Genomic DNA, 57,671 nt, shown 5'->3' on the forward strand with positions numbered 1-57,671 from the left:
TGTAATGGGTTATCGCCGTAACGTAATGAGAACCGCCCGCCCCTTTTGGCGGAGGCAAGATCTGCTCCCAGGTCATATTGACGATACGATCAACGCTGGCCACCAGAAAAGCCTGCACGGTGCGGTTGTATTCCGTCACGATGATGGTGGAATCCTTGTCCGGCTGTAGTGGCCGAAATCCTATCGCCTGAGACAGGTTAATCACCGGCACTGTGGTGTCGCGTATATGACTAACGCCACACACGACAGGATGACGATGCGGCATTTGCGTCAAATTGGGCAGCTTGAGGACTTCCTGAATTTTGAACACATTGATCGCGAAAATCTGTCTCATCCCCAGCTTGAACAAGAGAAGCTCCAAACGATTCTCGCCCACCAGTTTGGTGCGCTGATCAACAGAGTCCAAAACACTCGCCATAACCTAATACCCCAGGGTAGATACCAACTTACAGACCATACAGGCCTGCTTGGCTTTAAGTTTAGACGATGGTTGAAGAAAACGCCGAAAATCCAGAGAAACCAATAGGAGACTGGGAGCAAGAACTTGATTATTTGAAAAGATTGGAATGAAAACTTGAAGAGAAAATTTGGAGCGGGAAACGAGACTCGAACTCGCGACCCCAACCTTGGCAAGGTTGTGCTCTACCAACTGAGCTATTCCCGCTTAAAAGATCAAGCTAATCATAATGTTAGCTTGCTTTTCAGCTTCTTTCGAGGTGCTCCTCAACAGAAGTGGGCGCATTATAATTAGCGTTCTCCAAGCGCGCAACCCCTATTTTGATTTTTTTTCATCTCGTTAAACAAAAGCAGGGGGAACCGGAACTTAACGAATATCCAGCATCATATAAAGAAGGCGCCGCCAGACCCTGCGCACCTTATCGTCATCAATGCTGCCGCCCTGAAGCGCGCCCTCCTGCTCCAGATTGCCCACCATTCCCATAATAATGGCCGCATCCTCAGTATAGGTCTCGTAGCCAAGCGACTGCATAAAGTCTACCAACCCGGACAACCAGGCGTCTTTATAGCGCCGAGCCAGCGCACTCAGACTCTCATCCCGCACAGACTCCATTAAAAACGCCTGCTCCGACATGAGTTCAGACTTATGGTGCCGGACCTGACCCAGCACGTAGTTTGTCCCCATCTCCACCAACGCGTTGGCGAATTCGCGCCTGCGCCCTTCATCTTCCATGACGGAGACTGCATCATACTCATCCGCAAGACGACGTAATTCAGAATAGAAGAACTCCAACTTCTCGCGGCTTTTTTCCGCGAACAGCATGAAAGCGTCGGTAATTAACTCATTGATGTCTTTGAAGTAATAAGTGGTGGAGGCTAACGGGACACCCGCCTCTTTCGCTACGGCACGATGCTTGACGCCTTGCACGCCCTCCTTCGCCACTATGCGTAAAGCGGCTTGCAATATTTCTCGGCGTCGCTGCTCGCTTTTGACCCTTGAGGCCTTTCTTCCCTGATATTGAATCGATTCACATAAGGACTGATCTACAGCGGGAAAGTCCAATTCAAGGCTACTAGACATAACTAACTCTTATTTTACTTCCAGGCTCCAGACGTCACTCAGGAGCCGTTGACGCAAAGTCCAGGAAACTGTGACGAACCCCGCATGTTAACAAAGGGGGATACAAGGCTCAGCCAGCAAAGGTCAACATTGTGACCCAGGAGACAGAAAATCCTCACAGGTGAACAGCATTAGAATAAGAAATTAGCCGTCAGGCTGGATCAATCGTATACGGCTGGATAAGAGGCCAAAAACTCGACCTCCTCTGGTCTGCTCGCACGCTTCAGTATCTTGTTTCTGTGGGGGAAACGCCCAAATTGGCGAATAACGCCCCGGTTCGTTTCCGCCATGCTTGCGAAACCACTGACAAAATCCCTTAACGGACCCGCCTCGCAGGTCGCAGCGAGCTGTCGATACAACGCAACCGACTCCTCTTGATCAGGCATCTTCTCCGAATGCAGAAGCGGCAGGTAGAAGAAGATCCGGTGAACCGGCTCCAGCCTGACGTCCAACGCCTTTTTAAGCCCTTCCTGCGCTATTTTTCTGGACTCTTTGTCCTGATCAAACGCCATGGCGCCGCCGCGAAAGATATAACGCGGAAAAACATCCTGCAGTAGAATCAAGGCCAGTACGCCATCGGAGCTGTCGCGCCAATGCCGCAGTCCCTGCTCAGAGGCCAGAACAACCGTCGTTAAAAAGCGCCGGCGAATTTCACGATCATAGCTCTTCGCCTCGGTAAACCAGCGCCGGAGATTTTCCTGTGGCGGCAACCCTCTCTCATCCTGCTCGCCAAACCAATAACGTAAAATTTCGCTGTCCGACCACATTCCCCCTCCCTCATCATCGACACAAAACGCTGCGCAAAAACCAAGATGGATATTCGTTTCGCACCTAAAACTGAGTAAGCTCTCGATTATAGGCGTCCAAGTCAAGAAAATAGGCCCCGTATAAAAAAAGCGGCAAACCAAACCGGCCTTATCGGCGTATCATGCACAAATTGGAGATTCGGCAATTCATTATGACTTTCGACCATACGATACTTCTTGCTCACGGCAGCCGTGACAACAATTGGCTGCAGCCTTTTATCGCACTGACGGAACGCCTGTCCCAAAGCGCCACTCAGGTTTCCCTGGCGTTCATGGAGCTTGCGGAACCCACCTTGGAACAAGCCGTAATACAAGCACGAGATCAAGGCGCACAATCCATCGCCGTACTGCCTCTTTTTTTCGCCGCCGGCAAACATTTGCGAGAAGACGTTCCCGCCATGATATCCACGCTAACCGAAGAGTCCGGCGTCGACATCACTCTGCTGCCGCCCCTTGGCGAGCACCCTCTCTTCATCGCCACCGTAGAAGGCATTGTTCGCGACCTTCTTCAGTCCAATGCACGCTAACACGGCCACCAGTATTTGCGAGAGGCCACTAGCCATCTTTTTAACTTGCCACGACTATATTCTGAACTGAGCGAGCTAAGCCCAGGTTATTGAACAACTTCAGGTTATTGAACAACTTATTGTATAGCCGCCCGAATAGGCACAAGATAACCTCATCGCCACTGCGCACCACCCGCGTAAAGTCGGCAAATTATGTATTAATAAAGGAAGAGTTTAAGGAGATCCGAGCATGCACATCCTGGTGACCGGGGGCACAGGTTTTATCGGCAAACAACTGTGTCGGGCGTTATGGGCCAGTGGACACGACACCACGGTATTCAGCAGGAGACCAGAGCAGGTCGCCCACTTGGTGGGAGAGCGCTGCCGGAGTATCGGAGAGCTACGCGCGGATCTCATAGAAGCGCCTGTTGACGCCATCATCAATCTGGCCGGCGAACCCGTAGCCGACAGACACTGGACGCAAGCGCGCAAACAAAAGCTGAAGCAAAGCCGCATTGCGCTGACTCATGACTTGATTGACATGTGCAAGCAAATGGAAACGCCCCCCAAAGCCATGGTTTCCGCATCCGCCGTGGGCTATTACGGCGACCAGCAAGATCTATTAGTGACTGAGCAAACCCCACCCCACGAGGAATTCACCCATGAGCTGTGCAGCGAATGGGAAGCTGCCGCCCTTAGCGCGGAGAGCATTGGCATGCGCGTCGCTATCGCCCGTATCGGTCTGGTGGTGGGGAAAGAAGGTTTCCTACAGAAAATGCTGCCCGTTTTTAAGCTTGGCCTGGGAGGAAAATTTGGCGACGGAAGTCAATGGATGCCCTGGATTCATATTCAGGACCTGTTGAGAGTTCTACTGCATTTACTCGAAACGCCTACCTGCAGCGGCCCCTACAACGCCGTCAGCACTACGCCAGTCACTAATGCTGAGTTCACCGCCACTTTGGCGAAGCTGCTTCATCGCCCCGCATTCTGCACGGCGCCTGCATTTGCATTGAAGTTAGCGATGGGAGAACTATCAAGGATGTTGCTAACGGGACAAAAGGCGATTCCAGCCCGTTTATTGGAAGAAAACTTCAGTTTTCAATTCGATACGCTTGAGGAGGCGCTGAAAGACGTCATTGACTGACTCGCTTTCAGTCCTCCGGTAATACACCGTATGAAGACGCCGCCAAGTATTGGCGACAGGGATGACGCATGCTTATTTGCGGGACGTCTTCATTTATGGGTTTCCGCACCCCCTGACTCCAGGCCCAATGCGGGGCAGCCGATCACACGACGTTACGCCGCCGCGTCCAGCTCACCTAAACGTTGACGCAAGTATGACTTCACCATCAACTTTAATTCCGTCAGCATGATTGACTCAGGCTTTTCTTCCATAGTCATGGCCAGCCTCAGGATAGCGCCGCAGGCTCTGGGCAACATCACGCATATCAACCACAGACGCTCTTGTTCGACTTGCGGATACAGCAGTTTGGCGCGATTGGTAATGGCCTGGGCGTTATCGAACAGCTCGCCGAGATCCAATTGCTGCAGCTCTGGCATCGCCTCTACGCCTGACCAGATTTCCTTATAACCCGGCTCGGACCGGTAGAAATGGGCGAAGGTGTCGATAAGTTTGTCAAACCCTTCCTCCAGATCAAACTCGTTTACAAATTCCTCCATGACTGTGCTCAGCGTTTTGATATGGCGCTCAGCCAAGGCCTTGACTATAGCGGCCTTGTTGGGAAAATAACGGTACAAAGACGCCAGGGAAATACCCGCGCGACGGGCAATTTCCGAGGTTTTCGCTCCCTGCACGCCAACTTCACTGATAAGAATGGCAGCTTCGTTTAATATCAGCTCGACTCTTTCCCGGCTGCGTTCTTGCACGGGCTGCCTGCGCTGTTCGAGCTCCTGCAGCGCTTCTGAGTTTTTACTGGCGGTAATGTTCATAGTCATAACTTCCTGTAGTTATTCCACGAGGTTAGTACTGATCGTTCTTGAGTTAGTACTCTGATCAAAGTCATTTCATTTGGTTTTTATTGTTGTGGGTACGGCTATTATTGCGGTACAGCAGTCTACTAGCTGCGACGCGCCTGGCGGGCTCCTCCCCCCTTACCGCGGCAACGCGTAACTTCCCGTTGCGTGTGCGACCAAACCATCGCTGTTCGGCGAGTACAGATTTACTTCACAAAATGCAATCCGGGAACCCAGTTTCAGCAGAGTCGCCTCCGCCAACAGGTCTTCCGGCTTGGGCCGTTGTAAAAAGTTGATGTTTAAATTGCTGGTGACAGCCATTTCCACACGCCCTAAAGTCGCCAGGATAATTGCATACATGGATGCATCCGCAAGCGACATGATGATGGGGCCGGAAAGGGTTCCTCCGGGGCGCACAAAGGTTTCTGAAAACGGGATTCTGGCGATAGCGTTCTTGCCTGAGACCTCATCAACCCGGAAATCGATGGACTCCGCCATCGGCACGCCGGTTCTGATGATGTTTTGAATTTCGTGCGCGGTCAGCATCATAGGCTCAACTGTATCATCGGACGCTGGTGAGTTTGCCTCATCGCCCCAGGGTTGCCAAGCAGGTATATGGCATAAACCATGAGGCCGGTTGCGTTCTCATGACAAACTGTTGTATGACGCGAAAAAAGGCCGCTTTGGCGGGCCGTTTTGGGGAAATCTGCGATAAATCCGATCGTCATGGCGGCCGTCGGGCCGCGCTCGGCGTCGTATTCGCAATTAATACAATCGCGCCTGTACGCAAGGAGTCATCGCTTCTACAATAGTGCGGCAGTAAAAATAAACCATTACCGGTAGTTAACCTTATTTATTTGTATTCCTGGGAAGATATATGCGCGCAAGTCGATACCTGATCGCCACCCTGAAAGAAACCCCTGCCGACGCGGAAGTCATCAGTCATCAGTTGATGCTGCGCGCAGGCATGATTCGCAAGCTGGCCGCAGGTCTCTATACCTGGCTCCCCCTTGGCTTGAGGGTTCTGAAAAAAGTTGAAAACATCGTCAGAGAGGAAATGGACCGTTCCGGCGCCCAGGAAGTGTTGATGCCGGCGGTGCAGCCAGCAGAGCTATGGATCGAGTCCGGCCGCTGGGAGCAATACGGCGGCGAGTTGCTGCGCATTCAAGACCGCCACAACCGTGATTTCTGCGTCGGCCCGACTCATGAAGAAGTCATCACCGACCTGATTCGCAATGAATTGAAAAGCTATAAACAACTACCGGCTAACTTTTATCAGATTCAGATGAAATTCCGCGATGAGCGCCGCCCTCGCTTCGGCATCATGCGCGCCAGAGAATTCCTGATGAAGGACGCTTATTCCTTCCATGTGAATCAGGAATCGCTGGACGAGACCTACATAGTCATGTACGACGCTTATACCCGCATATTCACCCGCTTTGGCCTGGACTTCCGTCCTGTGCAGGCGGACAGCGGCAGCATCGGCGGGTCTTCTTCCCATGAGTTCCACGTACTGGCCAACTCCGGGGAAGATTTGATCGCATTCAGCACTGAAAGCGATTACGCCGCCAACCTGGAAAAAGCGGAAGCTCTGACCACGCTTAAGCAAGCGCCTGCGCCTTCCAAAGACATGACCAAGGTGGCGACGCCTGAGCAACGCACGATTGAGAGCGTCTCCGCATTCCTGAACCTGCCTGCGGAGCAAACCGTGAAAACCCTGCTGGTGCTAGGCGAAGCGGAAGAAGGCAAGCCTGCCCCAATCATCGCCCTGGTGCTGCGCGGCGATCATGTCCTTAATGAAATCAAGGCGGAAAAATTATCTGGCGTGGCGTCCCCACTGACGCTCGCCAGCGACGAAGCCATTGAGGCGGCGGTAGGCTGCAAGCCCGGCTCCATTGGTCCCGTGAATCTGCCCCTTCGCACTATTGTTGACCACAGCGCGGCCGTGCTGGCGGACTTTGTCTGCGGCGCCAACGAAGAAGGTCAGCACCTCACTGGCGTTAACTGGGGACGCGACTGCGAAATCAAAGAAACCGCCGACCTGCGCAACGTCGTGGAAGGCGATCCCAGCCCAGATGGCAAAGGCGTTCTGGTGCTCAAAAAAGGCATCGAGGTGGGCCACGTATTCAAGCTGGGCGACAAATACAGCTCCGCCATGAACGCCACCGTCCTGGACGAGAACGGCAAAGCCACTGTAATGCAAATGGGCTGTTACGGTATTGGCGTATCCCGTGTGGTCGCCGCCGCAATTGAACAGGGTCACGACGACAAAGGCATCATCTGGCCAGACGCCCTGGCGCCTTTCCAGGTCGCCCTGGTTCCATTGAACATGCACAAATCCGATGTCGTGCGCGAGAAAGCGGAAAGCCTTTATGCAGAACTGCTGCAGGCTGGCGTGGACGTTCTGCTGGACGACCGCAATGAGCGCCCTGGCGTTAAGTTCGCCGAAATGGAGCTCATAGGCATTCCGCACCGCGTCGTCATCAGCGATCGCGGCCTGGCGGAAGGCAAAGTGGAATACAAAGGCCGCCGTGATACCGACAGCACAGATATGACAGTGGATACTGTTGTAAACTTCATCAAAGAGAAGTTGAAAAAATAGTCAGTTGAATCATGCAGTACAGTTATTCAGTACGCCCCGCCCTTGTTCGTGGCAAGGGCTTATCTTTGCTATTCGGGATGCTCATGCTGCTGGCGCTTGCGCCGGCGGCCTCCTTCGCAGCAGGCCCTCAGGAACCGGACCCAGAGTTGCGGGCCGTATTGAAACGCACGGTCAATGAGTCCAAAAGCTTCATTGACCGCTTTGACGCCGAAGTGTGGCTGGTGGACATGTCCGCCCGTATGGAAAAATACATCAAGGACACCAACAAGCGCCTTGAGCTGCTGAAGCTGGTGCACTTAGAAGCCACCCGGGCCGGACTCAACCCGGAAATTGTCTTGTCGGTCATGCATGTGGAAAGCCGCTTCGACCCCTACGCCGTATCCAGCGCAGGCGCTCGCGGCCTGATGCAGGTGATGCCGTTCTGGATCGATGAAATCGGACGCCCGGAGGACAATCTCCATGATGTCGCCACCAATCTGCGTTACGGCTGCACGATTCTAAAGCACTATCTGGACAAGGAAAAAGGCAACCTGATTCGCGCCCTGGCCCGCTACAACGGCAGCCTGGGCAAAACCTGGTATCCAGAAAGGGTTCTGGTCGCCTGGGAACGTTACTGGTTCGTCAAACACTCCTGATTTCAACGCCAGACTCAATCTACACCATCCAAAACGCCGGCGGAGCTTTTCTCCCCCGGCGTTTTTATTATAAGTTTCCACTCACTCTAATTATTTCGAGCCACTGAGCTTTGTCGCACAAGGAATCCATTATGTCCGACTCCCCTGATATCAACCCCTGGCGCACTCTCTCCAGCAATCAGGTTTATGTTAACCCCTGGATTCAAGTGGAGCACAGGGAGGTCATAGCCCCCACCGGCAAACCCGGTATTTATGGCGTTGTGCATATGAAGAACAAGGCGGTCGGCATCGTGCCGGTCGATGACCAGGGCTACACCTGGCTGGTGGGACAGTATCGCTATGCGACGGAGGGCTATTCCTGGGAGATCCCAATGGGCGGCGCGCCTCACGACGAATGGACGGCGGACGCCGCGCGCAGAGAGCTGCAAGAGGAGACCGGACTGGTTGCCGACGAGCTGTCAGAGTTAATGCGCCTGCACACCAGCAACTGCGTTACTGACGAACAAGGCGTGGTATATGTCGCGCGTAAGCTTACGCAAGTCGGTTGGAATCCGGATGAAACGGAAGAGTTAAAAGTACGACGACTGCCCCTGCAGGAAGCCGTAGACATGGCGCTGAGCGGCGCAATTACGGACGCTATCAGCGTCGCAGCGTTATTGAAAATTGCGCTTCAGCACCCGGACTGGCTGACGCGAAACGAATAAAGCCGGCTAGTAAGCCAATTGCTCAATGGAGTGAAATTTATTGCCGTCATCGAAAGTGATGACGAATGAACCCCGGATACCCTCTCGGGTTACGAAGCGCTGCAGGATATTGGCGGGGAATTGAACCCTGAGCCCTTCCCGGCTTATGGCGTTGACGTTTTTCGCGCTACCGCGATAAACGTTCAAATACTCCTCTGCGGATATATGGATGTCGACGATAATTTGCCGCATCTCCAGACCACTCTGCGGTTTCTGATTAGTTCTCTAAAAATAAACCGGCGCAGCCCTCCTGCTCAAGTAGAGCGAAGCGCTGCGCCGGCGTTACGTTACGTTATCAGATCTTAGTGGTGGCGTGCGAAGTGCTCTGCGCCAGATCCAACAATTCACGCAGGGCCACAGAGTACATGGGGAACTCTGGATCTTTTGTCGCTTTCAGCTCGGTCAACATACCGCGCCAGCGCTCAATCAGGTCCGTATTGCACTCTGACCAGGCGTCAATACGCTGATCAATATCTTCCGGCGCGTCTGTCATGCGCAGGATACCGACCGTCAGAGCACGCTGCTGCCAATCGAGATCCTCACGAAAACTCTCTCTCGCCAGCGCCTGCCAATGCGTCGCAGGCTGCGCGATATTGAGCTGATGCCCGAACCACTGCATATCCAGCCTTTCGCCCATACGGAAGAACATACGCGCCACGTAATCCAGGCTGGCGCTGGTCTGCTCTTGCGCTTCAATGATGCCCAAAGCGGAGTACAGGTACGGCGTTCCCGCTACTGTCGCAGCCAGCTCATCCGGCACGCCGGCCTGACGATAGCCGTCATAGCGCTCCTGCCACAGCTTGAGCTGGTCGCCGGAGAGCAGTTCCTTGAAGTGGTGCGCGATGTAGTCGATGCCAGTGGAGAATTTGTCCATGTTCTCCATGACATTCAGTTCACTGCGACGATTTCTCAGGAACCAACGAGTCGCTCTGCGCACTAAGCGGATCAGTTCGGACATCATTGCGATCTGCATACCGCTGCCGACTTTATAATCCAAGGCTTCGATCGCCGCCCACTGATTCTGCACCTGGAAGACGTTTCTGGCGATGACGTACGCCTGAGCGATCGCCGCCACCGGCGCGCCAGTAGACTGACGCAGACGCTCCACAAAGGTAATGCCCATGTGGTTGACCATGTCGTTGGCGACCTGAGTGGCGATAATCTCGCGACGCAGGCGGTGATCGCGCATCTGACGACCAAACTTATCCACCAGCATCTGCGGGAACTCAGTGTGCAGTTCATTAGCCAGATACTCATGATCCACCAGATCGCTGTCGATCAAGGTCTCTTTCAACCAGCCTTTGACGTAGGAAATCAGCGTACAGAGTTCCGGTCTCACCAGACCGCGCTTCATGGATTTACGCTCGGTGATGGTTTCATCATCCGGAATAAATTCCAGGCCGCGATTCAGCTTACCAATAGACTCCAGGTGGTTGATCAAACGACGGTACTCTTCAATGCGGGTCGCCGCATCAGTCTCCGCAATACTCAGCGCCTGGGTCTGACGGTAGTTGTTCATCAACACCAGATCGGCGACGGAGTCAGTCATGTCCGCCAGCAACTTATTACGCTGCTTCATAGTCATATCGCCGCCGGCGACAATCTCGTTCAGCAGAATCTTGATGTTAACTTCGTGGTCAGAACAGTCCACGCCGCCAGCGTTATCAATAAAGTCAGTGTTCAGGCGACCATAGTTGAGGGCGTATTCGATACGGGCCAACTGGGTCATCCCCAGGTTGCCGCCTTCGCCGATGACTTTCACCTGCAAGTCGCTCGCGTCGACCCGCAGCGCGTCGTTGGCTTTATCGCCTACGTCTGCGTGCGACTCTTCTGAGGATTTCACATAGGTGCCGATACCACCGAACCAAAGCAGATCAACTGGAGCCTTCAACAACTGCGAAATCAGCATGTTGGGAGGCAGGCGGTCCTGCTTGATGCCGAAGCGCGCCTTCATTTCAGGACTGATCGGAATCGACTTGGCGTTGCGCGAGAATATACCGCCGCCCGCCGAAATCAGTTTGCTGTCGTAATCCATCCACGTGGAGCGCGGCAGTTCGAAAAGGCGCTTGCGCTCTGCGAAGCTGGACGCGGCGTCCGGGTTCGGATCAATAAAGATGTGCATATGGTTAAAGGCGGCCACCATGAGAATATGCTCAGAACGCAACATGCCATTGCCGAACACGTCTCCGGACATGTCGCCCACGCCCACCACAGTGAAGTCGTCAGTCGCTGTATTCACGCCCATTTCACGGAAGTGACGCTCAACTGAAACCCAGCCGCCGCGAGCGGTGATGCCCATCTTCTTGTGGTCGTAGCCCTGGCTGCCGCCGGATGCAAACGCGTCGCCCAGCCAGAAGTTGTACTCTTCCGACAATGAGTTGGCGATGTCGCTGAACGTTGCAGTGCCTTTATCCGCCGCCACAACCAGGTAATAGTCGTCTTCATCGTGACGCACCACGTCCAAAGGCGGAACCACTTCGCCACTGGACAGATTATCGGTGACATCCAACAAGCCGCGAATAAAGGTTTTGTAGCAAGCGATACCTTCGTTCAGCATGGCTTCGCGATCATTCTCAGGCAGCTGTTTGGCGACGAAGCCGCCCTTGGCGCCTACCGGTACGATAACGGAGTTCTTGACCTGCTGCGCCTTCACCAGACCCAGCACTTCCGTGCGGTAATCCTCAAAGCGATCGGACCAGCGCAGACCGCCACGGGCGACTTTGCCGCCACGCAGGTGCACGCCTTCCACACGAGGGGAATAGACGAAGATTTCGAACATCGGCAGCGGCAGCGGCATTTCCGGAATGTCGCGGGGGCTGAATTTGAAGGACATGTATCCCTTCACGCCGTTGTCTTCGCCACGTTGATAATAGTTGGTGCGCAGCGTCGCCTTGATCAGTTCGACAAAACGGCGCAGTACGCGGTCTTCGCTCAAGTGCTCTACTTCGTCCAGAGCCTGGTTGATCTCAATCTCCAGCTTCTGCTGCGCAGCGCCGCACTGGGCTTCGCTCTGAATTTTCGCTGGATTGAAACGGGCTTCGAACAGCTCGTAAATGGACTTGGCGATATGAACGTGGTTAACCAGAGTATTGGCGATAAAGTCCTGGCTATAGCTGAAACGGATCTGACGCATGTAACGGGCGTAAGCGCGGAGCATGGCGATCTGTCGCCAATCCATCTGCGCCGCCAACACCAGGCGGTTGAAGATGTCGTTCTCAGCTTCATTGGTCCACACTCGCAGAAAAAGCTCTTCGAACTTCTTGCGAATTTTCTGGATGTCGATCACTTCGCCGCCACGGCTTTGCAAAGAGAAGTCATGAATCCAGACCACTTTGCCGTTACGGTCAATCGCTTCAAACGGGTGCTCGCCCAGCACTCTCAGACCGAGGTTTTCAAACAGCGGCAGCACGTCCGATAACGGCACTTGCACAACCCCGTGGAAAAGTTTGAAGTGCAGAATGCTTTCGTCTTCTTCCAGTGCGCGATAGAAACTCATCGCCAGCGGACGCTCATCGCTCAATGAGGCGATATGCTCGATATCGATCACCGCGCGGCGAGGTGAAAATTCCTCTCTGTACGCGCCATTGAATGCATTGGCGTACAGATGAATATAGGAGTTAGCCTGTTCTTCGCCATGCGCTTCGTACAAGCTCTCCATCAGGCCATCCTGCCAGGACTGAGCAGCCGCGATGATGCGCTCTTCCAACTCTGCTGGACGCAGGTCGCGACGCTCCGCTTGCGGTACGCGCAGGTTGAACTGCGTACGCGCCAGCACGGACTCGGAGAAATAAGTGGTGAACTCGACGTCTTCCGCGCCAGTGGCTTTAACCAGAATATCGGAAATTCGCAGACGCAGATCGGTGCTGTACAGATCTCTCGGCACATACACAATGGCGCTGACAAACTGTCCGTACACGTCCTCGCGAATAAACAGGCGAATTTTGCGACGCTCCTGGATATACAGAATACCCATAGCCACGTCGAACAAATCATCGCGCCCCAACTGGAACAGCTCATCGCGGGGATAAACCGCCAGAATCTGATCCAACTCTTTACCCGCGTAATCGCTGGGGTTGAAGCCAGAGCGCTTCAGGACGTGTTTAACCTTACGTCTGACCAATGGGATATCATCAGGACGCTGGTGGTAAACCCGTGAGGTATACAGACCCAGGAAGCGACGCTCCCCGATGACTTCGCCCTGCTCGTTGAACTTCTTCACTGACACATAGTCAGGATAAGCGGGACGGTGCACCCGCGAGCGCTGCGACGATTTGGCGAAGGTGAAAATCTCGGATTGCAGCATCTGACGACGGGCTTTCTGCGGCAGATCGCTCATCTTCATCATTGCGGGACGTTCTGGATGGCTCTTCAAGATACCCAGTTCAGAACCCGCAACCTGCTGAATGATGGTGTCCTTGCCCGCCTTCTTGAATTGATACTCGTCGTAGCCAAGGAAGGTGAAATGGTCTGCCGCCAGCCACTTCAGAAACTCGCTCGCTTCTTTTAAATCCGTCTTTTTGACATTGGGAATATCTTTCTCGAACTCGCTGATGAGTTCTTGCGCGTGCGACTTCATTTTTTCGTAGTCGCCCACTGCTGTGCGCACTTCTCCAAGAACTGTCTCCAGTTCATCTTTGATGCGCTGGTGATCAGCGGGATCGTTATGACGATCGATCTCCACATACACCATGGACTCGCCCAGCTCCCGCGCCGGCTCTTCGTCACGGCCGATAACGCGTTTGAGTTTGGCGGAACTGTCACGCTCGATGTACAGAACCGCATGCTGAATGGAGTGCAGCGTCAACTCCATGCGGTTCAGCCCCATACGCACCGAGTCAACGATAAAGGGAATGTTGTTGTGAAGTATGCCAATGACAGTGTGGGTGGATTGCCAGCCGTGCGTTTCCAGGTCCGGGTTGAATACGGTGACCTTGGGCTGGTCTTGATGATGATCTTGCAGGAAGTGCCAACAGGCGACGACTGCGCCGTAGATATCCGCCAGACGGCGACTACGGATTTCGTCCAGAGGCGACATTTCGAGATAAAGCCGGGCGAACCGGTTCACATCCTCCGCTAAGCCAGGTTCCAGTTTCTTTTTGAACTCCTCCTCTAAAAGCTCAAAAAACTGCTCCCTGGTCTCTACGCTAATCTGCTTCATTAAATTTGCACCTTTTTATTATTGGCTCAAAAAAGCAACGACCCCAAAACTTCTTTTACAACGAGGCAGTGAACTGAAAGAGATGACGCCTGCAGTTTTAAGAATAGTTCAGGTATTGAAATCTGTTTATGCTGTTTGGGAGCCAAGAGCCTAGCAGGGCGGATACGCGTTTTTAATACAGTTTAGTACCTACTACAAAAGATCAAAAATCGCCGCTAACGAAATTTTTTTCTTATTTGTATCATAGAGTTGCAGAGCACACTTTGTGGAAAAGCGCCCCTGCGCCGCCTTTGCGATAAGTGGAAATACCTAGGCAATAACACGCAGGAAAAAGAACGGATTTTAACCACCCCATTTAACCGCCGCGTTATCAGACCTCTTCGACTTTAATATTTGGATATGACGCCTGTATTTTACCGATCAGCGTTTTGATATGAGGCAGGAATTTTTTGGCGAAGGGAGCTTCCTTTGCATAGGGGTAGACGCCTTCAAAATACACAAAAGTACGGCTGTAACGTATCAACTCGACCTTAGAGATAAAAACCTCTATAGGATGCGCCCCTTTACGTTCAGGACAAAGATTAAACACCACCCTATCCCCGTCATACGACAACAATGCGTCCAACACCCAGCGATATTGGGTTCGTCGCGCAATACGCCAAAGCGCGCCCAATCCAAGCAAAATGGCCAACAGACCCAGCACCGGATAGGGACTCCATAAGTTATGGCCGGATGTAAAAATCAATAGCCACACAGCCCCAAGCGCTATTTTTTCCAGCCACAAAGACGTCTCTTCAGAGGCCACTTTTCTCCATCTTTCAATTTTCATACATCCGCCGTTAACAACTACTATTCCAACTACTACTGCGATTCGAAATGAATATCAGGTCGCGCAGCCCGGATACTCTCAATTAATTGCCCTACATGAGGCCGAAGACTTTTCTGGATATCCACATACTTTGAGTATGGGTACGCGCCTTCAAAGCAGATGAACTTTTTCCCGTAGGTAATCTTTTTCACCCTCTCCAATACAACCTCAACAGTTCGTGTCTGAAACCCATCTTTCTGCTCAAATACAAGCTGGTCGCCATCGTACTTTAACAAGACGACCTCTACCCAACGGGTCTTTTCGCGACGCTCTATCTCAATACACGCCAGCACACTAACCATAGCCAGGATAAGAGCCGCCGCCCAATACTCATCTAGGAGCGACTTGTCGACGAAAGCTCCGCCGAACAGGAAAAATATCGCAGAGATTAAGAAAACGGACTTACTGAAGATTGGCTGCCGTTCGTAATAGCGTTCAGCCCTTGTTTCTTTGATTTCCACGAACAACTCCAACGCGCATATCAAAAGTGGGTAGCTGCGCCACTCTGGCTTAATCAAGGTTAAAAAATCTTAACCACCCTTGAATCAGTATTCTACAGCACGCACTTTGAAAACATGAGAGTTAGGCAGCTTTGGTTTCTCAATGCGCAACTCGCTTGTCGCTTGAGAACGACGGCTGGGGTCGCACCGATAGTTTATTGTTATGACGAATAATTAATAACGAAACAAAGTTAATTATTGCAGAATGCTTTCACGTTGGCGCTGGACGCCTGCAGCCGAGTTTCCTAACATCTTAAGCCCGCTACAGGCCCGGAACCTCCGGCGGATGCGTCGAGGGTTTGTTGACGTTTTTGGAAGAACAACGCAAACACTGGTATTAGGTTAAGCATGTCCTTACAGGCCACTCTTCTCGATCTAAAGAACCAACTCAGTGAATCCATTATCGGACAGTCGCACCTGCTCGATCGGTTGCTGATATCTCTGCTCGCTGACGGCCACTTATTGGTCGAAGGGGCGCCCGGTCTCGCCAAGACCAAAGCAATCAAAGAACTGGCTTCCAATATTGAAGGCGACTTCCAGCGCATTCAGTTCACTCCCGATTTACTGCCCGCGGACATCACCGGCTCCGACATTTATCGTCCGGAGACCGGGAACTTTGAGTTCCGTAAAGGCCCGATTTTTCACAACCTGGTGCTGGCGGATGAGATCAACCGCGCCCCCGCCAAAGTGCAAAGCGCGCTGCTGGAGGCCATGGCGGAGCGACAGGTTACCGTGAGCGGACGCAGTTATCCGTTAAACGGCCTGTTTATGGTCATGGCCACGCAGAACCCCATCGAGCAGGAAGGCACCTATCCATTGCCGGAAGCGCAGCTGGACCGTTTTCTGTTGCATGTCCGCATTAATTACCCGGACTCAGAGTCCGAGCTGAACATTTTGCGTCTGGCTCGCCATGAGGCGGCGGGGCCTAAAGTCAAAGAGACTCAACCTCTGGAGCAGGAAGCCATTTTCCAGGCTCGCAAAGAAGTATTGAACGTCTATATGGCCGACTCTGTCGAGCAGTACATCGTTCAGATCATCATGGCGACCCGTTTCCCCGAAAAATACGACGCCAAGCTGGCGGAATGGCTTGAGTACGGCGGCAGCCCCCGCGCCACCATCGCCCTGGATCGATGCGCCCGCGCGCACGCCTGGCTGAACGGCAAAGATTTCGTGGCCCCTGAAGACGTGCAGGCGATGGCCTTCGACGTTCTGCGCCACCGTCTGATCACCAGCTTCAAAGCGGAAGCGGAAGGGGTATCGACAGACAAAGTCATCGCCCGTTTGCTGGAGCAAGTTCCCGTTCCCTGACAATAATCCTGCAGCGCCCACAGGACACAATGAATCAACATCGCGTTTACTGCCAATTGGATGAACTCATTCAACTGCGCATCGCCGCCGCCCGACTCAGCTTGCGCTTTGATCCGCGCAAACTGCAGCAGCAGGCGGGGGCGCATTTGTCGCGCTTTCGCGGGCGCGGTATGGATTTCGCCGAATATCGTCCTTATCAGGAAGGCGACGATCCCCGCTCCATTGACTGGAAAGTCACCGCCCGCCGCAGTCGCCCGTTCACCAAAGTTTTTCACGAGGAAGTTGAGCGTCCGATACTGATTCTGGTGGATCAGTCCATCAGTCTGTTTTTCGGCAGCCGTCGCGCCTTCAAATCTGTGCTGGCGGCGGAAATCGCTTCTCTATTGGCCTGGGCCGGTCTGGCGCAAGGCGATCGTATTGGCGGACTGGTGTTCTCTCATTTGGGACATCAAGCATTGAAACCCTCCCGGCATCCCCGTCAGGCGCTGCGTATTCTGGAGTGCGTCAACTCGTTCAATCAGGCGCTGAGCCTGCAGCAGAGCGAAGCCAGATTCAGTTTTAACGATGCGCTGCTGGAGTTGCGCCGTATCGCCCGTCCCGGCAGCCAATGCTTTATTATTTCCGACTGGCGCCAGTTCGACGCCACCAGCAAAAATCTGCTGTTCGATCTGCGCCGACACAGCCAGGTATTGCCGTTTCAGGTATTTGACCCGTTGGAGCAGACCCTGCCGCCCGGCAACTTTCGCATTACCGACGGAAGCGCCCACCTGGATCTGGACACCCGCAACGAGCGCCTGTCCCAGCGTCTGAAAAATGAATACGAGCAATGGCAAAACCAGTTGCTGCAGGAGCTCGCGTCAATCGGGTTGGCCTGTGCCCGCCTCTCCACCTGGGATGATCCAGCGGAGAAGCTGCACCAGCTGCAGTTTTCCAACGGCGCACGAGGAGCCGCCTGATGGACCCGACGCAATCCTTACAGTTGCTGGATATCATGGAGCCCTCCCCTTCCGGCTGGTGGCCGTTGCCCTGGGGATGGTGGTTCGTCATTCTGGAGTGTTTTTTCGCCCTGTTGGGGCTCATCTGGCTTGGACTATGGCTGTATCGCCGCCACAAGCGAACCAAAGCCTCGCTGACCGTACTGGAACAACACTGGCGCGAATTCAATGACCATGGTCGTCCCGGCGATTTTCTCGCCAACGTCAATCTCGTACTGAAGCGTCATTGCCGCACCTTGGGCCTGCAAGCCGCTCTGCCGCTCTCCGGCGACGCCTGGGGAGCTTTCCTGAAGCAACGTCTGCCCGCAGGTCAGCATAGCCATATCGACGCCTATCTGCGAAGCCTGTACAGCCCGCGCCCAGACCTGCCCCCAGACGCCGCCTACAAAGCTGCGCAACGCTGGATAAGGAGGCTGCGGTGCTGACCCTCGCCTGGCCATGGTTGTTGCTGGCGCTCCCCCTTCCCTGGTTAATGAAAAAGCGCCATAAGAATGAAGAAGGACGCAATCTGGCGTTGCGGGTTCCCTTCTATCAACAGGCCGCGCTGGTGCTGGAAGGCGCCGATGCCGGTTCAAGCAATGCGCCCAGCGGCCGCTGGAGCGCGATACTACAAGTCCTCGCCTGGGCCTTGTTGGTGCTCGCGGTTTGCCGGCCGCAATGGCAGGGCGAGCCCATCCCCATGGACTACGAAGCCCGCGATCTCATGCTGGCGGTGGATATCTCTCCCAGCATGCAGGAAACCGATTTGCAGTTGAAAGGCTATCAAGCCACCCGGCTGGACGTGGTGAAGTCCGTGGTCACCGACTTTATCCAGGTCCGTCAGGGGGATCGTCTGGGATTGATTCTGTTCGGCGCCCAGCCTTACATTCAGGCGCCGCTGACCTACGACCTGATTACCGTAGGCGAACTGCTGAATGAAGCCACCCTGGGCATCGCTGGCAACGCCACCGCCATTGGGGACGCTATTGGACTGGGAATCAAGCGCCTGCGGGAGCGTCCCGCCGACTCCCGAGTGCTGGTGCTGCTGACCGACGGCGCCAACACCGGCGGCGAAGTCTCCCCCGAACAAGCCGCCAAACTGGCCGCTGAAGCCGGCATTAAAATCTATACCGTCGGCGTTGGCGCAGACGAAATCATTCGCCGCGGCATCTTCGGCTACCGCAAGGAAAACCCTTCCGCCGACCTGGACGAAACCCTGCTGCAAAGCATCGCCGACCAGACTGGCGGTAAATACTTCCGCGCCCGCAATACCGGGGAATTAGAGCAGATCTACGAATCCATCAACCAATTGGAGCCGATCAAACAGCAGCAGCGTTTCTTCCGTCCTAAAACAGAGTGGTATTGGGCGCCCTTATTGGCCGCGCTCGCCCTGTTGTCAATTTGCTGGCTGGCGCCCGCCCTCGCCGGATTGACTCGCCGGAGCGCGCCGACGCAGCTGGAGGAGGCGCCATGATGGAGTTTTTGACGCAATTTCACTTCCTACGCCCCGCTCTGTTATTGCTGGCGCCGGCGTTACTGGCGCTGCTGTTTCTTATGCGTCGTCGCAGAAACGGGCAAAACTCCTGGCACACCTTATTACCGCCGGAGTTTCTCGCCGCGCTGAGCGAGACGCCCCCGCAAACAGTAAAACGCAGCAGCTTCTGGTTGTGGCCGCTGATTCTGGTTTTATCCGTCGTCGCATTGGCCGGCCCCACCTGGTCGAAACAGGAAACGCCAGTCACGCTGAAACAAGAAGCGTTGGTAGTCACTCTGGATTTATCCCTTTCCATGCTGGCGACCGACCTGACGCCCAATCGCCTGACCCGCGCCAGACAGAAAGTCTATGATCTGCTTGACGCCCGTAAGGAAGGACAAACCGCACTGGTGGCGTTTTCCGGCAGCGGCCATGTCGTGGCGCCGTTAACCGAAGACGGCAATACGCTGCGCGCCATGCTGCCTGCGCTGGACCCGTTTATCATGCCGGAAATGGGCAGCAACGCCGCCGCGGGTATTGAATCCGCCTTGAGCGTCATCAAGCAGGCAGGCGCCGCTAACGCCCGTATTCTGTTGATCACGGACGGCGTTGAGGAAGTGGATGTGCAGCCGATCAATGACCAGCTCAGCAAAGCCGGCGTATCCATTTCCGTCCTGGGCGTCGGCACCGATGACGGCGGTCCGATCCCTATTCCCAACCGGGGCTTTATCAAACAGGGCGACCAGGTCGTCGTGGCCAAACCGAACTTTGCGTTGATGCGCGAAATTACGGGACGCCCCGGCGACCGCTTCAGCAAAATGACGCTGGACAACGCCGATTTGCGTCGTTTACTGCCCAACGCCAATTCCACGCATTTCAAAGACGCCAATGAGGACAGCACGCTGCAAGGCGAGCAATGGCATGACGCCGGCTACCTCCTGCTGTTAATCGTGATTCCTCTGCTGCTTTGGCAATATCGTCAGGCTGGCGTCGCATTGTGTCTGCTGGTCCTGCTGGCGAAACCGCAAGTCTCTCACGCGGTGGAATGGGAGAACCTCTGGTCCACGCCGAATCAGCGGGGCTGGGAATTCTACCAGGATAAACAATACGAGGACGCCGCGAACGCCTACGACAGCCCAATGGGTAAAGGAGCCGCCTATTTTCGCACCGGCGACTATGCTAAAGCGGAAGCGGAGTTCGGCAAACTGGATTCGGCGAACGCCCATTACAATCGCGGCAACAGTCTGGCCTATCAGCAGCGCTACGAAGAGGCGATCAAAGCTTACGAAGAAGCCTTGAAACGCGATCCAGAGTTGTCAGACGCCGAGGAAAACAAACGTAGGCTGGAAGAGTTTCTGGAACAGCAAAAGCAGCAACAGAACAGTCAGGATCAGAATAAAGATCAGCAGCAATCGGATCAAAAGAACGCGGACCAACAACAGAGTCAGCAGCAGAACTCATCGGATTCGCAAAAGAATCAATCCAACTCGCAGCAGCAAAACGGACAACCCTCCGATCAGGACAACCCAGGGCAACCGGGCCAGCAAGGCGGAGATCCAGGGCGGCGGCAACCGCAAAATCAAAATGCGGATAAGCAGGACGGCTCCTCCGCCCAGGATGCGCAAGAACAGCAAAATGCAGAACAGGCGCAAAACGGGGACAAAGAAGACGAGGCTGATCCCAAAGACGCCGCCTCCAAAGCCGCCAGCGCAGAGCAACAAGAGGCCGACAAAAAAGAGGACGGCAAAGAGGCTCAGACAGCCGGAAAGGTTGGCGAATCTGAAGACGCCACGGATAAAGAGCCGTCGGAAGATGCAACCGCCGCCCCATCAGACAATATTTCATTGAAGGACCAGCAGACAGAGCAATGGCTGCGCAGGATACCTGACGATCCCGGCGGCCTGCTGCGCAGAAAGTTTCTGCAACAATATCAACAAGGCTCGCGTCCTTCTTCGTCCAAACAAGACAGCGGTAGACCCCTATGGTAACTCCTGTAAACCGGATTTTATGCCTGCTCATGCTATGTGTTCTCAGCCTGGGAGCCTGGGCGGAGGACAGCCTGAACGTCAGTGTGGACCGCCAGGAAGTCAGACAGAATGAATCATTGCAGCTGACGATCACCAGCAAGCTGGAAGTTGACTCCGCCCTGGATTTCTTCAATTTGAACACCTTGTCCGTACCACAGCCGGATGTCGGCGAGCTGGACAAAGACTTCGAGGTCATGGACCGTCAGCAAAGCTATCGGGTGCAGATCGAGAACAACAAGAACAACTCCATCATCACCTGGGTCTACACCCTGCTGCCCAAGCGCAGCGGCGATCTGGAGATTCCAGCGGTCAAGTATAAGGACAATGAGTCTCAGCCGATCGCCATCAAGGTGGTTGAGACCAGTCAGCAGGCGGTAGCGAAGGAAGAAAAACCCGTCTTCCTGGAAGCGGAGGTGGACAACAAATCCGTCTACGTGCAGCAACAACTGATTTACACCATCCGCCTGTTCTACAGCGACGATATGCTGCGTGGCGAGTTGACCCACCCTGACCATCCCGACATTCTGGTCAAACAGCTGGGCAAGCAAAAAGAATACACCCGCTACGTCGGCTCCCGCCGCTTCAGCGTTGTAGAGCGACAGTACGTTATCTTCCCCCAGAAAGCAGGCAAGATCGCCATCCCCGAGCAGATTTTCACTGGCACCCTGGCCCAGCGCCGCATCGGTCGCCGTTTCTACAGCGAGGAAAAATCGCCTGCTGTGGAGATAGACGTCAAAGCCCCGCCCGCTTCATTTTCCGGCAAACAATGGGTGCCGGCGCAAAGCCTGAGCATCCGTGACGTGTGGAGTGATCCGGCGCGGGAAATCAAAGTCGGCGACTCCTTAACCCGAACCATCAGCGTGCAGGCGCTGGGCATCGAAGGCGTACAGATTCCTCCTCTCGATAGCGTCAGTGCGGACGGCGTAAAAGTCTATCCAGAGCCTGAAAGTATAGATACGGAAGAGCACGCGGCGGGCGTCACCGGCCAGCGCAAGGAAACCCAGGCCCTGGTGGCGATCAAGCCGGGAACCTACACCCTGCCCGCCGTCAGCATTCCATGGTGGGACGTGACCAATGATGTGGAGCGCGTAGCGACGCTGCCGGAACGCACCATTACTGTATTGCCCGGCGCTCAATCCGCCGTCGTCAATACGCCTGCCGCACCGTCGCAGACAACGCTGGCGGACGACAAAACCGACTTAAGCCTGGACTCAACGCCTGAACCGTTGTCCACGCCCACTTCCGTCCCGTCAGACTCTGGCGTATTTTGGCCCACCCTATCCGGGCTGCTGCTGATCGCCTGGCTGGCCACTTTATACGCTTGGTGGAGAAAGCCGACTATCGCCAAACCTGTCATGCGGGAGCATCCGCGCCAAGGCGCTCAGCATATCGAGTTGAATCAGTTGAAGAAGCTGGCGAAAAGCGATGTCGTCAAGTTCGTGGACCTGTATACCCGCTGGCTGCAGCAAGCCTCCCTGGAACAGCGCTATGCTCACCATGTGCTCAATCAGCTGCGCGAACTCAGTCGGGAGCCGCTCAACCAGCTGCAGCGCGATTTGTATGGGCCGAACGCCCATGCCGCCAATGCGGATTTAAGCGAGTTGGCGCTGAAGCTGGTGGCGAGCAGCGAGCAGGCGATCAAAGCCGAGTCCAATAACCAGGGTGAGCCCGCGCCCTTGTATCCCACTTAGGCCCCCCACTCTCATGGCGGATTTCAGCGTAGAAGCCACTCGACTCGCACACTATGATGGCTGTCGGTATGCCCTGTTTCATCAAGGAACCCCGCTCAGCTATCTCGAAGCCTTACAGCTTCTGGAGGAGAATCCAGCGTTCCGAGCGTTCTTCAATTCGATTTTCGCCTCCGCCGACAGTTCCGGCTATTTCTGGGAATCGCCGCCTTTATCCAGCGCCAATGAGAGCCAGGCTTGTGAGTTTGTCTTGATCAACAGCGGCCCGCTCACACGTCTGCAGCCGGACTGGCGGCCTTTCGCCAAGCCGTTTCGCGCCTCTCGTCAGTCCGATCTGGTGGCCGCATTCAACAATCTGGGCGGCGACGCCCGTCTGGTGGCGCCTCGGCCGCAGACAAAACAGTGCGACTACGCTCATCTGGCCCGCTTTATCCGCAATGCGCCGCCACAACAGGTGGATGCTTTCTGGATATACCTGGCCCGAGAGACGCTGGCGCGTATTGGCGAGCAGCCCGTCTGGCTCAGCACCGCCGGCCTTGGGGTGTCCTGGCTTCACGCGCGCATCTGCGTCACGCCCAAATACTATCGCTACGCACCCTACGCTGCGCACCCCGCGTAGTTCACCACCCGGAAATATTCCCATCACCTGCTAAACTTAATAGATGCGCAGTATTCTCTGTGTCTACCAGTGACTGACTCCTCCTTCATTCACAATAGTCTGAGGGAGTCGCCAGTCCCTGATCCAGCCGCCAGCAAGGGATGTTGTCAAGGAGGGTCCCGGTATTGACGCTTAGAGGCATATTGATTGACTCACATACTTTTTCTAACGCAGCGCTACCTGGCCGGACTGATCTGTCTGCTGACCGCTATCTCGTCTGCGCCGGCCTGGGCTCAAAAAGAAACCGTTAAGCTCAAGGTCGCTCATTTCGTCGAAGCTGGCAAAGACGGCGCTTACTATAGGGAGCTAATAGAAAGCGCACTGTCGCAGGCCGGCTACGAGTACGAAATCATCACCTCTCAGCCATTCCCGCAAAAACGCGTCATTCAGATGTTGGACAAAGGCGACGTCACCATCGCCTGGATGCTTCCCACAGCGGAGCGCGACAATCACCACGTCCGGGTGCCGGTCCCTATCACCAATGGCTTGATCAGCAAGCGGATTATGCTGATCCCGGAAGGTCGTCAGGCTATTTATGATCAGGTTCGCGACCTGGAGGATTTTCGCAACCTGAACAAAGTGGCGGCAATTGGTAAGGCTTGGTACGACCGACGCGTCTGGGAGCATAACCGCTTGCCGGTGATGATCTTTGACGGCGACTGGACCGCAGCATTTCGCCCGCTAGCGCAGGGAAATCGCGGCATTGATTACTTCCCCCGTGGAGCGAACGAAATTATCCGCGAGTCACACAAATATCCCGGCCTGGACATTGAAAAAAACTTGTTGCTGCAATATCAAAGCGACTTCTATTTCTACCTTTCTCACGACGCCCAGTCCCATGTGGACGCGATGACGGACAGCATGAATCGCGCGCGCAGCAGCGGTTTGATAGACCGTTTAATAGAGAAATACTGGGGAGAAGACCTTGCCGAATTGAACTTGTCGCAACGCAGGGTTATCCATCTGGACTCGCCTCCCGAAGAAACCTCGTCACCTTGAGTGGCGCGCGCCCTCACCCCTTCTCTCTCCTATTTATCACTCTCTCCCCTCGCCATGATCAAGCCTTCAAACCGGAGCGCTTAGGGTTTATCCTTGCAGCCCACAACATCAAAGGGTTTCAGAATTATGAGCAACGTTAAGTACAAAGTGGACGGCGTGGAAGTCAGCGTTGAAGAGTTTCGTCAGGATGAAGACAGAAGCGCGGCGGAAGACTTCCTGGTCAACGCCTACCAGGAGACCTTGGGCGACATGGTCTGCTCCGAGCACGGCGAAAAAACCGGCTACGAATTGAATTACGAGTCCGAGAGCGGTCAGTGCAAAATCCGCACGGAAGCCTGCTGCGAGAACTTCGACCGTGATCTTAACATGGCGCTGATGATGAAGATGTCCGAGCAGGCGGAAGCAAACCGCTCCGACGACGACATTTAAGCAAGGACATTTCTTGCTACACTGACGAAGGAGCGTCCGTCATAGAAACAAAGGAGAGTTCACATGTCAGATCATCATACCTACAAGAAAGTGGAAGTGGTCGGTTCATCCAAGAACAGCATTGATGAAGCCATTCAGAACGCCATTCGGGAGTGCTCCCGCACCATCAAGCACCTCGAATGGTTCGAAGTCACGGAAACCCGCGGCCATATCGTCAACGGCGAAGTCGGCCACTTTCAAGTCAGCCTGAAAGTCGGCTTCCGTATCGAGAACAGCTAAGTTTTACCTGAAATACCGAGCTGCGATCCATTCTTCAGGGCCCTCAGGGGCCCGGCATGCGGCGGCGCAAGCTACGCATTCAAAGGCAGACCACGCCCCCAAAACTGCGCCATCCCTTTGGCGATCTCTGCAAAGTTTGAACTTTTGCTGCTGGCGTTTCTCGCCTCGCAAAAGGATGCGTCCGTATTAAACAGCGCTGCGGCCAGGGAGCGCCCCGCCCGAATGATATCCGCCGTCTTTTCCGAGCGCAGAGCGGTGAAAGCCGTAAACGCCGCATCCAGGTCGCGGGGATTTTCTTGCAGACAGTTCGCCAAATGCCAGGCGTCCTCCAATGCCTGACAGGCGCCTTGCCCAGACGTAGGCAGCGGCGCATGGGCGGCATCGCCAATGACGATCACATTGCGTTTATGCCATAACCCGATAGGATCATGGTCATGCACATAGACCTTATGAATGCTCTCAATGGGGGTCTCTTCAATGACCTTGGCGACAGGCGACGGCCACGCGGAGAAGACCGATAGCAGCTCCTTTTTGTACAGCTCCAGATTGCTCTTCTCTATGGACTTGCTGACTATCGCTCCCGCCCAATACGCCGTCCGCTTGCTGACCGGCACAATGCCGAAACGTTCCCCCACGCCCCAGTAATCACGCACCGCCATATCAGTGAAGACATCCTCTTGCGCTTCATAAACCCCAACCCAGTTGATAAAACCCTGGTATACCGGCCGACTGTCGCCATGCACGTAGCGCCTTGATGGGGAGTCCATACGCCCTTCGGCGCCGATAACCACATCAGCCATCGCCTGCGCGCCATTTCCGAAGCGGATGCAGCTCCTGTCCCGGCCCTCTTGTTCAATATCCGCTACCGCATGGCCATAGCGAATTTCGAATCCCAACGCATCGAGCTTCGCCAGCAAAACCCTTTGCAGATCCCGCCGCAATACAGACAGGCTGGGATAGCCCATGCGCCGATTGATATCGAGAATATCCATGGAGCCAAGTTCCTCGCCGTGGAGAGAAAGTCTACGCATATGCGTGGGGCGTCCGGATAACGCAGCCATGTCATTCAGAACGTCAAGCTGATCGAGCACATAGGCTGCGTTTGGCCATATCACAATGCCCGCGCCGACATCCGTTGGCGCTGAACGACGCTCGTATATCGCCACGTCAAAACCCTTTTGCGTGAGCGCAATCGCCGTGCTGACGCCAGCGACTCCACCGCCCAGTATGGCTATTTTCATCTCGCGTTTTCCTTCTGATTCGATAAGTCCCGTCGCAGACGCAGGTCATGCGCATGACCGTCCACCACGCTGAGACTTCGATAAAACCACGTCCATCAGTGAATAAAAACACGACTTTAGGTCAGTGCGACGAGTCAAGCCCCGCTTACCAGAACTAACATCCGAAGTGATTGGAGGGGAGGTAACAAGGGGCGACAGGGATAGACAGGAAAAGAAGTGAGAAGCAGCCGGAATCCATGACACGAGGACTCCGGCATGCGTCCTTATGTGCGTCAGCTTTGGCTTTCCATGAATTTCTTCGCCCGCTCCGCCAGTTCTTGTTCACTGACATCTTCAATATGAGTGGCGATATGCCAGACATGGCCAAAAGGGTCCTCAAGACTGCCGCTGCGATCACCGTAGAATTTGTCTTCTACCTTTAACCGCTCTTTGGCGCCGGCGGCTATCGCCCTGGCGAAGGTAGCGTCCACATCTGGTACGTACAACATCAGTGCGACGGGGCTTCCGCCCAGCGTTTGCGGGCCAACGAATTTCATTTCGGGGCACTCATCGGAAAGCATGACGCGGGAATCGCCAATCTTTATTTCCGCATGCCCAATGGAGCCATGTGGGCCATTCATACGCATGATTTCTTCAGCATCAAAAGCACGCTTATAAAACGCCAGCGCGTCAGCGGCGCCTTTGACAATCAGATAGGAAGTGACGGAATGATAGCCATCAGGGATGGGTTTCACTTGCTTGCTCATAGGACCTCCGTGGCAGGGTTGCGTGTATCCGAATACAGCGCCCTATTCGTACTCCTACTGCAGCATGTCATTGATCCGGAAAAGGCATTGTCCGCCTGAATAGAAGTCTGCGCAAGTGACAAAAAGACACCCCGGAGTTCCCAGCAAAAACTCCGGAGTGTAGGTCAAGAATTACCAATCCGCGGCTAATTCAGCTCCACTGTGCGGCTGGCGCGACCCGAAGGGGTAAATGTTTTCAGTTTAACGCCGCCGCTGACGGCGACAGGCCCGTCATACAGTGGCGATTCGGTTGTTGGCTCGGAGCCGTCCAGGGTGTAACGGATCTCCAGGCCAGGGAAGGACAAGTTCGCTTCCAGCATGCCGTCAGCCACCTTGGCGCCGGGAGGCGGCACGCGGAAGTCATAACCGCCGTTCCAGCTGTCCAGACGCTTGAGGTCATAGGCGCCGACCCGCGCGGCGAATCCGCTCCAGGCTTGATTCAGCCCGCTCAGACGTTGCGCCTGATCCGCTTCGTTGGCCCAATCCGGTTGCGGCGACCAGCCCCTCTCCGCCAGTCCCAGCAACTTGGGCAGCGCCAGATAGAACAGGTCAGCTTCTGTTTTCACGTTCTCGCTCCACAGTTCGCCCTGCACGCCGAGAATCATGTCCTGTTTATCCGCCGCCAGACGGGTGCGGTCGTTCCACATATCGTCCGTCAACGGGTTGCCCATGCGATCCACCCACGCGGCTTTGAATACATCCATCGGCGTGAATTCATACACGCGACGGGTGTCCACAAAACCGGCCCAGTAATAACCGGGTTCTTCCGGGTCTTTCTGGTAGGCCAGGTCGAAGTACAGGTTGGTGGCGTTGGCCAACACCACCGGGTAACCGGCGTTAGCCAGCTTGTAGGCGTTGTCCTCCGTGCCCCAGCCCCACACGTTGTTCCACACATAGGGAATCATGATGCCGCCGACAAAATGCGGGTTGACCACTTTACCGCCGTCTTCATGCATGAACGCCAGTTCTTCCCAGCCGGCGATCTTGGTTCCGTGGGCGGCGACGATGCCGGTCACGGTGGCGTTGAAGAAGCGGTTCAGCATCTCCACGTCGTCCGCGCTCAATTCCTCTGAACCGAACATACGGGTACAGGCGGGAGATTTCTTCCAGACGCCCGCCGGCACTTCATCCGCCCCCACATGGAAAGCGGGCATGCGCAAGCCGGCCTGCCGATACATGCGCGACACCTCGCCGACCACTTTGTCGATGAAGAAGTAAGTGGTTGGCATACAAGGGTTCACGACGTTGTCCTTCCAGCCCTGCACAGACTTGTATTCCGACTTGTCCTCAGGATCGCTCAACAGGAAGTTTCTGCCCTGATAGGGCTTACCCGCGTCGGCGAACTGCTTGGCGCGGGATTCCATGGATTTGATCGCCGCTCTGGCGTGCCCAGGCAGATCGAACTCCGGCACCACTTCGATATGACGCTCAGCCGCGTAACGCAGCAACTCAACATATTGCTGACGGGAGAAGTACCCGGAGCCATTATTGCTGTCCGCAAAGGGCCCTGAGCCGAATGAGGGAACCAGATTATCCAGCTCGTTCTCGGAATGTCCCCGTTTACCGCCGACGGAGGTCAACTCAGGCAGGCCGGGAATCTCCAGGCGCCAGCCTTCATCATCGGAAAGGTGCAGATGCAGTTTGTTCAGTTTGTACAGCGCCATGACGTCGATAAGCTTTTTGACGCTTTCGGGCTGGCTGAAATGTCTCGCCACATCCAGATGCATGCCCCGGTACGAAAAACGCGGCGCGTCGGAAATTTCCACCACCGGCAGACGCACAGGCAATCCGCCGCCCTGGTAGGTTTCCAGAGGAAGCAGGCCCAGCAGCGATTGCACGCCATAGAACATACCAGTAGGAGAGTCCGCCGCGATGCGTACGCCGGAAGCCGCGCTGGTGCTCAACTGATAGCTTTCATCGGAGCCAGGACGCCCATGACTTTGCGCGCCTTGCAAACAGATGGCGTTGGCCGCGTCGGTGCAGCGACGCACCACTTCCACCGGCACGCCCAGCGCTTGAAGCTGGCTTTGCAGATAACGTCCTTCACGCATGAAACGGCGGTCGAAGTAGAGTTTGAAAGGCGCCGCAACTGTGAGGCTCTCCGCCTCATTCACAGTCATGGACGCCGGCGTCGGCAATAACGTTGGGCCAGTTTGCGCCGCCGCCAGATATTGGCGGTTGCGCTCAAAGCGCACTTCCGCCGTGTCCAACGGCATATTGTCGCCATCAAAGCGTTGCGTTTGCTCCGGCGTAGTTTGCGCGCCCAGCGTCACGTCAGTGATCGCCTCAACGCTCTGGCCGCCGGCGCCGTCGTTCTTAACGATATAAAAGCCAGCCGGGGCGTCGGACTTACTGATCGCCCAGAAGCTGGCTTTGAGTTGAATCTTGAGAGACTCTCCCGCTTTCAGGCCGGTGAAGCCCGCCGCCGGAGTGAGTTTGAAAAAATCGCCGTTGATGTGCTCGACATTGAATTGATCCGACGGCGTCACCGCCAGCACATCGCGCACAAAGTTGAAATAGATGGTCCACCCGGACGCTTCCAGATCCGTGGCGCCGCGGTTATGAATGGTCAAATCCGCCAGGAAGCTGTTATAGCTGTCCTGCAAATTGTCCGTCACCTGCCAGGTCACCCCCAATTCCGACACCGTCTGCGCCGACTGCTGAGCATCAAAACCAGTGGGCGCCGCAGCGGTATGCAGAGTTTCCGCCGCCGCGTTTTGCGCCTGCATTGCGGCCAGCATGGCCACACACAGAGATAAACGCTTCAAGCGGGTTTGATTTCCTCGGTATGTCATAAGAACGTTCTCCTTTATATGCCCTTGGAGGCGTTGCGTTGTTACACATTGTTGTTATCTATTCAGTGCCGAACGCTGTGCCGACCAACCCTAACTGCAAACAGGCGGGCCGCGGTTTTAGCCCCGCCGGCGACTGAAGTCGCGGCGGGGGCTTTCTTGTTGTTAACGAGATACTGTCTTAATCGGTCCATACTGAGGAAAATCGCTTTCCTCAGTTTTTGCGGTACACCCTCACGTAATCCACTTCCATCGACTGCGGGAATACAGTTGATCCATTCGGATTGCCTGGCCAGTTACCGCCCACGGCAAGGTTCAGAATCATATGGAAGCGTTGGTTATACGGCGCAGGATAAGGCGCAGCGGTGGAGTACCAGTCGGTTTGCGTCTGATAATGCACGCCGTCGATATACCAGCGAATTTCGTTTTCTTCCCATTCCAGTGCGTAGGTATGGAATTGATCCACCACGCTGGAGGAAGGCGCCATGTGATCGCCAGTGTGAGTATTGTTGGGCCATTCGCCGCCATAGTGGAGCGTGCCGTAGATTTCATTGCCGCCCGCCCCTTTCAGGTTGACCGCCTCCATGATGTCGATCTCGCCGCTGGCCGCCCAGCCGCCATAAACCCAGTCTGTCGGCAACATCCAGATAGCTGGCCACATGCCCTGCCCCCATGGCAGCTTGGCGCGGATTTCAAAGCGGCCGTATTTCCAGTCGCCCTTGTTAAGCGTGCGTAAACGGGCGGAGGTGTAGTCACGAGTTCCTTCGGGTCCGGTGTAGCGCTCTTTCAGCGCCTGAATGTGCAGCTTGCCGCCGGACACCCAGGAGTTTTGCGGACGCGCGGTGTAATACTGCAGCTCATTGTTGCCACCGCCATTGCCGTTGACTTCGTGCTCCCACTTGCCCAGGTCAAGGCTGTCGCCGTTGAATTCATCCCGCCATACCAGCGTCCACCCGGGCGGATCGGTGGGATCAGTAGGATCGCCGCCTTTGGCGAAATTGATGTAATTCAGGTTAATGCCGTCAGTCAGGAAGGCGACTTCCAACTGATGCGCTCCAGATGACAGGTTCGCATTGAAGCTGATATCCGCCCAGTTCTGCCAACCGCCGGTGTTGGGGACCGCCAGCGCGCCGCTGATGTCCGCGCCGTCAAGCTTCACAACCACCTGTTTACCAGCGTAAATGGAAGCGACACGTAAAGTGACTTTATATTCGCCGGATTCGCCGGCGTTCAGGTTATAACGCAGGTACTCGCCTGGAGCCGTCCAGCCGACATTAAATCCGCCGTCCTGATCCGCCGTCGCTTCGATGTCCACATCGTCCTGACGATAACCGCCGCCAGTGTTGCCTGGCGTAGTGTCGGAGAATGCGCTGTAATCCTCGGCTTCAATCTTGCCGGGAATGGGCGCGCCAGGAGGCGTGGGTCCGCCGTCCGTCATCAGATAGAAACGCTGATGATCGCCGCTGTTCCAGTCCCACTGTTGCAACCTGACGCCCGGCTCGACGCTGGCTTCCTCGATATCCAGGGATTTGCCGCTGCCGCTATTGATAATGCGGAATTCATTATTACCGAGATCTTCAAATTTGAAGCGCTGCGCCCCGGAGCCGTTATCCGGCCATTGCTGCAGCCCGGCGCCATTGGCGGTGGAGGCGGACTCCACATCCATCGCCAGCCCGCTATGCATAGCCAGCAACCGGTAGTTACCGCCGCCTGCAGGCGTAATTTTCCAGCGCTGGTTATTGCCGTCATGGCACTGCCATTGAACGATACGCGCAGCTTGCTGCGTGGAGCCGCTCCACACGTCCAGACATAAGCCGCTTTTTTTGGATTTGATCTGATAGACCCCTTCCGGAATCTCCGCATTGGCGGCGAAACTGCCGCAACCCGCGACGACGATGGACGCCGTCATTAGCGCGGAAGCCGGCCAGTGTTTCTTGTTCATCGAGTTCTCCTTATTTATTGGTTTTTTGAATGGAGAAACCAGAGCACTTTTTCGGATAGACACTTCAGCTCTTCCAAAAGGAAAAATGCGCTGACTTACCACTCTTTTGCATGAAAGCGTTTTCATTTTTCACTCGTTGGACAAAGGCAGTCAATGCCGGTTTAGTGTTTATCCGAAAAAATGTTGATTACCGCACGCGATCTCATCGCTGTGCTTTGGAAACCGGATGGGGGCTTAGCCCATCCGGTTTAGCGTTACGGCTACTACTTGATCCAAGTCAGTGACGAATTACCTACAGCCTTCCCTACTTGCTATAACCATCACTGGTCAAAATCGTCACTAGTCAAAATCGTCAGTAGCAAAAACCTTCTGTACTAAAAAAAGGGGGTAGTGCCGATTCTACCCCCAACAAGGGCTACTGTTGCGGATGCCCCAAGCCTTCATGAACGGCGTTGAGGATATTTCCGTTATCCGCATCGACTTCCCATGTGAATACGCCAGCGAGACCTTTGTCGCGCGCATATTCGCCTTTGGCTTTGGCCGAACGGGCGTTATCGAAGGTGATCAACGAGCCGTTGGAGAAGTTCCACAAGAAGGGCGCTTCCGCCTTTTCATCGTAGAAATACTTGTAGCCATCGATGCCCTGGCCGTTGGCGCCGCCCAGGAACTTCTGCTCGATAGCGCGGTAATCCAACACGCCGTCTTCCCAGGTGCCTGCGTGCTTGCCGCCACCAGTTCCTGCGAATGGATCAGTCTCTGAACCGCCGGTCACGCCTTTCCAGCCGCGTCCGTACATGGCCGCGCCCAGCACCAGTTTGTTGGCCGGCACGCCTGCGCTCATCAGGTTATTGATGGTGGCGTCGGAGCTGAAGCCTTCATGGATCTCATGATCGCCTGCGTACAGGCCAGTCTGATGACCTAATTGATTGTTCCAGCCGCCGTAGTAGTCGTAGGTCATAGCGAAGACGTAATCCATGTACTGTACTGCGTTGGAGTAGTTCACAGCGTCAATCTTGCTTGGCGCGGAACCTACCGCCGAAGTTAACTGGTAGTCTTTGCCTGTTTCCGCTTCCAGCTTATCCAGCGCAGTGCGCAGGTCATGCATCAACTCAGCGTAGCCATCGCGATCCTGCGGAGAGCCCAGACCGGTGTTGGCTCCGCCGCCGCCAGGGTATTCCCAGTCAATATCGACGCCGTCGAAGAACTTATAAGTCTTCAGGAAGTCGACCACGGAGCTAACGAACACCGCACGCTTCTGCGCGTCGTTGGCGAAGTAGAAGAACGGATCAGACAACGTCCAGCCGCCAATGGAAGGCAGGATCTTGATGTCGGGATTGGTTTTCTTCAGACGTCTCAACTGGCCGAAGTTACCGCGCATGGGGTCATCCCACTTGTCACCGGGATAGCTCTTCTCAAGCGCGGCGAAGCGGTCGTGGATAGTGACTGTGTAATCAGGCTGATCGCTACACTCATTCATCAACACAGAGTGGCCTTGCGGGTTCGCCTCGCGCAGTGATTCGTTAGGTCCGCACACGGCGATGAAGGCATACAACAGGTGAGTCAGGTTTTGCGCCGGAATTTTCTCTACCGGGAAGTTGCGGCCATAGACGCCCCACTCCACAAAGTAAGTGCCGACAACGCTGCCTGTGGTGTTCTGATAGGGCTTGTTGTTCTCCATCAACGGCTTAGGCCAGCCGGTGGTGTCGATCGGATCATCGGAGCCATTATCCCCGCCGTCTCCGTTATCTCCACCGTCGCCATTGTCACCGCCGTCGTCGCCTCCGTTATCCCCGCCATCGCCAGGGCAACCGGACGCGTCTACCAATTCCCATGGGCCCCATTCACTGGCGCCGGGCTCATCGCCTTGCGTCCACCATTTGGCCTTGTAAACAGCGCCTTTATGGAAGACTTCCTTACCTTGGGTATAAACCGTGGAGGAACTCCAGGCTGGCGCGCTGGCGTCGCAATCATCGCCGCCGTTGTTGTTGCCGCCGGTATCGCCACCGTTATCTCCTCCAGTGTCGCCGCCGTTATCACCGCCAGTATCGCCACCGGTGTCTCCTCCATTGTCACCGCCGGTGTCGCCTCCATTATCGCCGCCAGTGTCTCCGCCGTTATCTCCACCGGTGTCGCCACCGCCATCACAATGATCAGGCTCTTCATAACGCCACAACGAACCGACCGCCGGCGTCCAGCCAGCGCCCAGATGAGCGGTGTGGTTTACTAAAGCGGAGTAAATGCCGGAGTTAAAAGTGACATACTGACCGGCGGAGTAATTTCCGCCATCCTGCCAGGCGCCGGACACCTGACTGCATTCAACGCCCCAGGAGGCCTGGGATGCGGCGATGAGGCCCGCACAGAGCGCGGTCTTCATAAAGCCGGATTTGCTGTGTTTTTTGTCCATATACATAGGATCGTCCTAAGGTTATCGATTCGTTATTAGAAGTAGGAAAAGTCCGTTCGCCATCTTAACGATCACAATCGGCGCAACTCCGGCGCAGACTTCATCTATGAAGCCTCATCAACCAGAGCTTTTCTCCCGTTCGCCCATCAGCCGACGCTACACAACCCATCACTGAACGAAAGCGCTTTCATAACGCAATCCAACCCGGACTTCACAGTCGCCCCTTTTTCGGAACCTCTTTTAAATTTTCCTTTTTCTCTCCGAAAATCAGGTCGCATTGCCCTATGTATTCCTCACAATATCCGTAAGCGGCAAATCACAAAAAAGCGCAAGGAAATGCTTTCATATACCAGATAATACCTATTTGAGACTTTCAGTCAATTTAAAAATACCATTTAGATACCACAAAAGTGATAACTAGTTCCTATATTCCAATATGGTAGTTTTTTGGTATTTAATTTGCTTAACTGGCGTCTTCTGTTTTTTCTAACAGGTATGCATGCGACGTACCAAGGCGCATACCAGTGTAGGGATTCCCCCTGCCAAGACAATCCGCCCAAGAGCCTAGTCAATTTGTGTGAACGATTGCACACCGTGACAAAGCCTTATTTTTCAATCGTTCGGCGTTAGTGTCCGTATCACGCCAAAAGTTGCAGGCGGAGGATCACTAGGTTTATCTGGAAGAAAAAGTGGTCTTATTGGTCAACAAAAATGGTATTGATGGACTACAACCTGCCCTGAATTGGACTTATAGTCGAGTTGAGACGGGAAAAGTAAAGAGAAGGATAATAAGCGCAGGCGGACAGCCCAGCCCCTATATAAAAGAAAAGCCTCCAACCTTGCGGTGGGAGGCTCTTACACACGAGAGTTCGCTTGCGGCTAATTAGAACAGCGCGACCAGGTTCACGCCAACGTGGTTGCCGCTGATATCCTTCTTATACGCACTGGAAGGAATGTCAAGATGAGAACCATTTACATTCAATGATTCTACGTCATATTTTTCCGCTACCGCCCGGAAATTCAGTATAACGGTAGAAGAAAGGAAGTAGCCTGCCTCAGCAACAAATCCAATATTGGAGTCCAAGTCAGCAGTAAACTTGTTGCTCTTATACTCGGCAGTTAACTCAGGGCTGGCCACATAGCGCACGCCTGCGCCAAAACGCCACTTATCTACACCGGTGTAGTAGAGAACAGCTTCAACAGGCATCCGGTCAAAAGTCGCTTCGACATCATTTTCATCTGCATAGTCAAAATGGTAATTCAGGGTTACCTGAGCCGCCAGAGGCTGAGACTTTGATTTCCAGTACGCGCCTACCCCCAGATTTACCAATCCGCCAGCTTCCAGCTCATCAACACCGTCAAGAGTGCCAGACTGTACGAACTCGTCACCGCCAAAAGWAAAACCGCCAGTAAGAGCAAAATACAGGCTACGGGAATCTTGAACTTCTTCCGCTTGAACAGACATACAGGAAACGGACAAGGCTGCAACAGCCAGTGCATTTACAACAAAAGACTTCATTAAACTACCTTAAGGGAATGTACCCACAACGACTAAAACACCCTCGGAAGCGAGGGGAATATAAAAGGGATGCGCATTATATTTAGCCTCACAGAAAAGTGAACACTTGTTAACAATTTTTCTACAATACAAGTTTGTCTGCATAAACTACGCTACACTTTCACTTTTTACGTAAAAATACCTAATTTTTGCCGCAAAATTAGTGGACATAAATTTCCAGCCAATTAGACTCCCTATGCCGCCATGTCGCGCTGTACCCCTTGTGCGACAGGACCCTCTATTTATCCGAATGCCCTCACGAGGGGCCGAACCGGACTCATCAACATACAAGGAAGTGGAATGTTTAATAAAACCTGCCGAACGACGGCGACGAATAACAAGGAGCAACAGTGAAGAAATTGACCTTGAAAGATGTGGCGTCGGAGCTGGGTGTATCAACCGCGACCATATCCAACGCTTATAACCGGCCGGACCAACTATCGGCCAAGTTGAGGAGCCATATCCTCAAAGAATGTTTGCGACTGGGCTACAACGGCCCTAACGCCACAGCCGCCAGCCTGCGTCGCGGCACCAGCGGCATTATTGGCGTTATGGTGGCGGACCGATTGCATTTTAACTTTACCGATCCGGTCGCCAGCCAGTTTCTGCAAGGCGTCGCCGAGGTGTTCGACAGCAATGGCGTCAACATGTTCCTGCTGCCTACCCGCGCGGATTATTACAAACACCGCTCCATTGAATCGGTCCCCGACGCATTTATCATGTACGGCCGCCCCAATGACGAAAGCATCGTGGAGCGCATTCTCCAGCAACAGAAAACGCTGATCACCGTCGACTTCGATCTGGGTGAGAGCCATGCTTCCATCAATGTGGATAATTTCAGCGGCGCTCGTGAAAGCGCGGAGCATGCCTTTAAGCGCTCAGATGGCGAAGCTGCCATTATTGGTCTGCGCCTGCTTAACCTGAATGAGGTGCGGCGCATTAAAGACGCCGAGATGTTTGGGGATGAGATATCGATTTCAAGACGCCGCCTCAACGGTTATCTTGCCGCCGCAGAGGCCATGGACCGACACATTCGGCCTGATATGATCTGGCACACCCCCGACAGCAACTTCCAGAACGGTTATCAGGCTGCCCGCGAAGCCTTGTCCACGAGTCCACGTCCGCGCATTCTACTGTGCATGAGCGACCGTCTCGCTTTAGCCGCGATCCAGGCCAGTCTGGACCTGGGCTTCAAAGTTCCCGACGACGTCAAAGTCGTTGGATTCGACGATATTCCCGACGCCGCGCACTGGCGCCCCAGCCTGACGACAGTCCATCAGCCCAGCGTCGCCAAAGGGCGTCTGGCCGCACAGGCGGTTCTGAAAGGAGACACCAGCAATAATCGTTTGCTGACAGCGCAGCTGGTAGTGCGGGAATCCTGTTAACCCACCTCCACTCTGCACGCTTCTTGTCCAGAAAAGCAGATTGCAGGAGCATTAAAAAAGCCGCCACGGATCACTCCGGGGCGGCTTTTTTGCAAATCTGTGACGACTAGACGTTCAACACTTCAACCAAAACGGTTTTGATCACAAAGCCCAGGACACCCAGTCCCAATGCAGTGAACAGGATAAAAGTACCGAACTTGCCTGCTTTGGAACGCTTCGCCAAATCGTAAATGATGAAGGCCATGAAACCGACCAACACCGAAATTAAAACCACCAGGCTCAGATTTTCAAACTGCTCAACGGACATAAATTTCTCCTCCCAAATTCGGGGCCCATTATACGCAGCAAGGTTAATAAGTAAACAGACAAAGGACCGGGCCGCCTAAAGCTTAATGTTACACAGCCCATTACCTTGTTGGTTATTGCAACCGCCCCTGCAGGCTTTTCCAGAGTATGTCCGCGACCACCTTATGGCCGGCGGGAGTGAAGTGCCCTTCATTTGGATGATACCAGTCCCCACCGTCCTGTTGCGCCTGCGCGCTCAGTTCCTCCGCCACATCCAAAACCGGTATGCCCATCTCTTCAAATCGTTGCTTCAGAGCCCCGCGAACAAACTCCTGATAATAAGCAGGCAAAGACCGGGTTTGAGCAATATAAGAACGTCCCGGCAACAACGCGACCATGAATGCGTTATCCCCTTCGCCGACAGTTTCCGCCTCTTTACGCATTGCGCTCACCAGAGCCTGCATCAGTTGCAAGTCCGGTTCGAATTTCTTGGCGAAGTGTGAGCGGTATTGCTCAGGATCATCCATCAAAGCCAACAACCGCTGACCGATATGCAGGGCGCGCAGACTACTTTTCCAGGGGGCTTCCGGCAGTCCGCGGGTCATTTCACTGGTGAATGTATAAGGATACCCAGCCGGCTTCGGCGCTTGCGGTACAGGCGTATTTTGCAGCTCCAGTTCACCGCCGTTCAACGCAAAGAAGGGTTTGCCGTAGATCGCCTGCAAGGGATACGCGAGGCGATTGTCCAGCAGATCATTGCCCAGATAGACCACCAATAATGTCTTGGTCGGTTTGAATTTGCTCACCAAATCCCGGTACAGCAGCAACTCCTGGTCGGTGCTATAACCCGGCGTTCCAAAATTGGCGAAGCGCCACTCGGAACTGCGCTCGTTCAACAGGTCCGTAAAGGTCTCGCCATCATTGACCCCCAGTCCAAATACGAAGCTATCGCCTACCACCGCCACTTTTTTATCCGCCGACAAAGTGGAAACCGGCGTGCGCAGCCCCAAAGGATTGGTCTGATAATGCACCTTGAAGTCCTGGTGCTCGTGAGTTCCGCTCCAGCTTCGCCCCAATCGCCACCCTAACTCGGCGTCGTATTGCAGAAGTCCCGGGTCCATTTTTTCACTGGCGACGGCCTGTTTCGACAGGTAGCCCAGAGCGAACTCAACGCCTGTCAGTCCCACCGCAACGGCGATCATCACGGAGATCAGGGTAAACAGAATTTCTCGTTTAGGTTTGGTGGTGTTTTCACTCACGTGGATCAGCTCATGTCATTAAGATTCGTTGTTTCCCCGGCGACGCCCCGAACGCTTCGTTCAGTGATCCCGGGTAAACGCCCACTGCGCGCCGTCGGACAGCGCAGGATTGTAGCGATAGCCGTCCGAATCAAAGCCTTTGATATCTTCAGGACGCTGCAAACGATTTTCCAATATGTAGCGGGTCATCATGCCCCGCGCCTTTTTCGCCCAGAAACTGACAACCTTATATTTGCCGCCTTTCATATCCAGGAACATAGGCGTAATCACCGGCACGGCAAGCTTTTTCTCATTCACCGCCTTGTAGTATTCATTGGAGGCGAGGTTGATCAGCACATCCGCCCCCGTCTCCCGCGCTTCTTCGTTGAGCGACTGGGTCAAGGCGTCGCCCCAGAAACGATACAGGTTGGCTCCCTTCGGGTTTTGCAGACGCGTCCCCATCTCCAAACGATAAGGCTGCATCAGGTCCAACGGACGCAAAACCCCATACAGGCCAGACAGAATGCGTAACTGACGCTGAGCATTGCTGATGGCGTCCTGGCTCAAGCTATAGGCGTCAAGGCCGGTATACACGTCGCCCTTAAAGGCGAACAGCGCTTGTCTGGCGTTGTCGCTATCGAACGGCAACGACCAGGACTGATAGCGGTTGGCGTTCAGCGTCGCCAATTCATCGCTGATACTCATTAGTTCACTCAAGCGCCAAGGCTCCTGCTGCTTGAGGATATCCACCAGCTCAGCGCTCTGGGGAAGAAATCGTGGTTGTGTATTCTCAGTGGTGGGTACGGGGGTTTCGTAATCCAGCGTTTTGGCTGGAGATACAACAATCAGCATCTTTACCTCAGGTTCTGATTCAGAAAATTCACAAACGCCTGATGATCGAAGGGCCAGGCCAGCTCCGCCTGTGTCTCCGCGCAGGCGAGCACCGGAATGCGTTCGGCGTAGGCCGTCATCAACTCATCGCTGTCGCTGATATCGACCTTCGCAAGGGCGATAAAGTTCAATGCGTCAGGATTGGCTTCCAGTACATCGTTGATCACCTCTTCCGCCACATCGCATAAATGGCAGCCAAGGGTTCCGTACAACTTGAAAGTGCGCATAGGCGATTGTTCCAGTGGACAGCTCGATAAAAACAGGCGGCTATTCTAGCCCGGATTATCCGGCGGGAACAAAAAAAGCCCCTCACGCCTGACGGCGGAGGGGCTGCATTGTCATTTCAGAAACCTGGGTCAGGCTCTGACGCGATTACTGATCAGATCATCCACAACCGAAGGGTCCGCCAGAGTAGAAGTATCGCCCAGGGAGTCCGTCTCGTCCGCCGCAATCTTCCGCAGAATGCGGCGCATGATTTTGCCGGAACGGGTCTTCGGCAGGCCGGGAGAGAATTGAATCACATCCGGCGTCGCAATGGGGCCGATTTCCTTGCGCACCATCTGCTTCAGCTCATTCAGCAATGCGTCGGAAGGCTCAAAGCCCACGCCCAGAGTGACATAGGCGTAGATGCCCTGCCCTTTGACATCGTGAGGGAAGCCCACAACGGCCGCTTCCGCCACCGCGTCGTGCTCCACCAGTGCGCTTTCCACTTCAGCGGTGCCCAGACGGTGACCGGAGACGTTCAACACGTCGTCCACACGACCGGTGATCCAGTAGTAACCGTCTTCGTCGCGACGGGCGCCGTCGCCCGTGAAATACATACCGGGATAGCTGGAGAAATAGGTCTGCACAAAACGCTGATGATCGCCGTAAACCGTTCTCATCTGGCCAGGCCAGCTGTCAAGCAGCACCAGGTTGCCTGATACAGCCCCATCCAGCAATGCGCCTTCGTTGTCCACCAGCGCCGGTTTGACGCCGAAGAACGGCAGCGTGGCGGAACCTGGTTTCAGCGCGGTGGCGCCGGGCAGCGGCGTGATCAGAATGCCGCCGGTTTCGGTCTGCCACCAGGTATCGACGATGGGGCAGCGTTTTTCGCCAACCACATCGTAATACCAGTCCCAGGCTTCCGGGTTGATCGGCTCGCCGACCGTACCAAGCAGTTTCAGTGTTTTGCGGGAGCTCTTCACTACCGGTTCGTCGCCCAGACGCATCAGCGCGCGGATGGCGGTAGGCGCGGTATAAAAAATATTGACGTTGTGTTTGTCCACCACTTGCCAGCAACGGGAGGCGTCAGGATAGTTGGGCACGCCTTCGAACATCAGCGTGACCGCGCCGTTCGCCAGCGGCCCGTATACGATGTAACTATGGCCGGTGATCCAGCCCACATCCGCCGTACACCAGTAGATATCGCCGTCTTTGTAGTCAAAGACGTACTGGTGAGTCATTGAGGCGTACACCATGTAGCCGCCGGTGGTGTGCAACACGCCCTTGGGCTTGCCGGTGGAACCGGAGGTGTAAAGGATGAACAGCGGATCTTCCGCCGACATTTCTTCCGGCGGGCAGTCCGTTGACGCATTGGCGACGGCGTCGTGATACCAGACGTCACGGCCTTCGCTCCAGTTCACCGCATTGCCGGTGCGTTTGACTACCAGCACCTTATCCACTTCCGCGCCTTTGCCAGCGGTAATCTCCGCGGCGGCGTCGACGTTCTTTTTCAGAGGCACGATGCGTCCGCCGCGTACGCCCTCATCCGCAGTGATGACGAAGCGGGACTTACAGTCCTCGATGCGTCCGGCCAACGCTTCCGGCGAAAAGCCGCCGAATACCACCGAGTGCGGCGCGCCAATCCGTGCGCAGGCCAGCATCGCCATGGCGGCTTCTGGAATCATCGGCATGTAGATAGTCACTACATCGCCTTTCTTGACCCCCATGTCCTTCAGTGCATTGGACAGTTTGCAAACCTTGTCGTAGAGCTCTTGATAAGTGATTTTGGCGTCGTCGGCGGGATCATCGCCTTCCCAGATGATGGCGGTCTGCTGCGCGCGTTGCGGCAGATGGCGATCAAGGCAGTTATAACAGGCGTTCAACGTACCGTCCTGGAACCAGCGGATATGCAGGTTCTGCTGCGAGTAGTCGACGTCTTTAACTTGGGTGTAAGGCTTGATCCAATCGATTCGCGTTCCATGCTGCCTCCAGAAACCTTCCGGATCCTCGATGGATTCCTGATACATGCGCAAGTAGGTCTCTTTGTCGGCCCATGCGTTTTTTGCAATGTCGGCCGGCGCAGGATGGGTTTCGTGTGTACTCATAAACTCCCTCTATCTTGGTTTGCGATCTTTGTTATCTAATTGTGTGATCCTGGTTAACAGTTATTTTTTTCGGCATTTTTTATTCAAGTCGTATCATAGATAAAACTACGTACGACCATTGTATAAGCAAAGTTCGCCCTTGAACGGGCAATCATACTAAGGGAGGAGTCGGCGGATTGGTACTGAAATAAACTTTAGCCTCCTCCACGAACAACCTCACCCGCGCGGACAGGTGTCTGCGATGGGGATAAACCGCATAAACGGCGGACGCATCCGGCCAGTATTCCTGCAGCACCGGACGTAATTTCCCGGACGCCAGCTCGTCGCCGATAACAAAGGCCGGCAGACGCGCCAGCCCCATTCCGGCGAGCGCCAGTTCTTTCGCCGCTCGCGCGCTGTTGACGCTGACGCGCTTATGTAAAGGCAACCGCGCAACGCCTTCTTCCTGCGCCACGGGCCAGTAGTCGCCTCCGCTGTAATTGCTGTCGAAGACCACTCTGTGCCGCATCAGATCCTCAGGAATCTGCGGCGTCCCCTGACGCTCCAGATAGGTTGCGCTGGCGCACCAGACAATAGGAATATCCGCGAGTTTTTGCGCCACCAGACTGCTGTCCGGCAGGTAGCCAATGCGCACAGCCAGATCCACCTGCTCCTCCAGCAGGTCGACATAACGATCCGCCAGACGTATATCAAGGGTCAGCCCCGGGTGCTTGTCCAGCATGATAGCGACAAGCGGCATCAAGTGAATTTCCGCAAAGGAGGTAGGCGCCGCGACGCGCAAGAGGCCTTCCGGCTCTCCGTGTTCATCCCGCACTCGCGCCTCAATGTCATCGAGTTCATGCAGCAAGGGCGTGACGCGCAAATAATAGGCCTCACCGGTCGGCGTCAATCTGACCTTTCTAGTGGTACGATGGAACAGGCGGGCGCCGAGTCGGTCTTCCAGTTGCCCAACATATTTGCTCACCAGCACTTTGGATAAATTCAGTTTCCTGCCGGCGGCGGAAAATCCGCCCTCCTGCACCACCGCGCAAAACGCCTTCATCGAGGTCACAGTATCCATAACAGGAACAACGCCATTGTTAATGTATCGTTAACAGTGTTATCACAATACGATCAATTGTTAGCCATTAAAAGAGAAATCATACTGTCAGCAACTTAACTCAATGTATTCTTTCGGAGCTTCAGTCATGATTAATAACGCTACCGCCCCCTACGCCGCCCTGCTGTTACGCTTGTCTCTGGGCGCGATGTTCATCGCTCACGGACTGTTGAAACTATTGGTGTTCACCCCTGCTGGAACCGCAGGATTTTTCGGTTCTCTCGGCCTGCCTGGCTGGTTCGCCTATCTGGCGATTCTGGCGGAGCTGGGCGGCGGCGCTTTGCTGATTATCGGCTATCGCACACAGTGGGTGGCTCTGGCGTTGACGCCAATTCTGCTGGGCGCCATCGTTTTTGTGCACGGAGCCAATGGGTGGGCGTTCAGCGCTGAGGGCGGCGGTTGGGAGTATCCTGCATTTTTGTTAGCCGCATCGCTGGTGCAGACCCTGTTGGGTGACGGCGCTTTCTCCTTCCGCGACCTTGTCAGCGGGAAGTCCGCTCAGCGCGCCGCATTGCGCCAGTCTTGATTGCGAGTTTGATAAGCGCCGAGCTGTTGATAAACAGACGCCTGAATGCGCTGAGCCTGTGGTTGGCGGACAAATAGAAGAACGTTATTTGTCCGCCGTATTAATCGCGTACTGTTAGATATGAGGAGATCGCCATGAAAGCGCCATCCTGGTTTATTTCTCACGGATCGCCGGACTTGATCGTTCATGCCGAAGCGCCCGCCCACCGCTTCTTGCGCGGGTTGAATGCGCGCCTGACGGATTTACAAGGCGTCGTGGCGATTTCACCCCATTGGCGCACAGAGGCTCTGACAGTGAACGTCACCGCGCCAGCGCATATCCAGTATGACTTTTACGGATTTCCAGAGGCGCTGTACAGGTATCGCTGGTCGCCCGTCAGCAGCGACAAACTGAATGATCAGGTCCTGGCGACGCTGGCGCCGCTATCGCCGCAGGTCGTGACATCACAAGCATTGGACCATGGGGTCTGGGCTCCGCTCAGCCTGATGGACCCGGAAGGCGGCGTCCCTGTGGTCGCGATCAGTCTGCCGCGCCGATTCTCGCCGCGGCAGTTATTTGAACTCGGCGCAACGCTGGCGCCCTTGCGGGAACAGGGCGTCGCCATTATGGGGTCCGGCTCAGTGACTCATAATCTACGGGAAATTGGCCCCAATGAAGCGGCGCCGCCAAGGTGGGCGCAGGAATTCGTCGGCTGGCTAGAGGAAAAGCTGGCGCAGAATGACTGGGAAGCGTTATTCGAATATCGCCGCCTCGCTCCCAACGCGGTGCAGGCGCACCCCACCGATGAGCATCTGACGCCGCTGTTTATCGCCGCCGGAGCCAGTCACGGACAATATGCGCAAAGACTGCACGCGTCCTACACGTATCAGTCTCTGTACATGGGAAGCTACGAATTCGTTTAGTGCGATAGACGAGTAAAGTCGAGGCGCAGCTCAGCTACGCCTTGTTTTTACAGAACGCCGTTATAGACAGCGATGTAGTGACAGGTGCTGCCGCCCAGCACGAAGAGATGCCAGATGGAATGGGCGTAGGGAAAGCGATCCCAAACGTAGAAGAAAACGCCAATGGTGTAAGCCAGCCCACCAGCAATGATCATAGCGAATGCGTTGCTGGACAGACTTTCCATCAACTCTGGCGTCGCCACTATACCAACCCAGCCCATGACCAGATAATTAAACAGATGGATGGTTTTGAAGCGCCCATGGAAGCAAAGCTTGCAGACAATACCCACCAGAGCCAGCCCCCACACCACGCCAAACATGCTCCAACCCAGAACGCCGCGCAGGTTCACCAGCAAAAATGGCGTATAGGTGCCCGCGATGAGCAGATAGATCGCGCAGTGATCAAACAGATTTAAAAAGAATTTCGCCCGAGGATGTTGTACGCAGTGGTACAACGTGGACGCCAGCAGCAACAGAAACAGCGCGCCGCCATATATCGACACGCCCACGATCTTCCAGGGATCTTCCTGCAGACTGGCGAAGACGATCAACAACGTAACCGCTGAAACGCTCACCACAGCTCCAATGCCGTGAGTCAAAGCGTTTACGATCTCTTCACCCAGGGTTTGCTGCCGCCTATTTTTCGTTGACATGTTCGTCTCCCCTAGTTGACGTCTCATATTGGCACGGACCAGCGGGGAATAAAACTTAACTTTCGGATGACCGGCCTGCCGCAAGCGTTTATTGGTATCGCGCTCCAGCTTGTCACAGACACATGAACAGCGTTTTATATTTTTATTACCATTTACGTACGCGTTACGCACGCGCCGCCTCGCGTTCATCGCTCAGGCGACGTTCTTATAAAATTCACAACACTCCTTAACGTAGTTCGCGGAGGTTTGACTCAGTTCGACGAAGTGCACGCCGTAACGATAGCGTCCCTGGCTTTCCGTTTTTCTCCAGACCACTTTGGCGTTGACCGCCACCGGTTGCTGCTGGTCGTAGCGGTTCTGATCCCGGCTCGGCAGACGAATCGACAGCACCAACCGATCTCCCACGTCATAGTATTCTTTCACCACCAGATTCATACCGGTCTCGCTGACGTCCTGACTCAACCCTTCACTGCCGCCGCCGTCCGACTCAATACGCACCAGCAGCGTCCCTTCCACCCTCGGGGCCGCTCGTCTTTCCGAGTCCTTGGTTTTGACCTCAGCCGCTTTCTGCCGCCGGAAATCCAGCCCGGATAATTCGTGATCAAGCCGTTGCGTCAAACCAAACAACGAGTCGCTGATGTTAGCGGTATTGCCGATCTTGGCGCTGTTTTCCCGCAAGGTTTCGAACAGACAGGACAATGTCGTCTCCAGTGCGGAAAACTGATTTAGCTGGGTCTCCACATTGCTGAATATCTCTTCCGAACTGCCGACAAAGCCTTTCACATGCCCCTCCAGGTCGCTGATGATGCCTCGGGTGCGCTCCGCTTTGCCGCGATTGGACTGCACTTCATCCACCAGTCGCGACATGGTGTTGCAGCTGGTGGTCACGTTCTGATCCAGATCGTTAATAATGCGTGAGACCTCTTCCGCTGACTCGGCGGTTCGATGGGACAACGCCCTCACTTCATCCGCCACCACGGCAAAGCCGCGCCCCTGCTCTCCCGCCCGCGCCGCCTCAATGGCCGCATTGAGCGCCAGCAAGTTGGTCTGATCGGCGATCTCCAGAATATCTTTTAGAGCAGTTACGATAGTGCCCACCGAGGATTGCAGACTGGACACCTGACTGGCGGCGCTGCGAATCTCTCCAGCCAACCGCACCAGCAGGTCCAGCACTTCCTGCACCAGGGCGATGCCTTCCGTGCTGCTTTGCTCTGATTTGATCGCTTCGTCCCGATTGGTCTGGGCGATTTCCATCACCTTCTCGGATATTCGATGCAGACTTTCCGTGGCGTCATTCACCTCTTCCGAACGAGTCGCCTCCGCCTGACTGATGCGCTCAATCTCCCGGGCGACAGCGGCGATCTGGTAGGCGGACTGCCCCATGTGTACGGAGCAGTCGTTTACGCTGGCGATAACCCGGTTCAACGTCGCCAGCATCTGATTGCACTGACGGCCTAACTGACCGATTTCGTCTTCACTGGTAATTTCCACTTCGATGGTAAAGTCGCCTTTTTCCACGGACTTCAGCGACTTGGTCAACGCCAGGATTGGACGGACAAAATAATTGCCCAGGACAAAAATGACGCCGAACTGAACCAGAAACTGCAGGCTGGACTCCCAAATCGCATTAAACATGAATGAGCGATATTCTTCCTGCATGGCGGCGATAGTCGCCGCCGCCACCTGACGGCTTTCCGCCAGATCAATGAGCGCCTGCAACTCCACCGCGGCGAGAGTGCGGTTGTAAATAATAGTCACCACAGCCACAGCAAAGAATGCGATTTGTATTTTCCAGCGAATACTCAGGTTTGACACAATAGTCACCCATTTCCGTCTTCAATGAAGCATTAGTACTATACAAGTGAAGTCGAAAAACGCCTGCTGGGCAAAAAAACGTGGCGGATAAACAGTATCCGCGCCCGCTTATTTTCGGGCTTGCTCGGCGGGAGCGATGACGGAAAAGCCATAGTGCTCGGGGTCTTCCTCTTGCGCCGGTGAGAGTCTCACAGAATTATCAATGGCGAAATTCCACTCAAACCGTTGCATGTAGGCGCAGCGACGCAACGGCACGATAGTTCCTTGAGGAAATATGATTCCTTCCTCACTGACCAAGTCCGTCTCCAACCGATAAGGAGAGACCTCCGTCGGACACAGCAGGTCCATTGAATTGTATCGGACGCCTACCACAACTCCGCTTATGAATACCCCAGCCATCGCTATAAATATTGCCAGCCGCCATACGATCTTCTTAGCCATTACCTTCCATCCATCTTCACTAACATCGTTTGAAAAACAACCAACGCTGATCTATATCTTCTAATAAACCGTATCCAGCCTATGGGCCATATGAAAGCATTCAGCATCATCGCCTTTTTTCTCCTGCTGGCCGGGTATACGAGGGCTGACGCACAAAGCATAGTCCTGCTTATGGACGAGTCGTATCCGCCATACAGCTATGTCGAAAACAATGAAGCCAAAGGCATCTATGTCGACTTCATCAAAGAGGCGATGGACTCCATTCCTGACTACAAGGTCAAGTTTAAGCCGCTTCCCTGGAAAAGAGCGCTCAATCTGGTTGAAACCGGACGCGCCTTCGCCGTGTTCCCGCCCTACTATCGCCCAGTCAGTCGCAGTTGGATGGATTATTCGGTTCCTCTTTTTAAAGAGACGGTCGTGCTATTTACGCCTCCCGAGTTGCTGGAACGCCTCAAGCCCACTCGCTGGCCGGAGGATTATAAAGGCCTGCGTATCGGCCTGCAGCTGGGGTTCGCCACGCTATCGCCGCAACAAAAGGAGCTGTTCGTCATTTCTGAGTCGCCCAATATTCTGACCAATCTGAAACAAATCGCGCTGAACCGCATCGATGGTCATCCCAATGATTATCTATCGGTGGTGTGGACGTTGGAGCACAACCGCCAGGACCCGGCTTTGGCCACTCTGGAAATCACTCCCGCCGCGATTATTAATGAGGAGGTCGCCTACCTCGCCTTTTCCAATATCCAGCCCGAACAATGGCCGTATCGGGCGGATTTTATCGCCAAAATGAATCAGTCCCTGGCGCGTATGAGGGATAAGAACCGGTTGCAGCAGATCGTCAACAAATGGACCCGAGACGTAAATGCCCCCGCCGCCGGCCATTGATGTGTCCACATGCTCGCTTTTTTACTCATGACAACCACTGAAGAGGAGTCCGTATGAAAAGAATAATTCTATTCGCCGCCCTGATGTTGGGATTCGTGGGGTTCGCCGCCGCGCAGTCCGTCACCCTGTTGATGGATGAAGCCTATCCTCCTTATAGCTATGCGGAAAACGGCAAACCCAAGGGAATATATGTGGACATCATCATGGAGGCGGCCAAGCTGACGCCAGACTACGCGATCACGCTAAAACCTTTGCCCTGGAAGCGCGCACTGGCGCAAATGGAGAGCGGCGAAGAGTTTGCGCTGTTTCCTCCTTATTATCGTCCAGAAGATCGCCCATGGATGGATTACTCCATTCCCTTGCTGACAGAGACAGTCGCGATGTTCGTCACGCAGGACATGGCCAGCAAAAAGCAATTGAGCAAGTGGCCGGATGACTTCAAAGGCTTGCGCGTTGGTTTACAGAGCGGTTACGCCACTTTGTCCGACGAAGAGAAAGCCATGTTCACCATGAGTCAGGCCTCGGATATTGTCGCCAACCTTAAAAAAATGGCGGCGGGACGTATAGACGCTCACCCCAACGACAAGCTATCCGTCATGTGGACGCTGGAAAACAACCGTTCCGACCCAACGCTGAAAGACCTGAAGATCGAACCGGCGGCGGTCATCAGTGAAGAAGTCGCCTATCTGGCGTTCTCAAATACCAAAAACCAGAGCTTCCCCTATCGCGAAGACTTCATCTCGAAGATGAAAGCGGCGGTCGAGCAACTGAAGCAAAGCGGCAAACTGCAGGAAATTATCGACAGCTGGACCAAGTAGCGCCTTAGTCCGCCGCGCTCCGCTTTATGCGTCCGAGGACAGCTGCGCCAACGCCAGGCGACGCTTTTTCGGCAGTCCCGCGGCGGCTTTGTCGTAGGACCAGTCGATCAGCTCACGCAGATAGTCTTCGTTAAACGCGGCGGCGTCCACGATAGACACCCAGTGAAACCGGTGCATGTAGCGCGCCGGTTTCACCCCTTCCTGATCCGTCAATTCGAGAAAGCGCTCAGGGCTGGTTCTCATACTGAAACGCCAGCGTTCCGGCGCGCTGGTTTTAAAGTAGGCGAACTTCCGCCCCAGCACGTAAAACACCAGAATATTGGAAGGCTCGCCATACTCGATCCGCTCCACGCCAGGAAGTGAAAGGCAGTAGCGTTTGATTTCATCGATATTCATTGGACAAGACTCAGACGCTGCATGGGGCGCATCAAATAACTCACTGTTATATCCGGCTGCAAACGGGATATCCATTGAAAACTATTAATGGGTGACGCCAGATATAAATACAAGCCGCGGAACCGCGCCGCGTCGCCATCCATAAGGGGCTTCCTAACGCCCTGACTATAAAAGACTTTTAATTCACCCTGCCAAAATATAACAAATGGACTATAGCAAGCACGGCGCAAACCGCCCATAAATCAACGCCATGTTAATACGCAGGCGCAGGGATGCGCCTGCGCGGCGTCCAGCCGCGGGAGGCAGAGCCTGACCTGTGCAGGCCCTGCCGTTGCAGACAAATAGAAGGACGCTATTTGTCTGCCTGGTAATAGTTCAAGGGTTTTAGAATGCACTCAGGAAACACCGGATACAAAGTCTTAACAACATTGGCCAAAGCGATGCTGCTTTCCGGGTTATTACTGTCCGGCGCCCAGGCGGAAGACCTTAACGGCCCGCTGGCGCAGACCAAGTCAGGACTGATCAGAGGCGTCAGCGAACTTGGCGTACGCGCTTTCAAAGGTATTCCCTACGCCGCGCCGCCCATCAAAGAAAACCGCTGGCGCCGGCCGCAGCCGGTTCAGCCCTGGAGCGGCGTACGCGTTACGTCTCAGTTTGGCCCGGCGTGCGCCCAATCCGCGCAAGAAGATCCCAACACCAGGCTGTCAGCCCCCTCAGTCAGTGAAGACTGCCTGACGCTCAATGTCTGGACGCCTTCCTCGCCAATAGGCGCGCCCGATGCGCCTAAGCCGGTCATGGTCTGGCTGCACGGCGGAGACTTCCGCAGCGGCGTCGTCAGCTATCCGCTGAGCAACGGCGCACAGCTGGCGAACCAAGGGGTTGTGGTAGTCACGATCAACTATCGTCTGGGATATTTTGGCTTCTTTGATCATCCCGCCCTGGTTCGCGAGGACGTCACCACGCCGGCAAACTTTGGGCTGCTGGACCAGATCGAAGCCTTGAAATGGGTGCAGGAAAACATCAGCGCCTTTGGCGGCGATCCCGGCAATGTCACCTTGGCGGGAGACGACGCTGGCGCGGTCAGCGCTTACTACCTCATGGCCTCCCCTAAAGCGCTGGGATTGTTTCATAAAGTCATTGCTCAAAGCGGCGATCCCTGGCTCAAGCTGGAAGACCGCAATCAGGCGAAAAAGTCCGGCATGAAAGCAGCGACGCAAGCCGGCGTCGCCGCCGATGCCGACGCAGCCCAACTACGCGCTATTCCCGCCGGAACCTTAATAAAGCTGAATAGCGAGTTGCCGCCAGATGCGGCGTTCGGTCCGATCATCGGCGACGAGGCCGCGCCTTACACCTTATTGGATGCGGTGGATCGCAAACTGATCGCGCCGGTTCCCCTGCTGACTGGCGTCAACAGCTATGAAGTCAGCATCGCGCCGCAGCTGAACCTGACCCAGGAAACCATTCTGGCGCCGCTGGGCGATCAGAAGGACGCCGCCCGCGCCCTGTATCCGGAAGACTGGAGCGACACCCAGTTTGCGGAAAAAGTATTTTCCGATATGCGCTACAACGCCCCCAATCGCTGGCTGGCGTTAGAGCAATCCAACCGCTCCAGCGCCTGGTTCTACTACTTCAACTACGCGCCGCAATATCTGCGCGAGCAGTTCTCCGGAACGCCTCACGGCTGGCACCTGCCTTTCACATTCGGCACTTACAGCCTGATTCCAGAGATGTACGCCAATTTCCGGCCTCAGGACATCACCATGGCGCAGCGCTTTCAGCGCTACCTGGTTAACTTTATGCGCAGCGCTTCTCCCAGCGACCCCACGTTGCCGAACTGGCCAGCTTACAACGCCCAGAATCAGATCATGATGGTATTGGGCGACGCCGCCGAACCCATGGCGGGCCTGTTTCGCCAGCGGATTGAATTTTTCACGACGCTTTACCGCAACAGCAATAAAAAATATTGATTCGCGATCAGGGCCGGCGCCAATGCGCGCCCTCGCCCTGCCGTCGTCCGCGCGGAACGGGAATTACGAAACCTCAACTAGCCAAATTCCTCCTGGTCCACCATAATTCCCGGCCCGATTTCCTTCTTCACTAAGAAAATAGAGACCTATGCTTTTCAAAAACGCACTGATTTATCGTTTCACCAAACCCGTGCCCTGGCCTTTGGAAGACCTGGAAACCGGTTTGAGCGAACATGCTTTCACCCCCTGCCAGGCCAACGACACTTATCGTCTGGGTTGGGTTCCCGCTGCGCCTCTGGTCAGCGACGCGTTGGTCTATCAACAAGGCCGCTATCTGTTGCTGACTCTGAAACGGGAAGAGAAAATTCTGCCCGCCAGCGTCATTAAGGAAGAAGTCGAAGAACGCGCTCAGGAAATCGAAGAGCGCGAGCAGCGCAAATTGCGCAAGAAGGAAAAGAACGAATTAAAAGAACAGGTCATCACGGTTCTGCTGCCTCAGGCGTTTAAGCGTTCGCGTCTGATGTCCGCCTACATTGATCTGGATAAAGGTCTGCTGGTCGTGGATACGTCCTCTGGGACTCGTGCGGACGAGTTCACCTCCTTTCTGCGTCAGTCCATGGGCACGCTGCCAATTCGTTTCGTCGCGCTGAATGAGGCTCCTGCGGTGCATTTCTCCGACTGGGTGCAGAAAGACAACACCCCGACGCCTTTCGTTTCCGGCGATAACTGTGAGCTGCGCTCCGGCGACGGCTCCGACACTGTTATTCGCTGCAAAGGCACCGAGTCTTTGACGGACGCTATCTCCACGCATATTGAAAACGGCATGCAGGTGACGCAACTGTCCCTGGAGTGGGATGAGAAGCTGAGCTTTGCGGTCAGCGACGACCTGAAGATCAAACGCATCAAGTTTATGGACACCCTGCAGGAACAGTTGAAGGACGGCGATACTGGCGAAGCCGCCGAGCGTTTCGCCGCCGACTTCAGCCTGATGACCCTTGAGTTCTCCCGCATGACGGAAGACCTGATCAAGGTTCTGGGCGGGGAAGACATGTCTGCAGTGATTCAAGAGTAAATCACACTCGCCGCGCGGGCCGAATCCAAACCTGATGGACCGGCTCGCGCAGTTTCACAGTTCAACCTATTTGTACTTCAAGCGCTCCGCCTGCCACTCATCCGGCGCGTTTAACGGCAAACGCAGAGCCATAACCCCTTCCTCATCATCGTAACGAATACTGAATCCCAGCTTTTCCGCCAGACGCAGCATCGGCTTATTGTCCGGCAACACTGAGCCCACCATTTCCACCGTGCCTTTTTCCCGGCAGTACTCAATGATCTTGCGCATCAGCACCCACCCCAGGTTTTCTCCACGCAGGTCATCACGCACGATGATGGCGAACTCACACTGCAGATTGTCCGCATCAGTCCACGCACGCACGGTGCCAAGAGTATCCTCACCGTAACCGCTCTCCTTCGGAGACATGGCGATAAAGGCCATTTCCCGGTCATAGTCGATCTGCAGCATCTGCACCATTTCGTCATGTGTGAAGGATTTCCGATAGTGGAAGAAGCGATAACGTATCGATTCCGGCGACAGGCCGGAATAAAACTCGATGTGGCTCGGCTCATCCTCTCCACGCACCGGGCGAATTTCCGCCTTGCGCTTCGATTTGGGCAGCATGATCCATTCCCGCAGCTCTTGTGGATAAGGCTGGATCGCCAGCTTCGCCGGCTTGTCGAGATCAATCATGGCGTTGACCGCCACCGCGCCGTGTTTATCGAAATACAGCGGCATGACCTCAAGCCCTTTGATTTCAGGGATATCGATAATGATCTGCGACAGAATCACCAGGGTTTCGCAGATTTTGGCGATGTCCTGCTCCGGGTTATAGCTATAGTCTTTCAACAGGCGAAACATATGCGTCTGCAGCAAAAGATCCCGAGCCAGCACCATGTTCAACGGCGGCAGAGCGAGCTTGCGATCCGCCGACACATTCACCGCCGCGCCGCTGGCGCCGCACACCATTAAAGGCCCAAACACCGGATCGCGGGTGACCCCCAAACTGAACCCTACTCCGCCAACCGTCTGAAAACTGGGCTGCACGGCGAAACCTAAAAAGCCGCTGTCCGGGAAATGTTCCCTGTAATGCGTCAACAGGTAGCGACAGGAATCGCGAATGGATGCTTCCTCCACCAGCCCCTTCACCCTGCCCTTGTAGCGACCGCGGCCGGTCTTCTCGTCTTTAAAAGGGATACAGCTGTGCTCGTGTAAAATGCGGATGTCCACTGGCGAGCCAAACTCCCGCGCCACTTCCACTACCTGCTCTTCGGTTTCGCAGTAGCGGGTATCCTGCATATTGATGCCGTAGTCAGTGAGAATCTGCCGCGACTCCGCATTGGTCAACACCCGCCGTCCTGACGCGTATATCTTCTGTATGGTCTTGCGCGCACGGGAACGGTCCACTATCGGGTCGGTGTAGGACTCCGGCGTTTCCCGCAACACCCGCTGGCTGCGTTGGTGATTGACCATATGCATGAAGGCTTTTACCGCCTTATCCGGCGTGGAGAACGTAGGCACGCCACTGTGGAAAAACGCTTCCCTGGCGTCATACACCGTACTGTGGCCCAGCCAGCAGGTGAAAATATTCAGATGAGAACGCTTACCCGCTTCTATCACCGCATCCGCCACTTGCAGACTATCTTCGGTCAGGGACGGGGCGTACAACACCAATACATTGGACACGTGCGGATCGCGTCCGAGTATCTCCAGGGTGCGGCGATACAGCTCCGGGTTGGCGTCATAGTTGAGATCAATCGGGTTACGACGCGTCCAATAAGGCGGCAGATGCTTACCCAGTTCACTCACCGTTTCCGGCGACAGCGAACCCAACTCGCCATTTAGAGACGCCAACCGATCCACCGCCAGCACCCCAGGTCCCAGACCGTTGCTGATAATGTGCAAAGGCTCGCCGCGCACCGGTTTCATCCGGGTTAACGTCTCCAGCGCATCGAACATCTCATCGGCGCCGTTAACCCGCAACACCCCGGCGCGCCGGAATACCGCATCGAAAATCTTGTCGCCGTCCACGACCCCCAGGGGCAGCTCCGCAGGACGCCATTGCGATGCCGGAGTGCGTCCGCTTTTCACTGCGATCACCAGCTTCCCCCGCGACACCGCCCGCACGGCGGAAATAAAACGCCGGGGCGAATGAATGTTCTCCATGTGCAGCAAAATGGCTTTGGTGCTGCGATCCTGGGCCAGGTAATCGATCAGATCGTCCAGCCCGACGTCAATGCCGTCTCCCAGGGTAGTTAGGTGCGAAAAGCCAATTCCCCGGGTGAACGCCCAGTCAATCACAGCACTGGCGAGAGAGCCGGACTGGCCGATATAAGCGATCTTGCCCGGCAACACGCCCATATGCATATAAGTCGCGTTCAGATTGCTGGCTGGGGACAACATACCGATGGTTTCCGGCCCTAGGATACGGATGCCGTACTCAGAAGCGATTTCCTGCACGGAATACATCAGCGGCCGGCCGCTGCGGCTGTGGGTGCGAGACAAGCCGCCAGTCAGGATCATCGCGGTTTTAACCTTGACGTTTCCCAGCACCCGAACAATGCGCGGCACGCTCTCCGGCGGCGTACAGATAATGGCCAAGTCCGGCCGAAACGGCATTTGCTGGGGCCGTTTCACACAGGGGACGCCATGCACGTCGTGATAGCCCTTGTCATTCACCACCACCAGACGGCCTGAATAGTCCGTGGACATCAGATTACGCAACACCATGCCGCCCAGATTATTGGAGCGTTCGGACGCGCCAATCACCGCGATGGACTTAGGGTTGAACAACGCTTCTAAATGTCGGGTTCCCAATCTGTTTTCTCCATTTGCGTTGACAGGCTCCGGACCCGGCGACTGCGGAAACGCCGCCGATATCTAAGATACATAGACCAATACCGGCCACTTTGACAGATATCAAGATCCCCCGCTTTGACTGACTTGGCGTAATTCGATGCGCCCACCTCAATCGCGGGCGCGGACTATAACATTCGCCCCATCTCCGGTTTCAAGCCGTTATCGCTTTGCAGTAGACTAAAAGCCTCTAAAAGGAAAACAAAGATGAAAACCGCCCTTTTCTATCATAAAGACTGTACATTGCACGACATGGGCGAGGGGCATCCCGAAAGCCCCATGCGATTACAGGCGATTATGGACCGGCTTGAGCACGCCGGCATACTGCAGGAAGTGGATCTGGTCGAGCCGCAGGAAACCGACCGCGACAAAATCATTCGGGTGCATCCCTCCCGCTACGTTGAACAACTGGAAAATCTGAATCCGGACAAAGGCCGCATCATGGTCGATCCAGATACGGCATTGATGCGTCACAGCATGCGCGCCGCCTATCTGGCTGCGGGTTCTGCGGTAGAGGCGGCGGATATGGTGCTCAGCGGCCAGGCGAACACCGCCTTTTGCGCCGTGCGTCCCCCTGGCCATCATGCGGAACGCAGCAAATCCATGGGCTTCTGCTTCTTCAACAATATCGCCATCGCCGCCCGCCACGCCATGGACTTTCATGGTCTGGAGCGCATCGCCATCGTGGATTTCGACGTGCATCAGGGCAACGGCACGGTGGACATCTTTCAGGATGATCCGCGGGTCCTTTTCTGCTCCAGCTTTGAGTATCCGCTGTATCCGTTCAGTCACCATGCGGTGGATCGCCCCAACATCATCAATACGCCGCTGGACGCCCACACTCGGGGCCTGCAATTCCGGCGTAGCGTTGAAAGAGACTGGCTCGCCCGCCTGCAGGATCACCGTCCGCAACTGATACTTATCTCAGCGGGCTTCGACGCCCATAAACATGATCCCCTGGCGCACCTGGAGCTGGAAGAAAGGGACTACCGCTGGATCACGCGCTTATTGATGGACGTGGCCCGGGTTTACAGCAGTGGGCGCATCGTTTCTATTCTGGAAGGCGGTTATAACCTGAACGCCCTGTCCGCCAGTGTGGAGGCGCACATGGAAGGTTTGATGGGGAATTGAAACGCCGCATGAGCGAGGACTTAACCTTGTTTAGAAGCTCCGCCCGCCAACAGCGGACGGAGTTTCCATAAGGTTGCGGGAAAGCGGCCTGTTCAGGCCAGGTTAGACGAGACCTTTTTCCAACGCTTCCTGACGAATGCCGTCCCAGCCGTTCTTGACTTGCTTCAACAAGCCCGCCACTTCATCCAGAATGGTCGCGTCATTTTGCAGGTTGGCTTCAAACAAGCGACGCTCCATGTATTCGTACAAAGCATCCAGGCGCTCTGCGATGTCGCCGCCTTTTTCTTTGTCCAGGAACTCGCGCAAACCGCCGACGATTTCAACCGCCTTGCCGATCAGCCGATTTTTGCCTTCAAAGTTATTGGCGAGAATCTGCCCTTTCGCCATGGTAATGCGCTCCAGCGCACCGTCGAACAATAGCTGGATCAACTTGTGCCCATCCGCATCGACAATGCTGGTCTGACGATTCACGCTCTGATACTGATGTAACGCGTTCATTGTAATAGCAACCTCATAATTACTCGTCTGTGATCTTAAGCGCCTGGATCAGGCCCTTCGCTTAACCCTTGCTTCCAGTGGTGCTGGCCACCAGCGCTTCCAGCTGCGTGGACAAAAAGTTTTCCGTGTTCTTGAGCTGGGAAATAATCAAATCCGCCGCGGTGAACTGACGCGCCAGCCGATCCGTCAAGGCCGTAATGCGATCGTTCAACTCCGTCCGGTCTTCAGAGATTTTTTCCAGCTGTGAATTAAAGCCATTGATGGCGACCGTAATCAAACCGTCGGCGGACAGATAATTGTTCACCAGGTCGACCATCTGGTCTCCCACCCCTTCAATATAAGTCGCTGTGCCGCGTGCGCCAGTGGCGCCGCCGGTAATTTGCAGCTTGAGCCCTTTCGAGTCTCCGTCCGCAGAGGTCAGATACTGGCCCTTACCGGTAGCGGCTTTCCCATTGATCGTGCCAGCGACATCCAGGCCATCTACGCCGGTGGCGACTGTCAAACCCAGCTGCGCCGCGGTATTGGTGTCGATGGCGGTAATCTCGACCTTGGACGTA

The 57,671-nt window shown here is 55.0% G+C and carries 51 protein-coding genes and 1 tRNA gene (2 of these 52 cut by a window edge); 23 read left to right on the forward strand and 29 right to left on the reverse strand.

Annotation, left to right across the window (positions count from 1 at the left end; all coding sequences use genetic code 11):
• The 4 genes from KP814_RS16485 to KP814_RS16500 all read right to left on the reverse strand — a co-directional run.
• A protein-coding gene (locus KP814_RS16485; RefSeq protein WP_216737772.1) for a chemotaxis protein CheV crosses the window boundary here: on the reverse strand, positions 1-418 show its 5' portion. Its footprint begins 515 nt before the window's first position; only the first 418 of its 933 coding nucleotides appear in the window; the start codon lies at positions 416-418; the stop codon falls past the left edge of the window.
• Positions 419-588: 170 nt separating this feature from the next.
• Positions 589-664: transfer RNA gene (locus KP814_RS16490), tRNA-Gly, on the reverse strand.
• 159 nt (positions 665-823) lie between these two features.
• Positions 824-1,537: a TetR/AcrR family transcriptional regulator gene (locus KP814_RS16495; protein WP_216737773.1), complete on the reverse strand. Its 714-nt coding sequence runs from the start codon at positions 1,535-1,537 to the stop codon at positions 824-826.
• A 200-nt stretch (positions 1,538-1,737) separates the two neighbouring features.
• On the reverse strand, positions 1,738-2,343 hold the full coding sequence (locus KP814_RS16500; protein WP_216737774.1) for a DUF924 family protein: 606 nt from the start codon (positions 2,341-2,343) through the stop codon (positions 1,738-1,740).
• Between the two features lie 191 nt (positions 2,344-2,534).
• On the opposite strand from KP814_RS16500, the gene KP814_RS16505 reads away from it, so the two are divergent.
• Positions 2,535-2,909 carry a sirohydrochlorin chelatase gene (locus KP814_RS16505; protein ID WP_216737775.1) on the forward strand — a complete coding sequence of 125 codons (375 nt, stop codon included), beginning with the start codon at positions 2,535-2,537 and terminating at the stop codon, positions 2,907-2,909.
• Between the two features lie 229 nt (positions 2,910-3,138).
• Positions 3,139-4,032, forward strand: a complete 894-nt coding sequence (locus tag KP814_RS16510; RefSeq protein ID WP_216737776.1) for a TIGR01777 family oxidoreductase — start codon at positions 3,139-3,141, stop codon at positions 4,030-4,032.
• A 152-nt stretch (positions 4,033-4,184) separates the two neighbouring features.
• Here KP814_RS16510 and KP814_RS16515 read toward each other — a convergent pair whose 3' ends face one another.
• Together KP814_RS16515 and KP814_RS16520 are read right to left on the reverse strand one after the other, a co-directional pair.
• Positions 4,185-4,838: a TetR/AcrR family transcriptional regulator gene (locus KP814_RS16515; protein WP_253938430.1), complete on the reverse strand. Its 654-nt coding sequence runs from the start codon at positions 4,836-4,838 to the stop codon at positions 4,185-4,187.
• Between the two features lie 162 nt (positions 4,839-5,000).
• Positions 5,001-5,411: a PaaI family thioesterase gene (locus tag KP814_RS16520; protein ID WP_011398530.1), complete on the reverse strand. Its 411-nt coding sequence runs from the start codon at positions 5,409-5,411 to the stop codon at positions 5,001-5,003.
• Positions 5,412-5,739: 328 nt separating this feature from the next.
• Here KP814_RS16520 and KP814_RS16525 point away from each other — a divergent pair, with 328 nt between their 5' ends.
• From KP814_RS16525 to KP814_RS16535, 3 genes are all read left to right on the forward strand, one after another.
• Positions 5,740-7,464 (forward strand): proline--tRNA ligase, encoded by a 1,725-nt coding sequence (locus tag KP814_RS16525; RefSeq protein WP_216737778.1) that lies wholly within the window; start codon positions 5,740-5,742, stop codon positions 7,462-7,464.
• An 83-nt stretch (positions 7,465-7,547) separates the two neighbouring features.
• Positions 7,548-8,099: a lytic transglycosylase domain-containing protein gene (locus KP814_RS16530; RefSeq protein ID WP_253938431.1), complete on the forward strand. Its 552-nt coding sequence runs from the start codon at positions 7,548-7,550 to the stop codon at positions 8,097-8,099.
• Between the two features lie 131 nt (positions 8,100-8,230).
• Positions 8,231-8,803, forward strand: coding sequence for an NUDIX hydrolase (locus KP814_RS16535; protein ID WP_216737780.1), 573 nt, complete (start codon positions 8,231-8,233; stop codon positions 8,801-8,803).
• Between the two features lie 6 nt (positions 8,804-8,809).
• Here KP814_RS16535 and KP814_RS16540 read toward each other — a convergent pair whose 3' ends face one another.
• The 4 genes from KP814_RS16540 to KP814_RS16555 all read right to left on the reverse strand — a co-directional run bounded on the left by KP814_RS16540 (position 8,810) and on the right by KP814_RS16555 (position 15,329).
• Positions 8,810-9,034 carry a DUF2835 domain-containing protein gene (locus KP814_RS16540; RefSeq protein WP_253938432.1) on the reverse strand — a complete coding sequence of 75 codons (225 nt, stop codon included), beginning with the start codon at positions 9,032-9,034 and terminating at the stop codon, positions 8,810-8,812.
• Positions 9,035-9,137: 103 nt separating this feature from the next.
• The gene (locus KP814_RS16545) at positions 9,138-14,000 is read right to left on the reverse strand and encodes an NAD-glutamate dehydrogenase (protein ID WP_216737781.1); all 4,863 of its coding nucleotides are present in this window, start codon (positions 13,998-14,000) and stop codon (positions 9,138-9,140) included.
• Positions 14,001-14,370: 370 nt separating this feature from the next.
• Entirely contained in the window at positions 14,371-14,784 is a 414-nt protein-coding gene (locus KP814_RS16550; RefSeq protein WP_216737782.1) for a hypothetical protein, read from the reverse strand.
• Positions 14,785-14,861: 77 nt separating this feature from the next.
• Positions 14,862-15,329 carry a hypothetical protein gene (locus KP814_RS16555; RefSeq protein WP_216737783.1) on the reverse strand — a complete coding sequence of 156 codons (468 nt, stop codon included), beginning with the start codon at positions 15,327-15,329 and terminating at the stop codon, positions 14,862-14,864.
• A 387-nt stretch (positions 15,330-15,716) separates the two neighbouring features.
• Between KP814_RS16555 and KP814_RS16560 the strand changes: the two genes are divergently transcribed.
• The 10 genes from KP814_RS16560 (at position 15,717) to KP814_RS16605 (ending at position 25,204) form a co-directional block, all read left to right on the forward strand.
• Positions 15,717-16,676: a MoxR family ATPase gene (locus tag KP814_RS16560; RefSeq protein WP_216737784.1), complete on the forward strand. Its 960-nt coding sequence runs from the start codon at positions 15,717-15,719 to the stop codon at positions 16,674-16,676.
• Positions 16,677-16,705: 29 nt separating this feature from the next.
• Complete coding sequence (locus KP814_RS16565) at positions 16,706-17,632, forward strand: DUF58 domain-containing protein (protein ID WP_216737785.1); 927 nt, start codon at positions 16,706-16,708, stop codon at positions 17,630-17,632.
• A complete protein-coding gene (locus tag KP814_RS16570; protein ID WP_216737786.1) occupies positions 17,632-18,096 on the forward strand; it encodes a DUF4381 domain-containing protein in 465 nt (154 codons plus the stop codon). The genes KP814_RS16565 and KP814_RS16570 overlap by 1 nt, the downstream gene beginning before the upstream one ends.
• Positions 18,090-19,124 carry a VWA domain-containing protein gene (locus KP814_RS16575; RefSeq protein ID WP_216737787.1) on the forward strand — a complete coding sequence of 345 codons (1,035 nt, stop codon included), beginning with the start codon at positions 18,090-18,092 and terminating at the stop codon, positions 19,122-19,124. The genes KP814_RS16570 and KP814_RS16575 overlap by 7 nt, the downstream gene beginning before the upstream one ends.
• A complete protein-coding gene (locus KP814_RS16580; protein WP_216737788.1) occupies positions 19,121-21,112 on the forward strand; it encodes a VWA domain-containing protein in 1,992 nt (663 codons plus the stop codon). Before KP814_RS16575 ends, KP814_RS16580 begins: the two co-directional genes overlap by 4 nt.
• On the forward strand, positions 21,106-22,842 hold the full coding sequence (locus tag KP814_RS16585; protein ID WP_216737789.1) for a BatD family protein: 1,737 nt from the start codon (positions 21,106-21,108) through the stop codon (positions 22,840-22,842). The genes KP814_RS16580 and KP814_RS16585 overlap by 7 nt, the downstream gene beginning before the upstream one ends.
• Positions 22,843-22,855: 13 nt before the next feature.
• Positions 22,856-23,458, forward strand: coding sequence for a hypothetical protein (locus KP814_RS16590; RefSeq protein WP_216737790.1), 603 nt, complete (start codon positions 22,856-22,858; stop codon positions 23,456-23,458).
• A gap of 186 nt (positions 23,459-23,644) precedes the next feature.
• Positions 23,645-24,496: an ABC transporter substrate-binding protein gene (locus tag KP814_RS16595; RefSeq protein ID WP_216737791.1), complete on the forward strand. Its 852-nt coding sequence runs from the start codon at positions 23,645-23,647 to the stop codon at positions 24,494-24,496.
• 126 nt (positions 24,497-24,622) lie between these two features.
• Positions 24,623-24,925, forward strand: coding sequence for a hypothetical protein (locus KP814_RS16600; RefSeq protein WP_216737792.1), 303 nt, complete (start codon positions 24,623-24,625; stop codon positions 24,923-24,925).
• Between the two features lie 63 nt (positions 24,926-24,988).
• Positions 24,989-25,204 carry a dodecin gene (locus tag KP814_RS16605; protein WP_127969428.1) on the forward strand — a complete coding sequence of 72 codons (216 nt, stop codon included), beginning with the start codon at positions 24,989-24,991 and terminating at the stop codon, positions 25,202-25,204.
• A gap of 71 nt (positions 25,205-25,275) precedes the next feature.
• On the opposite strand, the gene KP814_RS16610 is transcribed toward KP814_RS16605, so the two are convergent.
• The 6 genes from KP814_RS16610 to KP814_RS16635 all read right to left on the reverse strand — a co-directional run bounded on the left by KP814_RS16610 (position 25,276) and on the right by KP814_RS16635 (position 35,887).
• A complete protein-coding gene (locus KP814_RS16610) occupies positions 25,276-26,445 on the reverse strand; it encodes an FAD-dependent oxidoreductase (protein WP_216737793.1) in 1,170 nt (389 codons plus the stop codon).
• A gap of 272 nt (positions 26,446-26,717) precedes the next feature.
• On the reverse strand, positions 26,718-27,191 hold the full coding sequence (locus KP814_RS16615; RefSeq protein ID WP_216737794.1) for a VOC family protein: 474 nt from the start codon (positions 27,189-27,191) through the stop codon (positions 26,718-26,720).
• A gap of 185 nt (positions 27,192-27,376) precedes the next feature.
• Positions 27,377-30,025 carry a family 20 glycosylhydrolase gene (locus tag KP814_RS16620; RefSeq protein ID WP_216737795.1) on the reverse strand — a complete coding sequence of 883 codons (2,649 nt, stop codon included), beginning with the start codon at positions 30,023-30,025 and terminating at the stop codon, positions 27,377-27,379.
• A gap of 211 nt (positions 30,026-30,236) precedes the next feature.
• On the reverse strand, positions 30,237-31,964 hold the full coding sequence (locus KP814_RS16625; protein WP_216737796.1) for an RICIN domain-containing protein: 1,728 nt from the start codon (positions 31,962-31,964) through the stop codon (positions 30,237-30,239).
• Positions 31,965-32,379: 415 nt separating this feature from the next.
• Entirely contained in the window at positions 32,380-34,374 is a 1,995-nt protein-coding gene (locus KP814_RS33255) for a glycosyl hydrolase family 18 protein (protein ID WP_216737797.1), read from the reverse strand.
• Between the two features lie 877 nt (positions 34,375-35,251).
• Positions 35,252-35,887 (reverse strand): hypothetical protein, encoded by a 636-nt coding sequence (locus KP814_RS16635; protein ID WP_216737798.1) that lies wholly within the window; start codon positions 35,885-35,887, stop codon positions 35,252-35,254.
• A 389-nt stretch (positions 35,888-36,276) separates the two neighbouring features.
• On the opposite strand from KP814_RS16635, the gene KP814_RS16640 reads away from it, so the two are divergent.
• Complete coding sequence (locus KP814_RS16640; RefSeq protein ID WP_216737799.1) at positions 36,277-37,311, forward strand: LacI family DNA-binding transcriptional regulator; 1,035 nt, start codon at positions 36,277-36,279, stop codon at positions 37,309-37,311.
• Positions 37,312-37,417: 106 nt separating this feature from the next.
• Here the strand turns inward: KP814_RS16640 and KP814_RS16645 are convergent, their stop codons facing one another.
• The 6 genes from KP814_RS16645 to KP814_RS16670 form a co-directional block, all read right to left on the reverse strand.
• Positions 37,418-37,618 (reverse strand): DUF2788 domain-containing protein, encoded by a 201-nt coding sequence (locus KP814_RS16645; RefSeq protein ID WP_127969420.1) that lies wholly within the window; start codon positions 37,616-37,618, stop codon positions 37,418-37,420.
• 112 nt (positions 37,619-37,730) lie between these two features.
• The gene (locus tag KP814_RS16650; RefSeq protein ID WP_216737800.1) at positions 37,731-38,855 is read right to left on the reverse strand and encodes an SGNH/GDSL hydrolase family protein; all 1,125 of its coding nucleotides are present in this window, start codon (positions 38,853-38,855) and stop codon (positions 37,731-37,733) included.
• 60 nt (positions 38,856-38,915) lie between these two features.
• Positions 38,916-39,686, reverse strand: coding sequence for a peroxide stress protein YaaA (gene yaaA / locus KP814_RS16655; RefSeq protein WP_216737801.1), 771 nt, complete (start codon positions 39,684-39,686; stop codon positions 38,916-38,918).
• Between the two features lie 2 nt (positions 39,687-39,688).
• A complete protein-coding gene (locus tag KP814_RS16660; RefSeq protein WP_216737802.1) occupies positions 39,689-39,952 on the reverse strand; it encodes a glutaredoxin family protein in 264 nt (87 codons plus the stop codon).
• 129 nt (positions 39,953-40,081) lie between these two features.
• Complete coding sequence (gene acs, locus KP814_RS16665) at positions 40,082-42,034, reverse strand: acetate--CoA ligase (RefSeq protein ID WP_216737803.1); 1,953 nt, start codon at positions 42,032-42,034, stop codon at positions 40,082-40,084.
• Positions 42,035-42,185: 151 nt separating this feature from the next.
• Positions 42,186-43,094 carry a LysR family transcriptional regulator gene (locus KP814_RS16670; protein WP_216737804.1) on the reverse strand — a complete coding sequence of 303 codons (909 nt, stop codon included), beginning with the start codon at positions 43,092-43,094 and terminating at the stop codon, positions 42,186-42,188.
• 127 nt (positions 43,095-43,221) lie between these two features.
• Between KP814_RS16670 and KP814_RS16675 the strand changes: the two genes are divergently transcribed.
• Both KP814_RS16675 and KP814_RS16680 read left to right on the forward strand, forming a co-directional pair.
• The gene (locus KP814_RS16675; protein ID WP_216737805.1) at positions 43,222-43,659 is read left to right on the forward strand and encodes a DoxX family protein; all 438 of its coding nucleotides are present in this window, start codon (positions 43,222-43,224) and stop codon (positions 43,657-43,659) included.
• A 134-nt stretch (positions 43,660-43,793) separates the two neighbouring features.
• Positions 43,794-44,561 (forward strand): class III extradiol ring-cleavage dioxygenase, encoded by a 768-nt coding sequence (locus KP814_RS16680; protein WP_216737806.1) that lies wholly within the window; start codon positions 43,794-43,796, stop codon positions 44,559-44,561.
• 47 nt (positions 44,562-44,608) lie between these two features.
• On the opposite strand, the gene KP814_RS16685 is transcribed toward KP814_RS16680, so the two are convergent.
• The 3 genes from KP814_RS16685 to KP814_RS16695 form a co-directional block, all read right to left on the reverse strand.
• Positions 44,609-45,253 carry a hemolysin III family protein gene (locus KP814_RS16685; RefSeq protein ID WP_216737807.1) on the reverse strand — a complete coding sequence of 215 codons (645 nt, stop codon included), beginning with the start codon at positions 45,251-45,253 and terminating at the stop codon, positions 44,609-44,611.
• A gap of 192 nt (positions 45,254-45,445) precedes the next feature.
• On the reverse strand, positions 45,446-47,068 hold the full coding sequence (locus KP814_RS16690) for a methyl-accepting chemotaxis protein (RefSeq protein WP_216737808.1): 1,623 nt from the start codon (positions 47,066-47,068) through the stop codon (positions 45,446-45,448).
• 108 nt (positions 47,069-47,176) lie between these two features.
• Positions 47,177-47,509 carry a hypothetical protein gene (locus KP814_RS16695; RefSeq protein WP_216737809.1) on the reverse strand — a complete coding sequence of 111 codons (333 nt, stop codon included), beginning with the start codon at positions 47,507-47,509 and terminating at the stop codon, positions 47,177-47,179.
• 90 nt (positions 47,510-47,599) lie between these two features.
• Here KP814_RS16695 and KP814_RS16700 point away from each other — a divergent pair, with 90 nt between their 5' ends.
• Both KP814_RS16700 and KP814_RS16705 read left to right on the forward strand, forming a co-directional pair.
• Positions 47,600-48,394: an ABC transporter substrate-binding protein gene (locus tag KP814_RS16700; RefSeq protein WP_253938433.1), complete on the forward strand. Its 795-nt coding sequence runs from the start codon at positions 47,600-47,602 to the stop codon at positions 48,392-48,394.
• A 53-nt stretch (positions 48,395-48,447) separates the two neighbouring features.
• Positions 48,448-49,212 (forward strand): ABC transporter substrate-binding protein, encoded by a 765-nt coding sequence (locus KP814_RS16705; protein WP_216737811.1) that lies wholly within the window; start codon positions 48,448-48,450, stop codon positions 49,210-49,212.
• Positions 49,213-49,236: 24 nt separating this feature from the next.
• On the opposite strand, the gene KP814_RS16710 is transcribed toward KP814_RS16705, so the two are convergent.
• Positions 49,237-49,608, reverse strand: coding sequence for an MmcQ/YjbR family DNA-binding protein (locus tag KP814_RS16710; RefSeq protein WP_216737812.1), 372 nt, complete (start codon positions 49,606-49,608; stop codon positions 49,237-49,239).
• Positions 49,609-49,997: 389 nt separating this feature from the next.
• On the opposite strand from KP814_RS16710, the gene KP814_RS16715 reads away from it, so the two are divergent.
• Positions 49,998-51,575 (forward strand): carboxylesterase/lipase family protein, encoded by a 1,578-nt coding sequence (locus KP814_RS16715; protein ID WP_216737813.1) that lies wholly within the window; start codon positions 49,998-50,000, stop codon positions 51,573-51,575.
• Positions 51,576-51,723: 148 nt separating this feature from the next.
• Positions 51,724-52,647, forward strand: coding sequence for a recombination-associated protein RdgC (locus tag KP814_RS16720; RefSeq protein WP_216737814.1), 924 nt, complete (start codon positions 51,724-51,726; stop codon positions 52,645-52,647).
• Positions 52,648-52,713: 66 nt separating this feature from the next.
• Here the strand turns inward: KP814_RS16720 and KP814_RS16725 are convergent, their stop codons facing one another.
• Positions 52,714-55,446, reverse strand: coding sequence for a bifunctional acetate--CoA ligase family protein/GNAT family N-acetyltransferase (locus tag KP814_RS16725; protein ID WP_216737815.1), 2,733 nt, complete (start codon positions 55,444-55,446; stop codon positions 52,714-52,716).
• A gap of 246 nt (positions 55,447-55,692) precedes the next feature.
• On the opposite strand from KP814_RS16725, the gene KP814_RS16730 reads away from it, so the two are divergent.
• On the forward strand, positions 55,693-56,616 hold the full coding sequence (locus KP814_RS16730; RefSeq protein WP_127969403.1) for a histone deacetylase family protein: 924 nt from the start codon (positions 55,693-55,695) through the stop codon (positions 56,614-56,616).
• Between the two features lie 102 nt (positions 56,617-56,718).
• Here the strand turns inward: KP814_RS16730 and fliS are convergent, their stop codons facing one another.
• Positions 56,719-57,114 carry a flagellar export chaperone FliS gene (gene fliS / locus KP814_RS16735; RefSeq protein WP_127969402.1) on the reverse strand — a complete coding sequence of 132 codons (396 nt, stop codon included), beginning with the start codon at positions 57,112-57,114 and terminating at the stop codon, positions 56,719-56,721.
• Between the two features lie 61 nt (positions 57,115-57,175).
• Positions 57,176-57,671, reverse strand: partial view of a flagellar filament capping protein FliD gene (fliD, locus tag KP814_RS16740; RefSeq protein ID WP_216737816.1) — the 3' end only. 1,475 nt of this gene lie beyond the right edge of the window; 496 of the gene's 1,971 nt are visible here — the last part of the coding sequence; its start codon lies beyond the right edge, outside the window; the stop codon is at positions 57,176-57,178.

The sequence above is a fragment of the Hahella sp. HN01 genome (genome assembly GCF_018986435.1).
Taxonomy (GTDB): Bacteria; Pseudomonadota; Gammaproteobacteria; order Pseudomonadales; family Oleiphilaceae; genus Hahella.

Coding starts and splice junctions, on each gene's coding strand:
- KP814_RS16495 (WP_216737773.1), bottom strand. CDS start 1,537: ATGTCTAGTAGCCTTGAATTGGACTTTCCCGCTGTAGATCAGTCCTTA.
- KP814_RS16500 (WP_216737774.1), bottom strand. CDS start 2,343: ATGTGGTCGGACAGCGAAATTTTACGTTATTGGTTTGGCGAGCAGGAT.
- KP814_RS16505 (WP_216737775.1), top strand. CDS start 2,535: ATGACTTTCGACCATACGATACTTCTTGCTCACGGCAGCCGTGACAAC.
- KP814_RS16510 (WP_216737776.1), top strand. CDS start 3,139: ATGCACATCCTGGTGACCGGGGGCACAGGTTTTATCGGCAAACAACTG.
- KP814_RS16515 (WP_253938430.1), bottom strand. CDS start 4,838: ATGAACATTACCGCCAGTAAAAACTCAGAAGCGCTGCAGGAGCTCGAA.
- KP814_RS16520 (WP_011398530.1), bottom strand. CDS start 5,411: ATGATGCTGACCGCGCACGAAATTCAAAACATCATCAGAACCGGCGTG.
- KP814_RS16525 (WP_216737778.1), top strand. CDS start 5,740: ATGCGCGCAAGTCGATACCTGATCGCCACCCTGAAAGAAACCCCTGCC.
- KP814_RS16530 (WP_253938431.1), top strand. CDS start 7,548: ATGCTGCTGGCGCTTGCGCCGGCGGCCTCCTTCGCAGCAGGCCCTCAG.
- KP814_RS16535 (WP_216737780.1), top strand. CDS start 8,231: ATGTCCGACTCCCCTGATATCAACCCCTGGCGCACTCTCTCCAGCAAT.
- KP814_RS16540 (WP_253938432.1), bottom strand. CDS start 9,034: ATGCGGCAAATTATCGTCGACATCCATATATCCGCAGAGGAGTATTTG.
- KP814_RS16545 (WP_216737781.1), bottom strand. CDS start 14,000: ATGAAGCAGATTAGCGTAGAGACCAGGGAGCAGTTTTTTGAGCTTTTA.
- KP814_RS16560 (WP_216737784.1), top strand. CDS start 15,717: ATGTCCTTACAGGCCACTCTTCTCGATCTAAAGAACCAACTCAGTGAA.
- KP814_RS16565 (WP_216737785.1), top strand. CDS start 16,706: ATGAATCAACATCGCGTTTACTGCCAATTGGATGAACTCATTCAACTG.
- KP814_RS16570 (WP_216737786.1), top strand. CDS start 17,632: ATGGACCCGACGCAATCCTTACAGTTGCTGGATATCATGGAGCCCTCC.
- KP814_RS16580 (WP_216737788.1), top strand. CDS start 19,121: ATGATGGAGTTTTTGACGCAATTTCACTTCCTACGCCCCGCTCTGTTA.
- KP814_RS16585 (WP_216737789.1), top strand. CDS start 21,106: ATGGTAACTCCTGTAAACCGGATTTTATGCCTGCTCATGCTATGTGTT.
- KP814_RS16590 (WP_216737790.1), top strand. CDS start 22,856: ATGGCGGATTTCAGCGTAGAAGCCACTCGACTCGCACACTATGATGGC.
- KP814_RS16600 (WP_216737792.1), top strand. CDS start 24,623: ATGAGCAACGTTAAGTACAAAGTGGACGGCGTGGAAGTCAGCGTTGAA.
- KP814_RS16605 (WP_127969428.1), top strand. CDS start 24,989: ATGTCAGATCATCATACCTACAAGAAAGTGGAAGTGGTCGGTTCATCC.
- KP814_RS16610 (WP_216737793.1), bottom strand. CDS start 26,445: ATGAAAATAGCCATACTGGGCGGTGGAGTCGCTGGCGTCAGCACGGCG.
- KP814_RS16615 (WP_216737794.1), bottom strand. CDS start 27,191: ATGAGCAAGCAAGTGAAACCCATCCCTGATGGCTATCATTCCGTCACT.
- KP814_RS16620 (WP_216737795.1), bottom strand. CDS start 30,025: ATGACATACCGAGGAAATCAAACCCGCTTGAAGCGTTTATCTCTGTGT.
- KP814_RS16625 (WP_216737796.1), bottom strand. CDS start 31,964: ATGAACAAGAAACACTGGCCGGCTTCCGCGCTAATGACGGCGTCCATC.
- KP814_RS33255 (WP_216737797.1), bottom strand. CDS start 34,374: ATGTATATGGACAAAAAACACAGCAAATCCGGCTTTATGAAGACCGCG.
- KP814_RS16645 (WP_127969420.1), bottom strand. CDS start 37,618: ATGTCCGTTGAGCAGTTTGAAAATCTGAGCCTGGTGGTTTTAATTTCG.
- yaaA (WP_216737801.1), bottom strand. CDS start 39,686: ATGCTGATTGTTGTATCTCCAGCCAAAACGCTGGATTACGAAACCCCC.
- KP814_RS16660 (WP_216737802.1), bottom strand. CDS start 39,952: ATGCGCACTTTCAAGTTGTACGGAACCCTTGGCTGCCATTTATGCGAT.
- acs (WP_216737803.1), bottom strand. CDS start 42,034: ATGAGTACACACGAAACCCATCCTGCGCCGGCCGACATTGCAAAAAAC.
- KP814_RS16670 (WP_216737804.1), bottom strand. CDS start 43,094: ATGGATACTGTGACCTCGATGAAGGCGTTTTGCGCGGTGGTGCAGGAG.
- KP814_RS16675 (WP_216737805.1), top strand. CDS start 43,222: ATGATTAATAACGCTACCGCCCCCTACGCCGCCCTGCTGTTACGCTTG.
- KP814_RS16680 (WP_216737806.1), top strand. CDS start 43,794: ATGAAAGCGCCATCCTGGTTTATTTCTCACGGATCGCCGGACTTGATC.
- KP814_RS16685 (WP_216737807.1), bottom strand. CDS start 45,253: ATGTCAACGAAAAATAGGCGGCAGCAAACCCTGGGTGAAGAGATCGTA.
- KP814_RS16695 (WP_216737809.1), bottom strand. CDS start 47,509: ATGGCTAAGAAGATCGTATGGCGGCTGGCAATATTTATAGCGATGGCT.
- KP814_RS16700 (WP_253938433.1), top strand. CDS start 47,600: ATGAAAGCATTCAGCATCATCGCCTTTTTTCTCCTGCTGGCCGGGTAT.
- KP814_RS16705 (WP_216737811.1), top strand. CDS start 48,448: ATGAAAAGAATAATTCTATTCGCCGCCCTGATGTTGGGATTCGTGGGG.
- KP814_RS16710 (WP_216737812.1), bottom strand. CDS start 49,608: ATGAATATCGATGAAATCAAACGCTACTGCCTTTCACTTCCTGGCGTG.
- KP814_RS16715 (WP_216737813.1), top strand. CDS start 49,998: ATGCACTCAGGAAACACCGGATACAAAGTCTTAACAACATTGGCCAAA.
- KP814_RS16720 (WP_216737814.1), top strand. CDS start 51,724: ATGCTTTTCAAAAACGCACTGATTTATCGTTTCACCAAACCCGTGCCC.
- KP814_RS16730 (WP_127969403.1), top strand. CDS start 55,693: ATGAAAACCGCCCTTTTCTATCATAAAGACTGTACATTGCACGACATG.
- fliS (WP_127969402.1), bottom strand. CDS start 57,114: ATGAACGCGTTACATCAGTATCAGAGCGTGAATCGTCAGACCAGCATT.